A 56,153-nucleotide genomic window follows, 5' to 3' on the forward strand; every position below is an offset into this window, starting at 1 on the left:
ATCCCACAGGGTGAGTCAGAAAAAAACAAACCCGGCACTCGGCCGGGTTTGGGCATTTCAAGGATGCCTACTTGGCAGCCGCCACGGTCAATCCATGCTGGGCACTGCGCTTGTTCTTGATCAGGTAGCACACCCACATGAACACCAGCCACACCGGAATCGCGTACACCGAAACCTGGATGCCGGGGATCATCAGCATCACGCCGAGAATGAACACCACGAACGCCAGGCAGATGTAGTTGCCGTAGGGGTACCACAGCGCCTTGAACAGCGGCACCTGGCGAGTCTGGTTCATGTGCTGGCGGAACTTGAAATGCGAGTAGCTGATCATCGCCCAGTTGATCACCAGGGTCGCGACCACCAGCGACATCAGCAACTCCAGCGCATGCTGCGGGATCAGGTAGTTCAGCAGTACCGCCACCAGCGTCACCGCCGCCGAGGCGAGGATCGAACGCACCGGCACGCCGCGCTTGTCGATCCGGGCCAGGGCCTTGGGCGCATCGCCCTGCTCGGCCATACCCAATAGCATGCGACTGTTGCAATAGGTACCGCTGTTGTACACCGACAGCGCGGCGGTCAGCACCACGAAGTTGAGGATGTGCGCCGCCGTATTGCTGCCCAGCATCGAGAACACTTGCACGAATGGGCTGCCGCTGTAGGCATCGCCGGAGGCATTGAGCGTGGCCAGCAAACTGTCCCATGGGGTCAGCGACAACAGCACCACCAGGGCACCGATGTAGAAAATCAGGATCCGGTAGATCACCTGGTTGATGGCCTTGGGGATCACGGTTTTCGGCTTGTCGGCCTCGGCGGCGGTGAAACCGAGCATTTCCAGACCACCGAAGGAGAACATGATGATCGCCATCGCCATCACCAGGCCACTCACGCCGTTGGGGAAGAACCCACCGTGGGACCACAGGTTGGTCAACGACGCTTGCGGGCCGCCATGGCCACTGACCAGCAGGTAGCTGCCCAAGGCAATCATGCCGACGATCGCCACGACCTTGATGATCGCAAACCAGAACTCGGCTTCACCGAAGACCTTGACGTTGGCCAGGTTGATGGCGTTGATCAGGATGAAAAACGCCGCCGCCGAGGCCCAGCTCGGGATGTCTGGTGCCCAGTAATGGATGTACTTGCCCACGGCCGTCAGCTCGGACATGCCCACCAGGATATATAGGATCCAGCAATTCCAACCCGACAGGAACCCGGCGAAACCGCCCCAGTACTTGTGGGCAAAGTGGCTGAAAGAACCGGCCACCGGCTCTTCGACGATCATTTCGCCCAACTGGCGCATGATCATGAAGGCGATGAAACCGCAGATGGCGTAGCCCAGGATCATCGACGGGCCGGCTGACTTCAGCACCCCCGCCGAGCCCAGGAACAGGCCGGTACCGATCGCGCCGCCGAGGGCGATCAATTGAATATGTCGATTTTTCAGGCCGCGTTTCAGCTCGCCTGTATTTACACCGGTCATGCGTCACCTGTTTGTTTTTATCTGTGACGAAATCGAACCCGACACGCTTGTGGCGTGGCGGAATGAGCAAGGCGGATAACCTTGAAGGTGCGAGGGTACGCGAAGGGTCACAGTAAAACGCGGCGCATTGTACACCGCCGCCCCTTGGCCACCAGACACCCTGACAAGGCATGAGGCGCATCTGACCCTCCCGACGGATTGGAAACAAGCCGGCCAACACCCGCTGACACGCCGCATGAAGGGTTCGCTGGAAGCTTTTTCTTACATCTACAGGGAAGGGAATTTCAAACCGGGCGCGCGCACGCCTTTCGTCAGCATTCCTTTACGATGCGTAACGAAATTTTTCCAAGTAGGAATTTTCTGAAAGCCGTCTACAAATTGACGGTAGGAAGCTTCCTAACTAATAAACCTTGCAGGTAGCTGTTTTTAATAAGCAAAAAAATCCGCGAAAAATAGAACAAAAAGTTCATATCAAAAAAATAAAATTATTTTTTGCATTCCAAAAACCCCTCGACTAGGTTTTAGCGACTTGCCCAAGCATCGTGCCGGCAAGCCTTGCGAGGCCTGATGCGGTCAGCTTTTCACTCACCGGATTGCCCGCAACTTTCCGTATAAAGTCATCTAGGAGATTCACTATGCAAACACTGGACAAAGACTTGGAAACCGAACTGCAGCTGGACGAATGGTTTGAAGCGCCAACCCATGAAGCCGCCGTTGAAATGATGCAAGCCGACGCCGTCGTTCCGTTCGGCACGGCGATGTGGCCTCTGTAAGCGCAACCCGGCGGAGTTGATCCGGCCGGTCGGCTCCGCCACTTTCAGCAGGTTGTCCGGGACGCTCATTCATCAGGGAAGAAAACAAGTATGGACACTCAACGAGCCATCTCACATTTCCTTTACTACCTCGAACACCACCCCGCCCTGGCCGGAATCCAGCCCGCCAAGGTACTGCTCGGCCATACCGCCGACTACGAAGCCCTGACCGGCGCCATTGCCGAACAGGCCGGCAACGGATCACCCTTCCGCTTCAGCGCCATGCGCCTGGACCTCGAATCCACCGAGCGTCTGTCCAAGGCCATTGCCGACAGCGATCTGTATATTTTCTTCTACGACTCTTCCACCTTGCCCAATCCGCGGCCTGACGGTCCGGACTTCGTCCGTGCCTTGCAAGGCGTGATGGCGGACAACTGGAAGAAATCGCTGCTGTTCAAGGACTACGGCGAATATTTCTACGACACCTTCAGTGTCATCCCGCAACGTATCGCCGGGCTCAACAGTCATCTCATCCGGCGCATGTCACAGGCAAGTACGCTGAGCTTCCAGGACGAACATGGCTCGTACTTCGATACGGCGCTGGACAGCGTCAAGAAGTGGACCGACATCAACGGCCTCGGCAACTACGACCTGGCCCCTGGTGAAATCGCCACCCACAGCGACACCATCAATGGCCGGGTGAGTTTCGTCGGCACATTCCTGAGCACCATCCCGTTCGCACGCAAATATGGCGTGCTGCAGTCGCCCCTGGAGCTGTGGATCGAAGACTCCACCATCCAGAAAATCGCTACCGAGGTGCCAGGCCTGGAACACGACTTCAATCGCTACCTGGACGCCAATCCGTCCAACCGGCGCATCGAGGAGCTGGGGATCGGCACCAACGAAGGGGTCAAGAGCCTGTATGCCCGCAATGCCGGGTTCGAAGAGCGTCATTGCGGCCTGCACCTGGGGCTGGGTGGCGGCGCCAAGGGCAGCCATCACCTGGATCTGATTTTCGAGAGCGGTGTGCTGGCGCTGGATAATGAGCCGATGTTTGATGGGCGGTTTGTACTTTAGTTTTCTGAAGGACTGATGGTGGGGCTACTGACCCCATCGCGAGCAGGCTCGCTCTCACAGTTGATCTTCGCCACCGTCCCTTGTGGGAGCGAGCCTGCTCGCGATAGCGGTCCCAGCTACACCCCATCACTCAAGCCAGACCAAAAAAAACGCCAACCCTACGGTTGGCGTTTTTTCTTGCAGCTTGCAGCTTGCCGCTAGCAGCTCAAACCCGCCTCACTCCGGCTTGCGACGCCCAAACCCAGGACGCTGCCCCGAACCCGCCGGCGCGCCACGACGCTTGCCCGACGGCGCATCACGATCCACCAGGGCGATAGCCGGGCGCTTCTTCGCGGTCGGCTTGGCCGGACGCTTGACGTCGGCCGGGCGTTCAGCCACCGGCGTACCACGACCTTCGCCACGCTCAGTCCGGCCGTTGGCCGGGCGCGGCGTGCGTGGGCCACGCTCGCCATCCTGACGAGGCCCCGGCTTGCGGGCCGGACGTTCGCCTTCGATCTGCGGCTCGCGAGGAGCACGTGGGCCAGGCGCTGCGCCCTCGACCGCTGGACGCAAGGTCCGCACGCGCTCGGTCTTGCCCATCGGACGCGAGGATTTACGCTGCATCCGCTCCAGCTTGTCCTTGCTCTTGGCGGTCATCTGCGGCATTGCCACCGGCGCAAGACCGACTTCGGCCGACAGAATGTCGACTTCCTGCTGGCTCATTTCGCGCCAGCGCCCCATCGGCAGGTCGGAATTGAGGAACACCGGGCCGAAACGCACGCGTTTCAGACGGCTGACCACCAGCCCCTGGGATTCCCACAGACGACGCACTTCACGGTTGCGGCCTTCCATCACCACGCAGTGGTACCAGTGGTTGAAACCTTCACCACCCGGCGCCTGCTTGATGTCGGTGAAGCGCGCCGGACCGTCTTCCAGCACGACGCCGGCCTTCAAGCGCTCGATCATTTCGTCGTCGACCTCACCGCGTACACGCACGGCGTATTCGCGGTCCATCTCATAGGACGGGTGCATCAGACGGTTGGCCAGCTCACCGTCGGTGGTAAACATCAGCAAGCCGGTGGTGTTGATGTCGAGGCGGCCGATGTTGATCCAGCGACCTTCTTTCGGGCGCGGCATCTTGTCGAATACGGTCGGACGGCCTTCCGGGTCGTCACGGGTGCAGATCTCGCCGTCGGGTTTGTTGTACATGATCACGCGGCGCACCGTTTCGGCGGCCTCTTCGCGCTTGATCACCTTGCCATCGATGGTGATGGCGTCGTGCATGTCGACGCGCAGGCCCAAGGTGGCATCTTTGCCGTTGACCTTGATCCGGCCTTGAGTAATCCAGGCTTCCACGTCGCGGCGCGAGCCGACGCCGATACGGGCGAGGACTTTCTGCAGTTTCTCGCCTGCGGGGCCGATTTCGTGGCTGTCGTTCTTGTCTTGGTCTTTCATGCTGGGCACCTCCCGGTGTGGTCTTGAAAAGGGTCGTTTGGCGCAAGGTTCGCCAAAGGGTCGCGAATCATACGCCCGTTGAGGCGTTTGCGCATCAGAGACTAGTTGATCGATGGGTGTTCAGCGGGTTTTCCGCCGATCGGTGGTCTACCGCCCCTGCATTCCCTTTGTGGGAGCGAGCCTGCTCGCGATGACGGCGGCATGTCCAACATTGATGCAGGATTAACGACCGCTATCGCGAGCAGGCTCGCTCCCACAGGGGGATTGCGGTGTCAGCTGGATCAATCCTCAAACTGACGACGTTCGTTTTCGATCGCTTCAGCCAGCGCCTGGGCTTCGGCTTCCTCGTCGCTCAGCTCAGGCTCGGGTACGTGCGGCTCAAGGGCAGCAACAGCAGCCAGCAGTTTTTCCCGGGCTTCGGCAACTCCGAGCACGTCCTCTTCGGGCTCAGGCTCAGCCGCGGGTTCAACTTCATGGTCAGGCGCCTCGCCCTCAGGTTCCGGACCGTCACGCAGCAAGTCGTCGAAATCGGTCTTGAGCCCCTCTTCCATGGTGTCCAGTTCCAGCAGCAACGAATGGAAACTGGTTTCTTCCTTCGGCTCCTCCGGCTCGGCACTGGCATCGGCCAGGTCCTGCAAACCCTGGGGCACCGGAGCGTCGTCGAACTCGAGCATCGGCTCGGGCTCCAGTTCCCGCAGTTCGGCCAGCGGTGGCAGGTCGTCAAGGTTTTTCAGGTTGAAATGATCGAGGAAGGCCTTGGTGGTGGCGAACATCGCCGGTTTGCCTGGCACGTCGCGGTAACCGACGACCCGGATCCACTCGCGTTCAAGCAGGGTCTTGACGATGTGGCTGTTGACCGCCACGCCCCGCACGTCCTCGATCTCGCCACGGGTGATCGGCTGGCGGTAGGCGATCAGCGCCATGGTTTCGAGCATGGCGCGGGAATAGCGCTGGGGTCGCTCTTCCCATAGGCGCCCGACCCACGGCGCGAATTTCTCACGGATCTGCAGGCGATACCCGGAAGCCACTTCCTTGAGTTCGAAGGCCCGCCCTTCGCAGGACTTGCCCAGCAGGGTCAGGGCTTTCTTGAACACGGCCGGTTCCGGCCGCTCGCCTTCTTCGAAAAGCTCGAACAGGCGCTCCATCGATTGCGGCTTTCCCGAGGCCAACAAAAAAGCTTCAAGCAACGGGGCCAGCTCGCGGGGTTCAGTCAGATTCATTGATTTGCTCGTTATTCGGCTCGTGCCCGCACGTGGATCGCTGCGAACGGCTCATTCTGCACCAGCTCGACCAAGGATTCCTTGACCAGTTCCAGGATCGCCATAAAGGTGACGACCACCCCCAACCGACCTTCCTCGGCGGTGAACAGCTCGACGAAGGGCACGAAAGCGCCGCCCTTGAGCCGTTCCAGCACGTCGCTCATGCGTTCGCGGGTGGACAGCGCTTCGCGGCTGACCTGGTGGCTTTCGAACATGTCGCCCCGGCGCAGGACCTCAGCCATGGACATCAGCAATTCTTCCAGGCTCACGTCCGGCAGCAACTTGCGCGCTCGCGCCTCGGGAGCATCGAGCTTGGGCACCACCACATCGCGCCCGACCCGGCTCAAGCCATCGATGCCTTCGGCAGCCCCCTTGAAGCGCTCGTACTCTTGCAGGCGGCGGATCAGCTCGGCACGGGGATCGTCTTCTTCCGCTTCGACCTCGGCCGAACGCGGCAACAGCATCCGTGACTTGATCTCGGCCAACATGGCTGCCATCACCAGGTATTCGGCCGCCAGCTCAAGGCGTACCGACTGCATCAGCTCGACATAGCCCATGTACTGGCGGGTGATTTCCGCCACGGGAATGTCGAGGATGTTGATGTTCTGCTTGCGGATCAGGTACAGCAGCAGGTCGAGCGGGCCCTCGAAGGCTTCGAGGAACACCTCAAGGGCGTCCGGAGGAATATAGAGGTCCAGGGGCATTTCGGTGACCGCCTGGCCATAGACCATGGCGAACGGCAGCTCCTGCAGGGCACCGGCCTGGCTGTCTACGCTGTCCACCACGGCTTCCACGGCGGACATTCAGGCCTCGACCAGGAACGGCGCCGGATCACCGCAACCGACGCGCACCACCTGCGGCTCGCCGTCGGCCAGGTTGATCACGGTAGAGGCTTTCATGCCGCCGTAACCGCCATCGATGATCAGGTCGACCTGATGTTCGAGCAACTGGCGTATTTCGTAGGGATCGGTCAGGGGATCGGTTTCACCGGGCATGATCAGCGTCACGCTCATCAACGGTTCACCCAGTTCCGCCAACAGCGCCAGGGCAATGGGGTGGCTCGGCACCCGCAGGCCGATGGTGCGTTTCTTCGGGTGCAGCAACAGGCGCGGCACTTCCCGGGTGGCATTGAGGATAAAGGTGTAGGGGCCCGGCAAATGGGCTTTGAGCAGCCGGAAGGTGCCGGTGTCGATCTTGGCGAACAGGCCCAGCTGCGACAGGTCACTGCAGATCAGCGCAAAGTTGTGCTTGTCGTCCAGCTGACGCAGACGCCTGACCCGTTCCACGGCATTCTTGTCACCGATCTGGCAACCGATGGCGTAGGAGGAATCGGTGGGATAGACCACCACCCCACCGCCGCGAATGATTTCCACCGCCTGTTTGATCAGGCGCGCTTGCGGGTTTTCCGGATGAATCTGGAAAAATTGACTCACGTGTTCTACCTGTTCAGACGGCGTCGGTAACAAGATCATGTTTGAATCTACACCAAAGCGGTGGCAGATCTTCGGGTAACGGACGGTATTCGCCGATCTCGGACCAGCCTCCTGGGCCATGGAAATCACTGCCGGCGGTCACCAGCAGGCCGAACTCACGGGCCAGAATCGCCAGGCTGCCAACCTGCTCGGCCGGCTGATGGCCATTGACCACCTCAATGGCGTGGCCTCCTGCTTGAATATAGTCGGCTATCAGGCGGCGACGCTTGCTGCGGGTGAAATCATAGTGCCAGGGATGCGCCAGGCTGACCCAGGCCCCGGCGGCCCGCAGGGTTTCAACCGTCTGTTCCAATGTGGGCCAATGCTGCTTGACGTCCCCCAGCTTGCCGGCTCCCAGCCATTTGCGAAACGCTTCGGCACGGTCCTTGACGAGACCTTCGCGCACCATCCAGTCGGCGAAGTGCGGCCGGGCCGGCGCGTTACCGCTGTCGCCCAGCGCCTGCTGGACCTCCCGGGCCCCCTCCAGCGCACCGTTCATGCCCTTGAGGGCCAGCTTGCGGCTGATCTCCTCGGCACGCAGCCAGCGCCCATCGCGCAATTCGGCGATGGCCTGCACCAGCGGCGGCGCATCGACATCGAAACCGTAGCCCAGCACATGGATGGTCGCGCCACCCCAGGTGCAGGACAACTCGACGCCGTTGATCAGTTGCATGCCCAACGCCGTCGCGGCGTTGCGGGCCTCGTCGAGGCCTTCGAGGGTGTCGTGATCGGTCAGGGCCAGGACTCGCACGCCGTGCTCGAACGCCCGCGCCACCAAAATCGCAGGCGCCAGGGCGCCATCGGAGGCCGTGCTATGGCAGTGCAAATCAACATTCACGGGGGGTGGTTACCTCAAATCAGCTGGCCCTATCGCGGCCAAGGATGTTTGTTATTATGCCGCCACATCCTGCTTCTGGCTGCCATTGTGAAACAATTCATCGACTTCATCCCGCTCCTGCTGTTTTTCATCACCTACAAACTTGACCCACGCACCGTCGACATTGCCGGTCAGTCCCTGACTGTAGGTGGTATCTACAGCGCCACCGCGGTGCTCATCATCAGTTCCCTGGTGGTCTACGGCGCGTTGTTCATCTCCCAGCGCAAGCTGGAAAAAAGCCAGTGGCTGACCCTGATCGCCTGCCTGGTGTTCGGCAGCCTGACCCTGGCCTTCCACAGCGACACCTTCCTCAAATGGAAAGCGCCGGTGGTCAACTGGTTGTTCGCCCTGGCCTTTATCGGCAGTCATTTCATCGGCGACAGCCTGCTGATCAAGCGCATCATGGGCCATGCCGTCAGCCTGCCGGACGTGATCTGGACCCGCCTGAACATCGCCTGGATCGCCTTCTTCCTGTTCTGCGGCGGCGCCAACCTGTTCGTCGCGTTCACGTTCCAGGACTACTGGGTCGACTTCAAGGTCTTCGGCAGCCTGGGCATGACGCTGCTGTTCCTGATCGGCCAGGGCATCTACCTGTCCCGTCATCTGCACGATGCCGACACCCCCACGCAAAAAACCGAGGACTGACATGCTCTACGCAATCATTGCCACCGACGTCGCCAACTCCCTGGAAAAACGCCTGGCCGCTCGCCCCGAGCATCTGGAGCGCCTGCAGCAGCTCAAGGCCGAAGGCCGTGTCGTGCTGGCTGGCCCGCACCCGGCTGTGGACAGCAATGATCCAGGTGCCGCAGGTTTCAGCGGCAGCCTGATCGTGGCCGAGTTCGAATCCCTGGTGGCCGCACAGGCCTGGGCCGAGGCCGACCCGTTCGTGACCGCCGGCGTCTACGCCAATGTCGTGGTCAAGCCGTTCAAGCAAGTCCTGCCATAACCCGATGCGCAATGAGCCTTCGTGGCTCATTGCGCTCAATTGCTCATTGTTCTCGTTTGCCTGCCGACAACCTGTCTAATCTGTCTAAACTCGAGCGGAATTCAGGAGTGACCATGCGCAAAGGTCCGTTGTGCCTGTTGTTGATCATGTTGTCGATCGGGGCACCCGCCCATGGCGAAGAAAGCACCGAGGGCAATCATTCGACGCCCTTGTCCCTGAGCGCGGGCGGCCAGATCGCCGAGCTGCAGCAACGCTTGAAAGACAGCGAGCGCCTGCGCGAAGAACTGACCCAACAATTGCAGAACACCAACAGCGAACGCGAAACCGCACTGGTGAGCCGGTTGCGCCAGGAGAACCAGCGCCTGAAGCTGCAACTCAAGGAAGCCCAGTCCAGCACGCTGCCACGGCTGTTGACCGATCAACAGCAGTGGTTCGTCATTGGTGCCGGGGTAGCGCTATTGGCCCTACTCTGCGGTATCTTTGCCAGCGGTGGACGTAGACAGCGTCGGCAATGGCTAAATTGAGTGATTCATGAGCGAGCTGTTACTGATTGATGATGACCAGGAGCTGTGTGAGCTCCTCGGCAGTTGGCTGGGTCAGGAAGGCTTCCAGGTCCGGGCCTGCCACGATGGCCAGAGTGCCCGCAAGGCCCTGGCCGAAACCGCTCCGGCAGCGGTGGTGCTGGATGTGATGCTGCCCGACGGCAGTGGCCTGGAGCTGCTCAAGCAACTGCGTACCGACCATCCGGACCTGCCGGTGGTGATGCTTTCGGCCCGCGGCGAACCGCTGGACCGCATCCTCGGCCTGGAACTGGGCGCCGACGATTACCTGGCCAAACCCTGCGACCCACGGGAACTGACCGCCCGCCTGCGCGCCGTGCTGCGCCGCAGCCATCCGACGGCGGTGTCCAGCCAGATCGAACTGGGCGACCTGACCTTCAGCCCGGTACGTGGCGTGGTCAGTATCGATGAGCAGGAACAGACCCTTACCGTGTCCGAGAGCCGCCTGCTTGAAGCGTTGCTCAAGCAGCCGGGCGAGCCGCTGGACAAGCAGGAACTGGCGCAGATCGCCCTGGGCCGCAAGCTGACCCTGTACGACCGCAGCCTCGACATGCACGTAAGCAACCTGCGCAAGAAAATCGGCCCCCATCCCGACGGCCGCCCGCGCATCGTGGCGCTGCGCAGCCGGGGTTACTACTACAGCCTTTGAACAACACACAGTCCCCTTGTGGCGAGGGGATTTATCCCCGCTGGGCTGCGAAGCAGCCCCCTTGAGGTCTATCTGATGCAACGCGGTGGCAGACAGACTTGGGGGCGCTTCGCACCCCAACGGGGCGGTGCGACGTTTCGCTAAATCCCCTCGCCACAAAGAAGCCAGTCACTTCACTGACTTTTTGTCAGGAACACACCAAATCGTCTTTACCCAAGCTTTACCCACCCCTGACCGCCGCTGACCTTGATCTCCGTAATCTGCACACATCCGGAACTGACCGGGAACGAGACAAGGAGATACACCATGCGCAAGACCCTTATCGCTCTGATGTTCGCTGCCGCCCTGCCGACCGTGGCCATGGCCATGCCGGAAGGCGCCGGTCCGATGGGGCCGATGGATGGCCCACGTCACGGCGGCCAGATGCACGACAGAGGTCCGTACAGCCAGCTGGACCTGACCCACGAACAACGCCAGCAAATTCGCCGGATCATGAGCGAACAGCGTCATGAACGTCAGGAGCTGGTAGAGAAATACCTGGCCAAACTGTCGCCGGCAGACCAGAAGGCCATGCAGGATGAAATGAAGGCACGGCACGAGAAAGTCGATGCCCAGATCCGTGGCCTGCTCAAGCCTGAGCAGCAGAAAGAGTTCGACGCGATCCAGAAGAAACAGGCCGAGCGTCGCGCCGAGTGGGCCGAATTCAAGGCCTGGAAAGCGCAACAGCCGCAAAAAGCGCAATAATGCGCTGACGTTCCCCAGCCCAGCGGCTCCGTGCCGCTGGGCTTTCCCTGTTTCGAGGATTTATCGTGCGTTCATTGTTCTGGCGCATCCTGGCCAGTTTCTGGCTGGCCATCACGCTGGTTGCCGGGCTCTCCATCCTGCTCGGGCACATGCTGAACCAGGACGCCTGGATCCTCAGCCGCCATCCAGGGCTTAACACCCTGCCAGAAGAGTGGACGCAGACCTACGAAAGCCAGGGCGAAGACGCCGCCCAAGGCATTCTGCAGCAGCGCAAACGCCAGTATCACATCGACGTTCAGGTGTTCAACGAGAGTGGCGACCCGGTGGTGCGCGGCACGTTCCCCCATCGCGCGGCCGCCTTCGAGGCACGCCAGAACAACGACGACCGACGCCTGCCCTGGCGACGCCTGACTGACGAGTTCACCAGCGCCAAGACCGGCGACACTTACCTGTTCATCTACCGCATCCCCCATCCCGAGCTGGACGCCTGGCACCGCGACAGCCTGCTCTGGCCCCTCAGTGCCCTGGGGATCTCCCTGGTGGTGCTGACCCTGTTCAGTCTGCTGGTGACCTTCTCCATCACCCGCCCGTTGAACCGGCTGCGCGGTGCCGTGCATGACCTGGGACAGACCACTTATCAACAGAACAGCCTGGCCAAACTGGCCAACCGTCGCGACGAATTCGGTGTACTGGCCACGGACTTCAACCGCATGGGCGCGCGTTTGCAAAGCCTGATCGGCAGCCAGCGCCAATTGCTGCGGGACGTATCCCATGAACTGCGCTCGCCCCTGGCCCGGCTGCGCATTGCCCTGGCGCTGGCGGAGCGGGCCGGCCCCCAGGAGCGTGAAGCGCTATGGCCGCGCCTGACCCGCGAATGTGATCGCCTGGAGGCGTTGATCAGTGAAATCCTGGTGCTGGCCCGGGTCGATGCCGACAATGCCGGTGCCGAAGATGTGGATCTCAATGGCTTGCTGGTCGCCCTGCAAAAAGATGCACAACTGGCGTCCCCGGAACAAAGCGTGCAATTGAGCGCCGAGCCGAACCTGACCCTCAAGGGCTGGCCGACCATGATCGAGCGAGCGGTGGACAACCTGCTGCGCAACGCCCAGCGCTTCAATCCCGCCGGGCAACCCATCGAGATGCGCGCGGTGCGCCAAGGCGAACGCCTCGTAGTGAGCGTGCGCGACCATGGCCCGGGCGTGGAGGCCGAACACCTGGGCCAGTTGGGCGAGCCGTTCTATCGTGCGCCGGGCCAGACTGCCGCCGGCCACGGCCTGGGCCTGGCCATTGCCCGCCGTGCTGCCGAACGCCACGGTGGCGCACTGGTACTGGCCAATCATCCCGGGGGCGGGTTCATCGCAAGCCTGGAGCTGCCGTTGGTGCCGGGGGCTGTTGCCCAGCCTTAAGCCCATGCCCGCAGTCACTGCAAAACCATTGTGGGAGCGAGCCTGCTCGCGAAGGGATCGTGTCAGTCGACATCATCATCGACTGGACCATCGTCTCGCGAGCAGGCTCGCTCCCACAGGGATTGTGACGACAGGACTGCCGCCTCACACCAAACGATAATTCCTCTTATTCAAAGTCCCCGGTCCTGTTAGACTTTGCGCCCTCGTTTCACTCGCCTTCCAGGATGTTCGATGCGGTCGTTGCCTCTTCTATGCGCGCTGTTCATGGCACTGGCCATGGCCATGGGCCTGAGTGCCTGCGATGACGCGCCGCGCTTTACCCAGGCCGAACCCGGCGAAGCCCGGTCCGGCGGTGCCGCGACGGTTCGCAAGGCCGACCAGAACGCATTCTCCCTGCCCTCGGCCAACCTGCCGCCCTCACGGCGTGTGGATTTCAGCGTCGGCAACAGTTTTTTCCGCAGTCCCTGGGTGATCGCGCCGTCGACCACCACCGCCCGGGATGGCCTCGGGCCGCTATTCAATACCAATGCCTGCCAAAACTGCCATATCAAGGACGGTCGCGGCCATCCGCCGACGCCGGACGCAGCCAATTCGGTGTCGATGCTGGTGCGCCTGTCGATCCCCGATGAGCCGTCCTACGCCAAGGTCATCGAGCAATTGGGCGTGGTACCGGAGCCGGTGTACGGCGGACAATTTCAGGATATGGCTGTACCCGGCGTCGCCCCCGAAGGCAAGGTGCGGGTCGACTACATGCCTGTCCCGGTGCGTTTCAAGGACGGCACGGTGGTGGAGCTGCGCAAGCCGAGCCTGCAGATCAGCCAGTTGGGCTACGGCCCGATGCACCCCGACACGCGTTTTTCCGCCCGCGTCGCGCCACCGATGATCGGTTTGGGGCTGCTGGAAGCCATCCCCGACGAAGCCATCCTGGCAAACGCCAAGGCCCAGGCGCGGGAGAAGAGCGGCATCGCCGGCCGACCGAACCTGGTCTGGGACGATGTCCTGCAGAAAACCGTCATGGGACGTTTTGGCTGGAAGGCCGGGCAGCCCAACCTCAACCAGCAGAACGTCCACGCGTTCTCCGGCGACATGGGCCTGACGACAAGCCTGCGGCCGTTCGACGACTGCACCGAGGCCCAGGTCGATTGCAAGCGCGCGCCCAATGGCAATGGCCCGGACGGCGAGCCGGAGGTGAGCGACAACATCCTGCGGCTGGTGTTGTTCTATAGCCGTAACCTGGCCGTACCGGCGCGCCGGGACGTGGACTCACCCCAGGTGCTGGCCGGCAAGAGCCTGTTTTTCCAGGCCGGGTGCCAATCCTGCCACACGCCGAAATACACCACGTCCGCCAACGCTGCCGAGCCGGAGTTGGCGAACCAGGTCATCCGTCCTTACACCGACCTGTTATTGCACGACATGGGCGAAGGGCTGGCCGACAACCGCAGCGAATTCAAGGCCGGCGGCCGTGACTGGCGGACCCCGCCGTTGTGGGGTATCGGCCTGACCGAAACCGTCAGCGGCCATACCCAGTTCCTGCACGACGGGCGCGCCCGCAACCTGCTCGAAGCCGTGCTGTGGCATGGCGGCGAAGCGCAAGCGGCGCAGCGCCAGGTGCTAGCGTTCGATGCCGAGCAACGCGCCGCGTTGCTGGCTTTCCTGAATTCCCTTTAAACAATTTTCCGAAACGGGAGTCCGACATGTTCCGTCCCAAGCTGTTGTTCACCAGCCTCGCCGCCCTCGCCCTCGGTGCCTGCTCGCCGCAGGACCCGCAAGCTGTCACGTCGGCCGCCATCGCCAAGCAAGTGATCCTGCCGACCTACAGCCGTTGGGTCGATGCCGACCGGCAACTGGCGAGCAGCGCCCTGGCGTTCTGCCAAGGCAAGGAAAACCTGGACACCGCCCGCGCCGACTTCCTCAAGGCGCAAAAGGCCTGGGCCGAGCTGCAACCGCTGCTGATCGGTCCGCTGGCCGAAGGCAACCGCGCCTGGCAGGTACAGTTCTGGCCGGACAAGAAAAACCTGGTGGGCCGTCAGGTCGAGCAACTGGTCGAAAGCCAGCCGCAGATCGACGCCGCCGGCCTGGCTAAATCCAGCGTCGTGGTCCAGGGCCTGTCGGCCTACGAATACCTGTTGTTCGACGCCCGGATCGACATGGCCGACAGCACGCAGAAAGCCAAGTATTGCCCACTGCTGATGGCCATCGCGGAACGTCAGAAACAACTGGCCGAAGAGATCCTGTCGCGCTGGAACACCAACGACGGCATGCTCGCGCAGATGAGCAAGTTTCCGAACCAACGCTACGCCGACTCCCACGAAGCGATCGCCGATCTGCTGCGGGTCCAGGTCACCGCCCTCGATACATTGAAGAAGAAACTCGGCACCCCGATGGGCCGCCAGACCAAGGGCGTACCGCAACCTTTCCAGGCCGACGCCTGGCGCAGCCAGTCGTCGTTGCAAGGCCTGGAAGCCAGCCTCAGCGCGGCCAGGACGGTCTGGGTAGGCGTGGATAACAAGGGCCTGCGCGGTCTGTTGCCGAGCGACCAGAAACCTCTCGCCGACAAGATCGACGCCGCCTATGACGCATCGTTGAAACTGTTCGCCAGCACCCAGCGCTCGCTGACCGAGATGCTCAACGACGACGCCGGGCGCCAGCAGCTCAACGACTTGTACGACAGCCTCAACGTCGTCCATCGCCTGCACGAAGGCGAACTGGCCAAGGCGCTGGGCATCCAACTGGGCTTCAATGCCAACGACGGTGACTGATCATGTTTCGACGTCAGGTCCTGGCACTGGGCAGCTTGCTGCTCGGCGCCGTTACCCTGGGTGGCTGGACGCTGTTCAAGCACAAGGACAAGCCTGCGCTGCTGCTTTCGGCACGGGACGATGGTGACGGCAAGCACTACGCCGTAGGTTATCGACTGGACGGCACGCGGGTGTTCGCCACCCAGGTCGGCCAGCGCTGCCACGACATCGTCAATCATCCGTCGCAGCCGGTTGCGCTGTTCGTCGCCCGTCGCCCGGGCACCGAAAGCTACCTGATCGACCTGCGCGACGGCACGTTGCTGCAGACCATCAAGTCCTTGCCGAACCGGCATTTCTACGGCCATGCGGTGATCCATCGCAGTGGCGAGTGGCTGTACGCTACCGAGAATGACACCTCCGATCCCGGACGCGGCCTGCTGGGCGTGTACCGCTTCGAAGGCGAACGACTGGTACACAGCGGCGAGATCCCCACCCACGGCATCGGTCCGCACCAGGTCTCGTGGATGCCCGACGGCGAAACCCTGGTGGTGGCCAACGGCGGTATCCGCACCGAAGCCGAGAGCCGGGTCGAGATGAACCTCGACGCCATGGAACCCAGCCTGGTCCTCATGCAACGCGACGGCACGCTGTTGAGCAAGGAAACCCTCCCCCAGGCCATGAACAGCGTACGCCACCTGGGCATCGCCAGTGACGGCACCATCGTTTCCGGCCAGCAGTTCATGGGAGATGCCCACGAATCCTCGGAGCTGGTAGCGATCAAGCGTCCGGGCCAGCCGTTCAAGGCGTTTCCGGTGTCCGAGCAGCAATTGCAAGCCATGGGGCATTACACCGCCAGCGTCGCCGTGCACAGTGACCTGCGCCTGGTCGCCCTGACAGCCCCCCGTGGCAATCGCTTTTTCATCTGGGACCTGGACAGCGGTGAGGTCCGCCTGGATGCTCCTCTGCCGGATTGTGCCGGAGTGGGTGCGGTGACGGATGGCTTCGTCGTGACCTCGGGCCAGGGCCGTTGTCGCTATTACGATTGCCGACAGGCCCAACCGGTTGCAAAGCCGCTGGATCTGCCGGCAGGGCTCTGGGACAACCATTTGCACCTGGTCTGATCGAGAAGGGGCGAAGCTATCAACGCGGAGCCCCTTGTATTTCGGGAATATTCCTACGCGATGCGGGCCTTATGGGATCTGGAATCCCCAACATACTCAGGGTAATGTGCCCGCCTGAATGTCTTTTCTAACACCTGTCCAAGGAAGTGGAACATGCTGCGACGCCGCATGCTGATCATGTTGGGTGTTGTCCTGCTGGTGGTGCTGTTGCTGGGCGGCTACAAGGGCTTCTCCATCTACCAGCAGATCCAGTCGTTTTCTGTGCCGAAACCGCCAATCAGTGTCGCCGTGGCCAGCGCCACCGAGCAGCCCTGGCAGAGCCGGCTGCCTACCGTCGGCAGCCTCAAGGCGCTGCAAGGCGTGGACCTGAGCCTGGAGATTGCCGGGACCGTGCAGAAGGTGCTGTTCCAGTCCGGACAGAAGGTCAAGGCCGGCCAGCCGCTCCTGCAACTGGACAGCGAAGTCGAAAGTGCCCTGCTGGAAACCGCCGAGGCCGACCTGGGCCTGTCGCAACTGGACTTCGGTCGCGGCCGGCAGTTGGTGGGCAGCCAGGCGATCTCCAAGGGCGAGTTCGATCGGCTCTCGGCACAGTTGAAAAAGAACCAGGCCACGGTCAATCAGCTCAAGGCATCGCTGGACAAGAAACGCATCGTCGCACCGTTCAGCGGCACCATTGGCATTCGCCAGGTGGATGTCGGTGATTACCTCGCCAGCGGCACGGTCATCGCCACCCTGCAAGACCTCAGCAGTCTCTACGTGGACTTCTACGTCCCCGAGCAAACGGTGCCGAGACTGGCTGTTGCCCAGGCGGTGAACGTCGGCGTCGCGGCCTACCCCGGCCAGACGTTCGTCGGCGCCATCAGTGCCATCAACCCCAAGGTCGAGGACAGCACCCGCAATGTGCTGGTACGCGCCACCCTGGCCAACCCCGACGGCAAGCTGTTGCCCGGCATGTTCACCAACCTGCAGGTGATACTGCCGGACGTGGCGGCCGGGATCGTCGTGCCGGAGAGCGCCGTGACCTACACCCTCTATGGCAACTCCATGTACGTGGTCACCCAGAAGAAAGCCGCCGACGGCAATGTCGAGAAGGATGACAAGGGCCAGCCGGTCCTGATTGCCGAACGACGCTTCGTCGAGACCGGCGAACGTCGTGACGGACTGGTGCTGGTGACCAAGGGCGTGCAGAGCGGCGAACAGGTCGTGATCGCCGGCCAGATCAGACTGGATAACGGTACGCACATCGCCATCAGTGACGACAAGACCCTGACCGAACAGAACAGCCCGCGCCGAGCGGACTGATCAAGGAATCCCCATGGCTTTTACCGATCCGTTCATCCGCCGTCCGGTGCTCGCCACCGTGGTCAGCCTGCTGATCGTGCTGTTGGGCTTCCAGGCCTGGAGCAAATTGCCCCTGCGCCAGTACCCACAGATGGAAAACGCCCTGATCACGGTGACCACCGCTTACCCCGGGGCCAACGCCGAAACCATCCAGGGCTACATCACCCAGCCGATGCAGCAGAGCCTGGCCAGCGCCGAGGGCATCGACTACATGACTTCGGTCAGCCGCCAGAATTTTTCGGTGATATCGGTCCACGCCCGCATCGGCTCCAACAGCGACCGGCTCTTCACCGAACTGTTGGCCAAAGCCAACGAGGTCAAGAACCAACTGCCCCAGGATGCCGAAGACCCGGTGCTCAGCCGGGAAGCCGCCGATGCCTCGGCCCTGATGTACATCAGCTTTTTCAGCAAGGAACTGAACAACCCGCAGATTACCGACTACCTGTCACGGGTGATCCAGCCCAAGCTGGCGACCCTCCCGGGCATGGCTGAGGCGGAAATCCTTGGCAACCAGGACTTCGCCATGCGCCTGTGGCTCGACCCCGCCAAGCTCGCCGGATTCGGCCTGACCGCCGCCGACGTGACCAACGCCGTGCGCCAGTACAACTTTCTCTCGGCCGCTGGCGAGGTGAAAGGCGAATACGTGGTCACCAGCATCAATGCCAACACTGAACTCAAATCCGCCGAGGCCTTTGCCGCCATACCGCTCAAGACCGACGGTGACAGCCGAGTTTTGCTGCGGGATGTGGCGCGGGTGGAGATGGGCGCCGAGAACTACGACACCATCAGCTCTTTCGGTGGCACGCCCTCGGTGTACATCGGGATCAAGGCCACGCCCGGCGCGAACCCGCTGGATGTGATCAGGGAAGTGCGCAAGATCATGCCGGACATGGAGGCCCAGTTGCCGGCGAACCTCAAGGCCGAGATTGCCTATGATGCGACCCTGTTCATCCAGGCCTCCATCGATGAGGTGGTGAAAACCCTGTTCGAAGCGGTGCTGATCGTCATCGTCGTGGTGTTCCTGTTTCTCGGCGCCCTGCGTTCGGTACTCATCCCGGTGGTGACCATCCCGCTGTCGATGATCGGCGTGATGTTCTTCATGCAGCTGATGGGCTACTCGATGAACCTGCTGACGCTGCTCGCCATGGTGCTGGCCATCGGCCTGGTGGTGGACGACGCCATCGTCGTCGTGGAGAACATCCATCGGCATATCGAGGAAGGCAAGAGCCCATTCGATGCAGCACTGGAAGGCGCCCGGGAAATCGCCATGCCGGTGGTCTCGATGACCATCACGCTGGCGGCGGTGTATGCGCCGATCGGCCTGCTCGAGGGCCTGACCGGCGCCTTGTTCAAGGAGTTCGCCCTGACCCTGGCAGGGGCCGTGGTGATTTCCGGGATCGTCGCCCTGACCCTGTCGCCCATGATGTGCGCCATGCTGCTGCGCCACGACGAGAACCCTTCGGGGCTGGCCCATCGGCTGGACATGGTCTTCGAGCGCCTGAAGAACCGCTACCAGCGCATGCTTCATGGCACGCTCAATACCCGGCCGGTGGTGCTGGTGTTCGCCGTGATCGTCCTGTTGCTGATTCCCGTACTGATCATGTTCACCAAGTCCGAACTGGCCCCTGACGAAGACCAGGGCATCATTTTCATGATGGCTACGGCGCCGCAGCCGACCAACCTCGATTACCTGAACACCTACACGGACCACTTCCTGGAAATCTTCAAGGAGTTCCCGGAGTACTACTCTTCGTTCCAGATCAACGGCTACAACGGCGTGCAATCCGGCATCGGCGGTTTCCTGCTCAAGCCCTGGAACGAACGCAGCCGCACCCAGATGGAAATCCTGCCGGATGTCCAGGCCAAGCTGGAAAGCATCCCGGGACTGCAAATTTTCGGTTTCAACCTCCCTTCCCTGCCCGGCACCGGTGAAGGCCTGCCCTTTGACTTCGTCATCAACTCCCCGAAAGACTACGCGACGCTTCTGGAAGTGGCAGAGCGGATCAAGAAACGCGCAGAGGAATCCGGGAAGTTCGCGTTCATGGACATTGACCTGGCCTTCGACAAGCCCGAAGTGGTCGTCGACATCGATCGTGACAAGGCCGCCCAGATGGGCGTCTCGATGCAGGACCTGGGCGGAACCCTCGCCACCTTGCTGGGGGAGTCGGAGATCAACCGCTTCACCCTCGAAGGGCGCAGCTACAAGGTCATCGCCCAGGTCGAACGGCCATTCCGGGACAATCCTGCCTGGTTGAACAATTACTACGTGAAAAACGCCAAGGGTGAATCGCTACCGCTATCGACGCTGATCAAGGTCAGCGACCGGGCTCGCCCGCGGCAACTCAATCAGTTCCAGCAACTCAATGCGGTGAGGATTTCCGGCTTCCCTATCGTGAGCATGGGCGAGGCCGTCCAGACCGTCAGCCAGATCGCCCATGAGGAAGCACCGGTGGGGTTTGCCTTCGACTATGCAGGCGCCTCACGTCAGTTCGTCCAGGAAGGCAGCGCCTTGTGGGTCACTTTTGCCCTGGCGCTGGCGATCATCTTCCTGGTGCTGGCAGCACAGTTCGAAAGCTTTCGTGACCCCTTGGTGATCCTGGTGACGGTGCCCCTGTCAATTTGTGGCGCACTGATTCCGTTGTTCCTCGGCTGGTCGAGCATGAACATATACACCCAGGTGGGCTTGGTGACGCTGATCGGCCTTATCAGCAAGCATGGGATCCTGATCGTTGAGTTTGCCAACCAATTGCGCAAGGAACAGGGCCTGACGCCACGGGAAGCCGTGGAGCAGGCCGCGTCGATTCGTTTGCGGCCGGTATTGATGACTACCGCCGCAATGGTGTTTGGCATGGTACCGCTGATCCTGGCCACCGGCGCGGGAGCAGTGAGCCGCTTCGACATTGGCACGGTCATCGCCACCGGCATGTCGATCGGTACCCTGTTCACGCTGTTCGTATTGCCTTGCATCTACACGCTGGTGGCCAAGCCGGATAAAGCCTGACCCCTATTCGAGCAAGGGATTCCTGTGGCGAGGGGGATTTATCTGTGGCGAGGGAGCTTGCTCCCGCTGAGTGGCGGAGCCGCCCAAACCCATCCCAATCCACCTGACACCAGGTTGCAGAGCTTGAGGGTTGCCTTGCAACCCAGCGGGAGCAAGCTCCCTCGCCACAGACGTTTCAACCACTTTCCAATACACAAAAATAAAGGCCTCGCAGATGCGAGGCCTTTATTTGGGGTCCGTGACACTCAACTCTGCGGCCTCACACCTTGGGAAAGACTGAACATGAACAACAACAGGTCATTATCCGGCCGGACAACCTCACTGGCCTTGGCCACCCGCGGCAAAGGGCAGTGAGCGTCAGAATGGGAGGCACTGAGTATCTGGGAGCGGGGTTGCTCCCAAACAGCCACCGCCATCGATGCAACTGCCAAGGCTCCGATTAAAAATGCACCTCTAGCAATTTCCAGTTTCATCGTCATAAGCCTTTGATAGCGCTGCCAAACGCCGTCTCGTAAAAGTAGACGAGTTTTTTCCAGTCAGAGTCGCTGAACGACGAATGGCGCCGTAGCTGCTTCAAGTCATGGGATGCAGCCCTTCCGGCGGTCAAACGCTGGCGACATTTTTCCAGGTCCAGCAGGGCGACTTCGGGCTTCGCCGCCTCCCCCTCCCCGGTCACGCGTACAAAAACATGCTTGATGTAGAGGCAGCCATGCTGCCAGCGGCCTTTGTGCATACGGGCCAGGTTTTCAGCCAATGCCCGGAGGATCTGATCATTCACCGCTTCGCCATGGCGCTCGCGGCCACCCGCGGCATACCATTTCTCGATCTCCTCGAAACCTTCGAGCGCCCGGGTCACCAGCAACGCACGCCACTGGTGAACCGGGTCCCGCTGGGCCCCACAGAAAACCAATTGGGGTACGCGAACATCGAGCCGGGTCAGCGCCAGCAGTGCGTCCTGCTCCCGCAACACGGTAGGCCTGCCGAACGGATGCAGCCAACTGCGATAAATGTGCCCAGTCTGACGCTTGGCGTAAAGCAGCTCGCCGTCCTTGCTGATGATCCGTTGTACGCCACTTTCTCCACCACGACGCACATTGGGCTCTTCTACCCATTCACCTTTCATGTTCCAGAAATGGTCGAAGCTGCTGCGGGTTCCCCCAGGTGTTTCTACTACCTGCGCAACCATGCTGTTACCTCTTGCGTAATACATAAACTCGCCACATGGCATAGAGCGGTAGGAAGTCCAGTTGTTCCTGGATACGAAACCCAGCCTGCCTGAACTCCTCTTCTACTGTAGCAACCGGTAACACAAATCGATTCTGGTAATCTTTCTGCCCACGCTTACGCTCCTGACGCTTGCGTTTCCAGGCTTTGAAATTGCCATCGACCCACAATGAAACGATCACGCTGTCACGGCTGACACGCGCGAATTCCTTCAGAATGGCCAGTCGATGCGCGGGTTCACCGATGTGATGAAGCAGGCGCATACAAAAAATGCTGTCGACGGCGTTATCAGGCAAGGCAATGTCGAACGCAGAAGTGTGCAAGGGTTGTACCCGTTTCACGACATCGGCGGGTTGAGACTCCATTGCCGTCTTGATCATCGCCTCGGAGTTGTCCGCACCGATGATGACGCGATTCGGCTTTTCGGCCAGCAAGGACCAGAAACGCCCGGCACCGCAAGGCAGATCCAACACCAGGCCTGGGTCACCGGCAAGTGCCAACGCGCGCTTGGCCAGTTGTTGATCTCGCCGATTGGAGAGACGGCGACTCAAGCTGCTTCGATGCTTATGAAAGTATTTCTGGGCGTGCTGCTCGTCGTACTTTTCGGAAAAATCGAGCTTGATGGATTTGGACATTAAGGAGGACCTCCATTTCAGACAGGCCCAACCTTATGAATCGCTTTGTCATCAGTTTGTGAAAAAGAAGTCATGCAATCTTGGCAATGATTACAAGATTTTTCAGGGCGCACTTACTCCCTCGGGATTCAACTCAACCTCGAAACGGCAACCATTGGGCTCCATCGTACTGAGACTCACCACCCAGCCCTGGTTCTCGCAGATCCGCTGCACCAGTGACAACCCCAGCCCAAGCCCCTCGCCGCGCTTTTCGTTGCCGCGCACGAACGGTTCGAACATCGCCTCGCGCTTCTCCTCGGGAATGCCCACCCCACTGTCCTCCACCACGAACCCAGTGCTATGGAGGGTGAGACGGATGAAGCCCTGGTCGGTGTAGTGCAAGGCGTTGCGCAACAGGTTGCCCATGACCGCCGTGAGGAACGTGGCGTTGTAGGGTGTGTCGAGTGGCTGGCCCGGTTCGAAAATCAGCGTCAGGCCTTTGGACTCGATAGCCGCACGCCATACCCCGAGGAGATTTTCCGCTACCTGACCAAGGGTCAGGCGAGGTGACATGCCGTTGTCTTCGCGCTGAGCCCTGGCAAGCATCAGGAACGTCTGCACCAGTTCGCGCATCTCTTCATTGGCTCGGCTGATGCGCTCGACCTGCAGGCGACCCCGTTGGTCCAGTGCCGGGTTTTCCAGCAACAGTTCGCAGGAAGTCGCCAAGACCATCAATGGCGTGCGTAATTCATGGCTGACATCACTGGTAAACAACCGCTCGCGCGTCAGGGCCTGGCGCAACCGCCCCAAGGTGGCGTCGAACGCCACCGCCAGCTCACCCACTTCATCGGCGGCATAATCCGGCGCCAACGGTGGAGCGAGCCCGAGAAGCTGGTCGCGATGCCGTACTTGCCGGGCCAGGCGCACCACCGGAGCCATCACCCGGCGAGCCAGGACCCAGCCGAGGAACACCGCCAACGCCAGGCTGAGCACGAAGCCCACCAGTACGACGGCGAACAGCACCCGCTCGCGCTCTTCGAAGTCGCTCTGGTCCTGCAGCAACACGTAATGACGGCCGTCAACGATCTCCACCATGGCGTGATAGGACAATTGCTCGCGAAACACCTCGTGGAAGCCAGGCTCCAGGTGACGCAGATCCTTGGGCAATTCGAAATCACCCGGGCCGCCGCTGAAATAGAACAACTGATCAGGTTCCGGACGATGATTCCAGTCCGAGACGCTGTCCATCAGCAGCAGGCGTTGCAGGTCGCCCCCCAACCCGGCGGAAATCAACTTCTCCTCCACCAGGTGCACCGTCGCCACGATGCCCATGGCGAACGCTCCGGCCACCAACGCACTCATCAACGCAAACGCGATGATGATCCGTTGGGCAAGGCTCTGCTTAAACTCCATCACGGCCCTCGGCCAGGCGATAACCGACACCGTGCACGGTATGCAGCAAAGGCTTGTCGAACGGTTTGTCGATCACCTGGCGCAATTGGTGGACATGGCTGCGCAGGCTGTCGCTGTCCGGGCAGTCATCGCCCCATAGGGCTTCTTCAAGGATTTCCCGACGCAACACATGGGGACTCTTCTGCATCAGTACCGCCAGCAACTTCAGGCCGACCGGGTTGAGCTTGAGCAGCTTGCCCTCGCGGGTCACTTCCAGAGTATCGAGGTCATAGCTCAGGTCGCCGACCTGCAAGGCGCGCCGGCCGCCGCCCTGGGCCCGACGCATGACTGCTTCGATCCGGGCCGCCAGTTCCGACAGGGCGAAGGGTTTGATCAGGTAATCATCGGCCCCAGACTTGAAACCCTGCAGACGGTCGTCCAGTTGATCCCGGGCGGTGAGCATGATCACCGGCGTATCGCGCCGGGCATCTTCACGCAGGCGCTTGCACAAGGTATAGCCGTCGATGCCGGGCAACATGATATCGAGCACGATCAGGTCGTAATGCTCGGTCGCAGCCAGGTGCAAACCCGACAGACCGTCCTGGGCGCAATCGACAGTATAACCCTTGAGCCCCAGGTAATCGGCCAGGTTGGCCAGGATGTCGCGGTTGTCTTCGACCAATAGAATTCGCATGGGCACCTCTGCGTATACGGTTAACGGCCGTCTTGGCCCGCGCAGCTTACGGCCAAGTTTGGCTCACGGCTAGCGGGACAAACCTCTTTGATGGAGTTCTGCGAATATTGACGAGTTTTTCACTATGCATTCACGTCACGCCAACGCAACGTAGAGCAGACTGCGCACAACGCGCTCTTCATGAAACTCCCACCAAAGGTACTACCATGGTTTCCGCTGCCGTCCGCTTCACTTCCAGACCTTTGAATTTCTGGATGGCCTTGGGGGTGCCCGCCGTTGTCGCGTTGATACTGGTATTGCTGGAGTTGACCACTTTGGACATGGACCTGGCCCAGCTGTTCTACGACCCCACCGTTGGCGATTTCATCGGACGACACAGTTTTTTCCTGGAAGACATTCTTCATGACCGGGCGAAGCAAGTGGTCATCGCCTTTTCGGTGTTTTCCATCATCGGCTTCATCAGCGCTTTTTTCGTCACCCCACTCAAACCCTTCAAGCGCGAGTTGGGTTGCCTGGTGCTCTCCCTGGCGCTGGCGACATCCTTCGTCACGCCGATGAAAGCGGTGACGGCGGTGCAATGCCCCTGGAGCCTGAAGGAGTTCGGCGGCAAGGAAACCTACAGTGAACTGCTGAGCCCGCGTCCTGATACCAACAAACCGGGCAGATGCTGGCCGGGGGGGCATGCCGCCACTGGATTTACCCTGTTCGCCCTGTTCTTCGTATTGCGCGACCGCAAGCCGCGCCTGGCCCGACGGGCCTTCATATTTGCCTTCACCCTGGGAACGGTGTTCTCCATAGGCCGGATGATACAAGGGGCACACTTCTTCTCGCACAACGTGTGGACGGCGGTGTTCTGCTGGCTGATCTGCCTGGGATGTTATTACTTCGTCCTGTATCGGCCGGCCACGAGAGCAGAATCCTTGGTCGAGACACAACCGATCAATGCTTGAGCAGCACCCGACTGAAACCTGTGGGAGCCGAGCTTGCTCGCGATGACGGCGGGACATTCGCCATCATTGCAAACGTATCCACCGCTATCGCGAGCAAGCCCGGCTCCCCACAGAAATTGGCTGAATAGCGAAAGCACTTCCAACGCCAGCCAATAAAAAACCCCGCCTGCTTTCGCAGGCGGGGTTTTTCAGTACGGGGGGTAAGGCTGGCTTACATCATGCCGCCCATGCCACCCATGCCGCCCATGTCTGGCATGCCGCCAGCCGCTGGAGCGTCTTCCTTGATTTCAGCGATCATCGCCTCGGTGGTGATCATCAGGCTGGCAACGGAAGCCGCCGCCTGCAGAGCCGAACGAGTCACTTTGGCCGGGTCCAGGATACCCATTTCGATCATGTCGCCGTATTCGCCGGTAGCAGCGTTGTAACCGTAGTTACCCGAACCCTGCTTGACCTTGTCGACCACAACGCTTGGCTCGTCACCGGAGTTGGCAACGATCTGGCGCAGCGGAGCTTCGACAGCGCGACGCAGCAGGGTGATACCGACGTTCTGATCGGCGTTGTCGCCTTTCAGTTCGCTGATGGCCTGCAGGGCACGAACCAGTGCCACGCCACCGCCAGGTACCACGCCTTCTTCGACGGCCGCACGGGTAGCATGCAGGGCGTCTTCAACGCGGGCTTTCTTCTCTTTCATTTCAACTTCGGAACCGGCGCCAACCTTGATGACTGCCACACCGCCGGACAGCTTGGCCAGGCGCTCTTGCAGTTTTTCACGGTCGTAGTCCGAGGAAGTCTCGGCTACCTGTGCACGGATCTGGGCAACGCGGGACTGGATGTCAGCCTCAACGCCGGCACCGTCGATCACGGTGGTGTTTTCCTTGGACAGGATTACGCGCTTGGCGTTACCCAGGTGCTCCAGGGTGGTGCTTTCCAGGCTCAGGCCGATTTCTTCGGAGATCACGGTACCGCCGGTCAGGACGGCGATGTCCTGCAGCATGGCCTTGCGACGGTCGCCGAAGCCTGGTGCCTTGACGGCAGCAACCTTGACGATGCCACGCATGTTGTTCACGACCAGGGTCGCCAGGGCTTCGCCCTCAACGTCTTCGGCCACGATCAGCAGTGGGCGGCCGGCTTTGGCAACGGCTTCCAGCACTGGCAGCATTTCACGGATGTTGGAGATCTTCTTGTCGACCAGCAGGATCAGCGGGCCGTCGAGCTCGGCAACCATGGTGTCCGGCTTGTTGACGAAGTATGGCGACAGGTAGCCACGGTCGAACTGCATGCCTTCAACGACGGACAGTTCGTTTTCCAGGCCCGAGCCTTCTTCAACGGTGATCACGCCTTCTTTGCCGACTTTTTCCATGGCTTCGGCAATGATGTCGCCGATGGAGTTGTCGGAGTTGGCCGAGATGGTACCTACCTGGGCGATTGCCTTGGAGTCGGCGCACGGCTTGGACAGGGCCTTCAGTTCTTTGACGATGGCGATGGTCGCCTTGTCGATACCGCGCTTGAGGTCCATCGGGTTCATGCCGGCAGCGACGGCTTTCAGGCCTTCGTTGACGATCGATTGAGCCAGAACGGTGGCGGTGGTGGTGCCGTCACCGGCGTCGTCGTTGGCACGGGAGGCAACGTCCTTGACCAGCTGCGCGCCCATGTTTTCGAAACGGTCCTTGAGCTCGATTTCCTTGGCTACGGAAACGCCGTCCTTGGTGATGGTCGGAGCGCCGAAGCTCTTCTCGATGATCACGTTACGGCCTTTCGGGCCCAGGGTCGCTTTTACTGCGTCAGCCAGGACGTTGACGCCGGCGAGCATTTTCTTGCGGGCGGAATCGCCGAATTTAACTTCTTTAGCAGCCATGATCGATATTCCTTAAATACTGTGTAGTAGCGGGAAAATGAGCGGGGAAATCAGCCTTCGATGACAGCGAGGATTTCGCTCTCGCCCATGACCAGCAGTTCTTCGCCGTCGACTTTTACTGTGTTGCTGCCGGAGTAAGGGCCGAACACGACCTTGTCACCCACTTTCACGGCCAGCGCACGCACTTCACCGTTGTCCAGCACACGGCCGGTACCTACAGCGAGGACTTCACCGTGGTTGGCTTTCTCGGCAGCCGAACCTGCCAGGACAATGCCGCCAGCGGATTTCTTCTCTTCTTCGCTGCGACGGATGACGACGCGGTCATGCAGAGGACGAAGCTTCATTGTCGATCTCTCCTAATTTTGGTTTTCATCGGCCGGTGTAGTCCCGGCGGGTTTAACAAAAGCCGGCAGAGCCGGGTGCGGTTCGTCAGTCGAACCGCGGAAGTCTGTCCGGTGTTGCCACCGGAAACCTTGCGGTGACCGATACATAAGGGCGTACAAGGGGATTACAAGGGCCGGCTCGAAAAAAATTTCTTCAACGCACAAACGAACACGGCACCCGAAGGTGCCGTGTGGTGGGTTTTATTTGGAGTCGCGGTGCTCGAACTCGCCTTCGATCACATTGGGTTCTCGGCCCAGGGGTTCTCGCGGCGCCGGACCACCACGGGGCTGGAGGTCGTCGGCAAACGCCCGCTGGCGCATCGCCTGTTCCTCGGCGCGCTGGCGCATCTTGTTGGCCAGCAACCGACGGGTGAAAGGCAACAACATGATCAGGCCCACCACGTCGCTGATGAAGCCGGGCAGGATCAGCAGACCGCCGCCCAGGGCCAGCATCAGACCTTCGAGCATGGTCTGGGCAGGCAGCTCGCCGCGGCTCAGGCTTTCACGGGCACGCAAGGCCGTGGCAAGGCCGGCGATGCGCAGCACGAACACGCCGAGCATCGAGCCAAGAATGACCAGCAGCAGGGCCGGGAAAAACCCGATCGCACCGCTGACCTTTACGAATACGAACAGCTCCAACACCGGGAACAGCAGAAAGAGCAATAAAAAAGGGCGCATCGAATGGTTTCCTTAACGCAAGAAATCCTTGCTATGAAACCCTAAATGACGTCGCCCTTTCGTGAATTCAAGCGTCGGCCGCTGCATTTTTCGGCCATTGTTCGGCGTGAGCCAGATAAACCAAGGCTTCGCGCACTTGTGTCGGCGTGTTGCAGGACGCAGGAAATGCCAACCAATGCAGCCCCTGACCGATACGCAGGTGCATGCCTTCGCTGTCGATGCCCACCAGTTGCGCCGCTTCGGTCCTGGGCAGATCGGCCCGCTCGACGTAATGGGCGATGGCCTTGGCATGATCCGCATTCATGTGCTCGATCATGCTCGCCTCGGCTTTGCCGGCAAAGGGGTTGGCCAAGGTGATCCGGTCGATCCAGTGGATGGCGCCAAAACCGCCGATGTAGCGATGGCGCACAGGATCGAGCACCCAGAAATCGAAATCGTGGGCCTTGTGGTAGTTCCGCGATTCAGGAAAGTAGCGGTAATAACGCTCGGCGGCAGCCTCGATGGCGGCGCTGTCTTCAAGTTTCCGCGCCTCGGCCAGGTAGGTCAGGCGCCCCACGGCCTGTATGTCCTCGGCGCCCCGCTCGCCCACCAGCATGGAGCACTTGGGGTCTTTCTGCAGGTTGTGGGTGTGCTGGGCGATGCGGCTGATCAGGATCAACGGTCGCCCCTGCTCGTCCAGGCAATACGGCACCACGGAGCCGAACGGAAAGCCAGGCATGGATTTGGAATGGGTGGAGAGCATTCCACGGTATTCCTTGAGCAGTAATTCTCGTGCATGCTTGGCAGTGTCAACGCTCAATTTATGACTCCTTGAATGAAATTCGTCTAAAAACGCTCAGACACCTGGACATACGAATGCAACTCACTGACAAAGTAATCATTATCACCGGCGGTTGCCAGGGTCTGGGCCGCTCCATGGCCGAGTATTTTGCCGGCAAAGGCGCGAAGCTCGCCCTCGTGGACCTCAACCAGGAGAAACTCGACCAGGCCGTTGCCGCCTGCGTGGCCAAGGGCGTCGAAGCCCGGGCCTACCTGTGCAACGTGGCCAATGAAGAGCAGGTGAGCGACATGGTCGCTCGGGTTGCCCAGGATTTCGGCGCGATCCACGGGCTGATCAACAACGCCGGGATCCTGCGTGACGGCTTGCTGCTCAAGGTCAAGGACGGCGAGATGACCAAGATGAGCCTGGCCCAGTGGCAGGCCGTGATCGACGTCAACCTCACCGGCGTGTTCCTGTGCACCCGTGAAGTGGCGGCGAAAATGGTCGAGCTGAAGAACAGCGGCACCATCATCAATATCTCGTCGATCTCCCGGGCCGGCAACATCGGCCAGACCAACTACTCGGCCGCCAAGGCCGGCGTGGCAGCCGCCACCGTGACCTGGGCCAAGGAACTGGCGCGCTACGGCATTCGTGTCGCGGGCATCGCACCGGGCTTCATCGAAACCGAGATGACCCAAAGCATGAAACCCGAGGCCCTGGAAAGAATGACATCGGCGATTCCACTCCGGCGCATGGGTCGGCCCGAAGAGATCGCTCATTCAGCGGCCTATATCTTCGAGAACGACTATTACACCGGACGGATCCTGGAGATGGATGGCGGGTTGCGGATGTAAAGCCGCCGCAAAAACCAGTGTGGGAGCGAGCCTGCTCGCGATGGCGGTGTGTCAGTCAACCCGAGGTTGAATGTAATTCCGCTATCGCGAGCAGGCTCGCTCCCACAGGATTTGAGTCCAACCGTCAATCGTCGCTGACCGTAATATTCGGCATCGCCGGTGCTGCCGCTTCCTGCAACACGATCCGCGCACCGACATGACGGGCCAGTTCCTGATAGACCATGGCGATCTGGCTGTCCGGCTCGGCGATCACCGTCGGCTTGCCGTCGTCCGCCTGCTCGCGGATCAGCATCGACAATGGCAACGAAGCCAGCAGTTCGACGCCGTACTGGGTCGCCAGTTTTTCCCCGCCGCCCTCGCCGAACAGATGTTCAGCGTGCCCGCAGTTCGAACAGATGTGCACCGCCATGTTTTCCACCACGCCCAGCACCGGGATGTTCACCTTGCGGAACATCTCCACCCCCTTACGGGCGTCCAGCAGGGCCAGGTCCTGGGGCGTGGTGACGATCACCGCGCCGGCCACTGGGACTTTCTGCGCCAGGGTCAGCTGGATATCGCCGGTGCCGGGCGGCATGTCGATCACCAGGTAATCCAGGTCGCCCCAGGCGGTTTGTGTCACCAGTTGCAGCAAGGCACCGGACACCATCGGCCCGCGCCAGACCATTGGCGTGTTGTCGTCGGTCAGGAACGCCATGGACATGACCTCCACGCCATGGGACTTGATCGGCACGAACCACTTCTGTTCCTTGACCTGCGGCCGGGTGCCCTCAGCGATGCCGAACATGATGCCCTGGCTCGGGCCGTAGATGTCCGCGTCGAGCATCCCGACCTTCGCCCCTTCACGGGCCAGGGCCAGGGCCAGGTTGGCGGCGGTGGTGGACTTGCCCACGCCACCCTTGCCCGAGGCCACGGCGATCACGTTCTTGACGTTCGCCAACCCCGGCACCTGTGCCTGGGCCTTGTGCGGGGCGATCACGCTGGTGACATCGACTTTGGCGCTGGTCACACCCTCCAGGGCCTCGATGGCCATCTGCAGCATCTGCGCCCAACCGCTCTTGAACAGATCGGCGGCATAGCCGATTTCCAACTGGACATTGACACGATCGCCCTGGATATCGATAGCGCGCACGCATCCGGCGCTGACCGGGTCCTGGTTCAGATAGGGGTCGGTGTATTGGCGAAGGACGGCTTCCACCGTTGCGCGATTGACGGCGCTCATGGGCAACTCCGATAGCAGGGCTTGAAAAACAGGTCGTCATCCTACGCCGCCCATTCTTTTGTGGCGACCCAATTACTGATGTGCGAGCGTCCTTGTGGCGAGGGAGCTTGCTCCCGCTCGGCTGCGCAGCAGCCGCAGACCGGTTGGCGCTACCCGTTTCCAGTTTGGATGGACGAATTTGGGGGCGGCTTCGCCCCCCAGCGGGAGCAAGCTCCCTCGCCACACACATCATCCATAACCCAGCAGCACCTGGAAACAGGCCCGAAGGGTGAAAAAAAGCCGCCGGCGCTTTATAGTGGCCGACCTCCGTTTCATCAAGTAGCCGAGCCCCATGTCCGAGCCACGCAAGATCCTCGTCACCAGCGCCCTGCCCTATGCCAATGGTTCGATTCACCTCGGCCATATGCTGGAGTACATCCAGACCGATATGTGGGTGCGCTTCCAGAAACATCGCGGCAACCAATGCATTTATGTCTGCGCCGACGACGCCCACGGTTCGGCCATCATGTTGCGCGCGGAAAAGGAAGGCATCACCCCGGAACAACTGATCGCCAATGTCCAGGCTGAACACAGCGCCGACTTTGCCGAGTTCCTGGTGGACTTCGACAACTTCCACTCCACTCACGCCGAAGAAAACCGTGAGCTGTCGAGCCAGATCTACCTGAAGTTGCGTGACGCCGGGCACATCGCTACCCGTTCGATCACGCAGTATTTCGACCCGGAAAAGAAAATGTTCCTGGCCGACCGCTTCATCAAGGGCACCTGCCCGAAATGCGGCACCGAAGACCAGTACGGCGACAACTGCGAAAAATGCGGCGCGACCTACGCACCGACCGACCTGAAAGATCCGAAGTCGGCCATCTCCGGCGCGACCCCGGTGCTCAAGGACTCCCAGCATTTCTTCTTCAAGCTGCCGGACTTCCAGCAGATGCTGCAGGACTGGACCCGCAGCGGCACCCTGCAGGACGCCGTCGCCAACAAGCTTGCCGAATGGCTCGACGCCGGCCTGCAACAGTGGGACATCTCCCGCGATGCGCCGTACTTCGGCTTCGAGATCCCCGACGAGCCGGGCAAGTATTTCTACGTCTGGCTGGATGCCCCCATCGGCTACATGGCCAGCTTCAAGAACCTCTGCAACCGCACGCCGGAATTGGATTTCGACGCGTTCTGGGGCAAGGATTCCACCGCCGAGCTGTACCATTTCATCGGCAAGGACATCGTCAACTTCCACGCCCTGTTCTGGCCTGCGATGCTCGAAGGCGCCGGCTTCCGCAAGCCGACCGGCATCAACGTCCACGGCTACCTGACCGTCAATGGTCAGAAGATGTCCAAGTCCCGCGGCACGTTCATCAAGGCCCGCACCTACCTGGACCACCTGTCGCCGGAATACCTGCGCTACTACTACGCGGCCAAGCTTGGCCGTGGCGTCGACGATCTGGACCTGAACCTCGAGGACTTCGTGCAGAAGGTCAACTCCGACCTGGTAGGCAAGGTGGTCAACATCGCCAGCCGTTGCGCCGGTTTTATCCACAAGGGCAACACCGGCGTACTGGTGGCGGGCAATGCCGCACCGGAGCTGACCGACGCGTTCCTGGCCGCAGCGCCAAGCATCGCCGAAGCCTACGAGGCCCGCGACTTTGCCCGCGCCATGCGCGAGATCATGGCCCTGGCCGACCGTGCCAATGCCTGGATCGCCGACAAGGCGCCGTGGTCGCTGAACAAACAGGAAGGCAAGCAGGATGAGGTCCAGGCGATCTGCGCGCTGGGCGTCAACCTGTTCCGCCAGCTGGTGATTTTCCTCAAGCCGGTGTTGCCACTGCTGGCCGCCGATGCCGAGGCGTTCCTGAACGTCGCGCCGCTGACCTGGAACGATCACCAGACCCTGCTGAGCAATCATCAGTTGAACGAGTTCAAGCCACTGATGACCCGCATCGACGCCGCCAAGGTGCAAGCCATGACCGACGCCTCCAAGGAAGACCTGGCCGCCAGCCAGACCGACACCGGCGCTGCAACCGGCAACGGCGAACTGGTCAAGGACCCGCTGTCGCCGGAAATCGAGTTCGACGCGTTTGCCGCCGTTGACCTGCGCGTGGCGCTGATCGTCAAGGCCGAGGCCGTCGAGGGCGCCGACAAGCTGCTGCGTCTGACCCTGGACATCGGTGACGAGCAACGCAACGTGTTCTCCGGCATCAAGAGCGCCTATCCGGACCCGGCCAAGCTCGAAGGCCGGTTGACGATGATGATCGCCAACCTCAAGCCGCGCAAAATGCGCTTCGGCATCTCTGAAGGCATGGTGATGGCGGCAGGCCCAGGCGGCGAGGAAATCTACCTGCTGAGCCCGGACAGCGGCGCCAAGCCGGGTCAGCGGATCAAGTAAAGCGGCTGTACGTTGCACCGATCCCACAGACGCTTCGCAAGCGGCTGTGGGATTTTCATATCTGGCCTGCCGGATAATGCCTAATCTTGTAACAGGTCCTTTGTCGCCCAATACCTCATGTCCGACATCCTTCTCACATTGCTCGGCACTGCCCTGATCAACAACCTGGTGTTGCATTGGCCGCTGGGCGTCGATCCGCTGCTGAAGGCTGGCGGAAGACGACAGGTCCATGCCCTGGGCCTGGCCTCGACATGCCTGATGCCGATAGTCGGCACCCTGGGTTACCTGATCGACCATTGGCTGCTGATGCCGTCAGGCCTGACGTCGCTGCGCCTGTTTGCCTGGCTGCCCCTGAGCGTCCTGCTGATCAGGCCGTTGCTGCGCCTGCTGGCACGTTGGCTGCCGACACTGCCGTTCAAGGGATTGTGGCCACTGTTGCTTGGCAACGCCGGCATACTGGGTGTCACGCTGCTCAATTGCCTGGACGATCAGGGGCTGGCCCACGCCATGGCCCTGAGCCTGGGTGCCGGACTGGGCTTCTGGCTGGTGTTGAGCCTGTTCGACGATCTGCGCCAGCGCACCCTCGATAACGATATTCCCCTCCCCTTTCGAGGCCTGCCTGTTCAGTTGATTGCCGCCGGTTTGATGGCGGTGGCGTTCCTTGGATTACGCGGGCTGGTCAAGACATGAACCTGATTCAACGTATCGACGCCCTGCTACCGCAAACCCAATGCGGCAAGTGCGGTCATCCGGGATGCAAGCCCTACGCCGAAGGCATCGCCGAGGGCGAGCCGATCAACAAATGCCCACCCGGTGCAAGCGAAACCATCGCCGCCCTGGCCGACCTGCTGAAAATACCGGTACTGGAACTCGATACCAGCCGCGGCTCGGCCCCCGCGCAAATAGCCTTCATCCGTGAGGCCGAATGCATCGGCTGCACCAAGTGCATCCAGGCCTGCCCGGTGGACGCGATTGTCGGCGCGGCAAAACTGATGCACACCGTTCTCATCGACGAATGCACGGGCTGCGATCTCTGCGTGGCTCCCTGCCCGGTCGACTGCATTGAAATGCGGCCCTTGCCGATGACAACCGTGGTGCCGGTTGTCGGCGGACTGGCCTTCAGTCCCGAGCAACAGCAGGCCCGTACCGCCAAGCGCAACCATGCCCGGCGGCGCTTCGAACAACGCAATGCGCGTTTACTTCGTGAAGAAGAGCAGCGCCAGGCGGAGCGCCTGGCCAGAACCCAGAACGCTGCCAAACCCCAAGCCCAGCCCCGGGCCATCGATCCGGTGCAAGCCGCACTGGAACGGGTACGCGCGCAAAAAGCCGCCAGCGCCGATGCCGCGCTGAAAAAGGCCAAGGTCGACCTGGCCATGAGCCGGGCACAATTGAACAAATCCTTGAAAGCATTCGGCCATCCGCCGACATTTGAGCAGCAGTCGCAACTGATCCTGCTGCAACGCCAGTACGAAGCGGCGGAGCAGGCCTTGGCGCAATTGGAAAACACCGCGCCCCCCGTCGCGCCGGCCCCTGCACCGGCGCGGGATGCCGAACTGAAGCGGGCGAAGATTCAACTGGCGATGCGGCGCGCGGAGCTCAGCAAAGCCCGGGCTGCGGCAGCCTCGGACGCAGACGTACAGGCGTTGGAACAAGCGGTCGAAAACGCCGAACGCCAGGTGGACGCCCATGCCACTTCCTGAAGCCCCGGAGGAGCGGCTGCGGCAAGCGATGATACGCGTGCTGTTGGCCACGCTGCCCGGCGTGCTGGCCCTGATGTGGTTCTATGGCTGGGGCATAGTCCTCAACCTGTTGCTCTCCGGAATCACCGCATTGGCGGTCGAAGCACTGGTGCTGCGCTTGCGGCATCGACCGCTCAAAGCCGAACTGAGCGACGGCAGCGCGCTGGTCAGCGCCACATTGTTGGCCCTGGCCTTGCCGGCCTATTGCCCATGGTGGCTGACAGTGACCGCGGCCGCTTGCGCCTTGTTGTTCGGCAAGCACCTGTGGGGCGGCGTCGGCAATAACCCGTTCAACCCGGCCATGCTCGGCTACGCCCTGATGCTGGTGGCATTCCCCGCCCACATGAGCCAATGGCCAATGCCCCATGGCGTCGGCTTGCTTGAAGGCCTGCAACAGGTGGTTGGCGTTCATCCCAGCCCCGATGCCTGGGCCGGCGCGACAGCGTTGGACAGCTTGCGCATCAACAAAAGCCTGACCATCGATGAGTTGTTCGCCAGCCATCCGGCGTTCGGACGTTTCGGTGGTCGCGGGGTCGAGTGGATCAACCTGGCGTTCCTGGCGGGCGGTCTGTTTCTGCTGCAACAACGCGTGTTCAGTTGGCACGCGCCAGTAGGCATGCTGGCCGGCCTGTTCACCATCAGTCTGTTGTGCTGGAACGGCTCCGGCTCGGACTCCCACGGCTCTCCGCTGTTTCATCTGCTGACGGGGGCAACCCTGCTGGGAGCGTTTTTCATCGTGACCGAACCGGTCTCGGGACCCAAGGCGTCGCTCGCCCGCCTTTTGTTCGGTGCAGGCGTAGGGCTGCTGGTCTATCTGATCCGTATCTGGGGCGGTTATCCGGACGGCATGGCCTTTGCGGTGCTGCTGATGAACCTCGGGGTGCCGGCGCTGGAGCGTATCGTCGAGGCACGGCAAGGACGGCCAGCACCATGAGAAATCCCGGCGGTCTTGCCCTCTTGGCGTTGTTGACCGCTCTCGGTCTCGGCGCCACTTACCTCCTGCAAATCGGCACTGCCGAGCGCATCGAGGTCCAGCAACAGACCCTCGCGAACAGAACCCTGCTCGAAGTGCTGCCGACTGACCTGTACGACAACCAGCCATTGGCACAACCGGTATTGACGGAGGCTGTCCCCCTAGCCCATAGCACGCTGTTGGGCGGCTACCTCGCGACCCATGCCGGCCAGCCCGCCGCCGTGTTGTTACGCAGCCAGGCGCTGGGCTACGAAGGCAGCATCGAACTGCTGATCGCCATCGACCCGTCGGGCCGTCTGCTGGGGGTGAAAACCCTGCGCCAGGCCGAGACACCGGGCCTCGGCGCAGCCATTGCCGGTTGGCCGAATGCCTGGCTGCAGACCTTCAATGGCAAATCCCGCGTGGCTCCCAGCGACAGCGGCTGGGCCTTGAAAAAGGATCAGGGACAATTCGATCAACTGGCCGGCGCAACGGTGACCTCCCGGGCGGTGCTCCAGGCCGTTCACGATGCGTTGCGCTATTTCGACGAACACAAGGCATCCTTGGCTGGAGGCACTGCCCATGAATAAACAATCACTGACCCACGGCCTGTTGCTCGTGCCCCTGGTCGGCGCCAGCAGCTCATTGGTCAATGCCCTGGGCCTGTGGGTGGCCTGGATGCTGATCAGCGGCGGCCACGGCTTGGCAATGGGCCTCCTGCGACCGCGCCTGAGCGCCTATCAGCGCTTGCTGACTTCTATCGTCCTGGCCGCTACCCTGACCGCCTGCGCCAGCCTCGTCGCACAGGCCTGGTGGCTGGAATGGTACCGACCGTTGAGCCTTTATGTCGGCTGGATAGCCTTGAGCTGCGTGGCGCAGGAACACGACAGTTCTTTCATCGAGCCGCGCCTGCCCGGCTATCTAATGCTGACGGGACTGTTCGGCCTGTTGATGCTCTGCATGGGCGCCCTGCGCGAACTGATCGGCAAAGGTACGCCATTGGCCTTGATTGCCCCCGGAGGGTTCCTGTTGCTCGGCCTGTTGCTGGCGGCCTACCAGGCTTGGATGCCTGCCAAAACCCAATCATCCCTCGAGGAAACGCCGCGCCCATGAACGCCGCAAAACGCCTGGAAATATTTCGTCGCTTTCACGAAGACAACCCCGAGCCGAAAACCGAACTGGCCTATTCCTCGCCGTTCGAGTTGTTGATCGCGGTGATCCTCTCGGCCCAGTCCACCGATGTCGGCGTCAACAAGGCCACGGCCAAGCTGTTTCCGGTGGCCAACACTCCAGAGGCGATCCATGCCCTGGGTGTCGAAGGACTATCGGAGTACATCAAGACCATCGGCCTGTTCAACAGCAAGGCAAAGAACGTGATCGAAACCTGCCGCCTGTTGATCGAGCGCCATGGCAGTGTCGTTCCCCAGACCCGCGAGGCGCTGGAAGCCCTTCCCGGCGTAGGCCGCAAGACCGCCAACGTGGTGCTCAATACCGCATTCCGCCAGTTGACCATGGCCGTGGACACCCACATTTTCCGCGTCAGCAACCGCACCGGCCTGGCGCCGGGCAAGAACGTGGTGGAAGTGGAGAAGAAGCTGATGAAATTCGTGCCCAAGGAGTACCTTCTCGACTCCCATCACTGGCTGATCCTGCATGGGCGCTACGTCTGCCTGGCACGCAAGCCCCGCTGCGGCAGTTGTCGGATCGAAGACCTGTGCGAATACAAGCACAAGACCTCTGACGATTGAGCCGTTATTGCCTTTATGGATTCATCGATTGAAAAAATCTTTTTTACCCGCTCGTGGTTTATCGATATAAGGTGCCCCAAAGGCAGTCTTAGCCTGGAGTCGAACCCATGAGTACTGGCAAAGAACAACTGGATGTAGAAGACGATTTCATCGCCGTTGAAACCGAAGACGCCGAACCGGTGGTGGAAGTGCCCAAGACCAATCTGAGCAAGCGCCGCACCATCGACAACCTGCTGGAAGAGCGTCGCCTGCAGAAGCAGCTGGCCGATTACGACTTTGACCTCTGACACGTAAAAGCCTCCCTGGTGGAGGCTTTTTACTGAGTACGCGTGACCGAAACCTCACACCAACCCGTTACGCTGTGCCAGCTCGATCAGGTCGACCAGCGAACGGGCATTGAGCTTCAACAACAAGCGGGTCTTGTAGGTACTGACGGTCTTGTTGCTCAAGAACATCCCGTCTGCAATTTCCTTGTTGGTTTTTCCGCGCGCCAGTTGCTGCAGTACCATCATTTCTCTTCCGGACAAGCGATCCACCATATCGGACTCGCTGGCATTGCCCAGACTCGAACGCACCGTGTGCAGCGCCTGGTTGGGAAAATAGCTGTAGCCGGAGAGCACTGCTTTTATCGCACTCAACAACTCCGTGAGATCCTGTTGCTTGCATACATATCCGGCGGCCCCCGTTTGCATGCATCGCATCGAAAAATGCCCGGGCGCCTGGGAAGTCAGTACCAGCACTTTCAACGGTGAGGGGTTGGCGGTCAGACGCGCAATGACCTCCAATCCATCCAACTTCGGAATACCAATATCCAGGATGACAATATCAGGGGCTTGCTCCCGGGCAAGTTGTAACGCATCGACGCCGTTATCCGTTTCGGCAATAACTTCATAACCATGACGCTCCATCAGTAAACGTACAGCAAGACGAATGACGGGATGATCATCGACGATCAGCACTTTATTCATGGGCAAATCCAACTTCGCTGTTCGAATTTTTAGAGCAGGCACAATAGCCTAGTCATTTCTGCCTTGGCATGCCGCGCCCCCTGGCCGCCCACACCGAAAGACGCAACCTACAGGCAACACAGAAAATTCCTACAAATTCCCGTGGAAATAATGTGCCATGAATAGGTCGGCAGAACCCGGGGAGCGCTTTCCCGGTTCCCGCGCTCCTATGAACAGCGTGGCTTTGCCCCGATGAAACCGCTCTTTTTACATAGGGATAGGTACTCGGCCCTTCATAAAAAGTAACCGAATTATTTATCCATAAATGGAATTTCCTCCCACCTGCGCAACAGATTTCATATAAAAGGGCAGGACCATTCCCGTATAACAATTAGCAGAAGATGCCTCCTTTTCGTCATTCAACGCATTGACCTCAACAACTTTCAAAGCTTATCAAACTTAAACTACCGAACTGGATCACCCATGAGCACTCATCATGAACAAACCTTTGAAGACCATTGCAAACCCCATGACCCTCATCGCTATATTCGCAACTTTATCCGAAACCTCCGCAGCAATTTCCCTGCCGTTCCTGGATGATCAGGAGCGTAAATATTATTTGTGGTTCCTGATCAGCTTTCCTTTCTATCTACTGCTTCTTTTTTTCGTCACGCTCAATTTCAATTATCGCTCGTTATATTCCCCTTCGGACTTTCGCAAGAACAAACACTTCGTCAAGACCATGGACGATCCGACGTGTCGCGGCAGACGTATGTTCCGTCGCCCCCACAAGATAAAAAAATGGCGGGTGCGCCTTCAGCGGGCAAAGCACGATCCAGGGCGCCTGGTCTTTCTGGTGCGTAGCCCATCGGATCGGCTGATCGAAGCCAACCAGGCAAAACGCTCGAGACAGGCGAAGGAGCGTGCGGAGATCGTCGTGTACGTCATGTACAACCATGACAGATCCGACATTGTGCCGGACGGATAAACGATCAGGAGAAGCGCGCAATGGGGCGCAGCACAGGCTGGGTAGGCGAAAAAAAACGGCCTGCTCAAGGCAGGCCGTTTTCACATCGACAGGGTCAGAACAGCTTGCGACCCTTGTTCGCCGCGATGCGCATGCGCAAGGCATTGAGCTTGATGAACCCGGCCGCGTCAGCCTGGTTGTAGGCGCCACCGTCTTCTTCGAAAGTCGCGATGTTGGCGTCGAACAGCGAGTCGTCGGACTTGCGCCCGGTCACGATCACGTTGCCCTTGTACAGCTTCAGGCGTACGACACCGTTCACATTGACCTGGGAAGCGTCGATCATCTGTTGCAGCATCAGGCGCTCAGGGCTCCACCAGTAGCCGGTGTAGATCAGGCTGGCGTACTTGGGCATCAGCTCGTCCTTGAGGTGCGCCACTTCGCGGTCCAGGGTGATCGATTCGATTGCCCGGTGGGCGCGCAGCATGATGGTACCGCCCGGGGTCTCGTAGCAACCACGGGACTTCATGCCGACGTAGCGGTTCTCGACGATATCCAGACGACCGATGCCGTGTTCGCCACCGATGCGGTTCAGGGTCGCCAGCACAGTGGCCGGGCTCATTTCCACGCCGTCCAGTGCAACGATATCGCCGTTGCGATAGGTCAGCTCCAGGTATTGCGGGGTGTCCGGGGCCTTTTCCGGGGAAACGGTCCAGCGCCACATGTCTTCTTCGTGCTCGGTCCAGGTGTCTTCCAGCACGCCGCCTTCATAGGAGATGTGCAGCAGGTTGGCATCCATCGAGTACGGGGATTTTTTCTTGCCGTGACGCTCGATCGGGATCGCATGCTTCTCGGCGTAATCCATCAGTTTTTCACGGGACAGCAGGTCCCATTCGCGCCACGGGGCAATGACTTTCACGCCGGGCTTGAGGGCGTAGGCGCCCAATTCGAAACGCACCTGGTCGTTGCCTTTACCGGTAGCGCCATGGGAAATGGCGTCGGCGCCGGTTTCGTTGGCGATTTCGATCAGGCGCTTGGCGATCAGCGGACGGGCGATGGAGGTACCGAGCAGGTACTCGCCTTCGTAAACGGTGTTGGCGCGGAACATCGGGAACACGAAGTCGCGGACGAACTCTTCGCGCAGGTCATCGATGTAGATCTCTTTGACGCCCATGGCCTGAGCCTTGGCGCGTGCAGGCTCGACTTCCTCGCCTTGTCCCAGGTCAGCGGTGAAGGTCACCACTTCGCAGTTATAAGTGTCCTGCAGCCACTTGAGGATCACCGAAGTGTCCAGGCCGCCGGAATACGCCAGAACGACCTTGTTTACGTCCGCCATGCCATCACTCCACGGGTTGTACGGAAAGCCGTGAAGTCTAACGTCCGGCGCAGATAATTTACAGAGGCGCGACAGCTTATGACGACGAAGCGACAGATTATGTCGACCGCGCGACGATCAGAATCGATTCAGGATGTACGCGCAGTCGCCGGGATGGGGGCCGGGGCCGAGGTCTTGGCCGGCGCAGCCGCGGGGGCCGGGGCCTTGGCTGGCGCAGCGGTCGGTGCAGGAGCCTTGGCCGGAGCCGTAGCGGGCGCAGGTGGTGGTGCTGGCTGAGGGGCTGGCTGCGGTGCCAGCGCCTCGGTGGGAGACACACGTGACAGCTGCACGACTACACGACGGTTCTTGGCCCGGTTGGCGGCGTTGGTGTTGGGCACCAGGGGATAGCGCTCGCCATGGAAGCGCACGGTGATCTGCGACTCCTGGAAGCCATTGGCCTTGAAGAAATCCTGGACCGCCAGGGCCCGGCGGCGTGACAGCTCACGATTGGTCAAACGGTTACCGCTGTTGTCGGAGTGACCGTCAAGCTCGACATGATTGACGCTCGGGTCGGCCTTGATGAAGTCGAGCATCACCTGCAATTGAGCCTTGGCGCGCGCGTCGAGTTCGACCTCTTCGCCGGGAAAGCCGATCTGGGTCTGCTTTATCTGTTCGAAATTCTTTGGCAACAGTTTCGCCACACAACCCTGATAGTCGCTGAAGGCCTTGTTGAAGCGCACGGGCAGCAGCCGGACTTCCGACACCCGCCCATCGTCGGTGTTGCGACGCACCACCGGGCTACGTCCCTCCATCAACCCGCTGATCAAACGCCCCGCCTGAACCTGAGAGCTGTTGAACAGCACATCGCCACTGCCGATCCTGACCGAGCCCAGGTTGATGTCGCCCCGTCCCGGCTGCCATGGCGCAGCCGCCGCCAGCAAGGTGGCCGACCCGCCGCCCTGCATCGGGTTATAGGTCTTGAGGCGAAACGTGGCCTGCTCACCCGCCCGACGCACGAATTCGCCGCTGCCGAAATCGGTGATCGGCTGGCTCAGCCGGCACTCGAACTTGTCGCCTTCGACCGTCCACTCGATGCTCTCCAGACGGGTCTGGAAAGTGAGCGCCATCGCGGGAAGGCTGGCAAACACACTGAGCAAGGCTAGATAACGCTGGCGCACGGGAGGCTCCACTGGCTTTTGTACGAAATTCGGTACTCGCTGGAAGTATGACGCCGCCCCGAGACACTGCACGGATTCGGTTCATACCTGAAGGGGCTATCGGTCACTTGCGGCAAAACTTGATAGCGGGTGCCTGCATCGGTCTTTTCCGGTAGCATTCCCCAGAGTTTGACCCGCCTGGAAGACCCCCAATGTCCGACCGCCTGACCCTGCTGCGTCCCGACGACTGGCATATTCATCTTCGCGATGGTGCTGTGTTGACCCATACCGTCGCCGATGTCGCGCGCACCTTCGGGCGCGCAATCATCATGCCTAACCTGGTTCCGCCCGTGCGCAATGCCAGCGAGGCCGACGGCTATCGCCAGCGTATCCTCGCCGCACGCCCGGCCGGCAGCCGCTTCGAACCGCTGATGGTGCTTTACCTCACCGACCGTACCCAGCCCGAAGAAATCCGCGATGCCAAGGCCAGCGGCTTCGTCCACGCCGCCAAGCTGTACCCTGCCGGCGCCACGACGAACTCGGACTCCGGCGTCACCAGCATCGACAAGATCTTCCCGGCGCTGGAGGCCATGGCCGAAGTCGGCATGCCCCTGCTGATCCACGGTGAAGTCACCCGCGGCGATGTCGACGTATTCGACCGCGAGAAAATCTTCATCGACGAGCACATGCGCCGCGTCGTGGAGCGCTTCCCGACACTCAAGGTCGTGTTCGAACACATCACCACCGGCGATGCCGTGCAATTCGTCAACGAAGCCCCGGCCAACGTCGGCGCCACCATCACTGCGCATCACCTGCTGTACAACCGCAACCACATGCTGGTGGGCGGGATCCGGCCGCACTTCTATTGCCTGCCGATCCTCAAGCGCAACACCCATCAGGAAGCCTTGCTCGATGCCGCCACCAGCGGCAGCGCCAAGTTTTTCCTCGGCACGGACTCGGCGCCCCACGCCCGCCATGCCAAGGAAGCCGCCTGCGGTTGCGCCGGTTGCTACACCGCCTATGCCGCCATCGAGATGTACGCCGAGGCGTTCGAACAACGCAACGCACTGGACAAGCTCGAAGGCTTTGCCAGCCTCCATGGCCCACGCTTCTATGGCCTGCCGGTAAACACCGATCGTATTACCCTGGTCCGCGACGAATGGACCGCCCCCGCCAGCCTGCCGTTCGGCGAGCAGACTGTCATCCCGCTGCGCGCCGGTGAAAAACTGCGCTGGCGCCTGCTGGAGGAAAGCGCGTGAGTGAAGAGCATTTCGATGACGAACTGGACGGCAACAGCGGTTCAAGCGGCACTCGCCACCCCATGGCAGCCCGGTTCCGTGGTTACCTGCCGGTCGTGGTCGACGTAGAGACCGGCGGTTTCAATTCCGCCACCGATGCGTTGCTGGAAATCGCCGCGACCACCATCGGCATGGACGAAAAAGGCTTCGTGTTCCCTGACCACACCTATTTCTTTCGCGTCGAACCCTTCGAAGGCGCCAACATCGAAGCCGCGGCACTGGAATTCACCGGGATCAAGCTCGATCACCCATTGCGCATGGCCGTCAGCGAAGAAACAGCCCTGACCGACATCTTCCGTGGTGTGCGCAAGGCGCTGAAGGCCAACGGTTGCAAGCGCGCAATCCTGGTCGGGCATAACAGCAGCTTCGACCTCGGTTTCCTCAACGCGGCCGTCGCGCGCCTGGACATGAAGCGCAACCCGTTCCATCCGTTTTCAAGCTTCGACACCGCCACCTTGGCCGGCCTGGCGTACGGCCAGACGGTGTTGGCCAAGGCCTGCCAGGCGGCCGACATCGACTTCGACGGTCGCGAAGCCCACTCGGCCCGTTACGACACCGAGAAAACCGCCGAGCTGTTCTGCGGGATCGTCAATCGCTGGAAGGAGATGGGTGGCTGGCAGGATTTCGACGACTGAGATCAGCGCCAAGCCGGTCTTGTGATGCCTGTGATGTTGTGGCGAGGGAACTTGCTCCCGCTGGGCGGCGTAGCCGCCCCAAAAGACGAGTGAGCGCTTCGCACTCAAGCGGGAGCAAGCTCCCTCGCCACAACAAGCCCGAGCCAACTCCGGGTTTGAAATGCCCATAAAAAAACCGGCCCCTTGAGGCCGGTTTTTTTATGCCAGGTTCGCTTACAGCTTGTCGCCGTGCTCACCCAGGTAAGCAGCAACGCCTTCTGGCGAAGCGGTCATGCCCTTGTCGCCTTTTTTCCAGTTGGCAGGGCAGACTTCGCCGTGCTCTTCGTGGAATTGCAGAGCGTCGACCAGACGGATCAGCTCTTCCATGTTACGACCCAGTGGCAGGTCGTTGACGATCTGCGAACGGACCACGCCTTTGTCGTCGATCAGGAATGCACCACGGAACGCCACGCCGCCTTCGGACTCGACGTCATAGGCCTTGGCGATTTCGTGCTTCATGTCGGCAGCCATGGTGTATTTCACCTGGCCGATGCCCCCGCCGTTGATTGGCGTGTTGCGCCAGGCGTTGTGGGTGAAGTGGGAGTCGATGGAAACGGCAATCACTTCCACGTTACGGGCCTTGAAGTCGTCCATGCGGTGGTCCAGGGCGATCAGCTCGGACGGGCAGACGAAGGTGAAGTCCAGCGGATAGAAGAACACCAGGCCGTATTTGCCTTTGATGGCCGAGGACAGGGTGAAGCTGTCGACGATTTCGCCATTGCCAAGAACGGCAGGAACGGTGAAGTCAGGGGCTTGCTTGCCTACGAGTACGCTCATTGGATATCTCCTGGTGTAGTAACGTGAAAAATCAAGGTTCGCATCAGCCTGCCACCCTCCGGCGACAGCCCTGTGACACGAACCTGCTTCGCAAGGACCGACCATCATACACCGCGCATTTGGACTGTCCTCAACGGTTTTTTGGCGTTATCGAAAAATCGCCAGAGTGCCACTAAAAAACCGTTCGTCAGCCCGACGCCGCTCTAGCCCAGGCACTTCAGAAACCACTTTGACAATCATTCTCGTTAACATTAAGATCCGTCTCAATTGAGTCACAACCAGCGACGGTTCTCACTTATGTATGTATGCCTCTGCACTGGCGTCACCGACGGGCAAATCCGCGAAGCGATCTATGAAGGTTGCTGCAGCTATCGCGAAGTCCGCCAGGCCACCGGCGTAGCCAGCCAATGCGGCAAATGCGCCTGCCTGGCCAAGGAAGTGGTTCGCGAAACCCTCGCCAAGGTGCAAACGGCCCAGGCGTCGATCCCCTTCCCCGTGGAATTTACCGCCGCTTGATAAACAGCTTTTTAAAGAACCGGACTCAGTGTCCGGTTTTTTTATGCCTTTAAATCAATTGCTTAGCACCAAGACGCGGAACACAAACATTCTTATTCCGATTAATTTTCATTTATTATTCAATAACTTAGGTTTGACACCCGTAAATGCGCAGCTCAAACTCCGCCTTATACACAGCTATTACAGGGCAGGCCTCACCATGAAAGGCGACGTTACAGTCATCCAGCATCTCAACAAGATCCTCGCCAATGAACTGGTCGCAATCAACCAGTACTTCCTGCATGCACGCATGTACGAGGATTGGGGCCTGAACAAGCTGGGCAAGCACGAATACCACGAGTCCATCGATGAGATGAAACACGCGGACAAGCTGATCAAGCGCATCCTGTTCCTCGAAGGCCTGCCGAACGTCCAGGACCTGGGCAAACTGCACATCGGCGAACACACCCGGGAAATGCTCGAGTGCGACCTGCGTATCGAACGCACCGGCCATGCCGATCTGAAAGCCGCCATCGCTCACTGCGAAAGCGTTGGCGACTTCGGCAGCCGTGAATTGCTGGAAGACATCCTCGAGTCCGAGGAAGAGCACATCGACTGGCTGGAAACCCAACTGGGCCTGATCGACAAAGTGGGTCTTGAGAATTACCTGCAATCGCAGATGGGCGAAGAATAACCTTCGCTGGAAATGAGCCATTAAAAAGCCCCGCCCTCTGATGAGAGGCGGGGCTTTTTAATGGCTACTAATCCACTGTGGGAGCGAGCCTGCTCGCGATGGCGGTGCATCAGCCGCCATCACTGGTATCTGACCCGCCGCTATCGCGAGCAAGCTCGCTCCCACAGGGTACGGGTTCAACCTCAGTATGCGTGTTGAACCCGGACCATCGTAAATCAGGCTTCGGTCTTCTTCGCCTCAGCTGCTCGCACAGCGTCCTTGATCGCGGTCTGCAGAGAGCCGTCAGCGGCCATCTCGGTCATGATGTCGCTACCACCGATCAGCTCACCCGCGACCCACAGTTGTGGGAAGGTCGGCCAGTTGGCGTATTTTGGCAGGTTGGCACGGATTTCCGGGTTCTGCAGGATGTCCACGTAGGCGAACTTCTCGCCACATGCCATTACCGCCTGGGCAGCCTTGGCCGAGAAACCGCACTGCGGCGCATTCGGCGAGCCTTTCATGTAGAGCAGGACGGTGTTGTTGGCAATCTGATCTTTGATCGTTTCGATGATATCCATGGAGCACCTCGGCTTAAACTTCGCGACTTAAGTCGTCGACACGGTGGCGCATTGTAACGGAAAGCCGAGCAAGGTGCTCGGTCTCCTCCAGAGACAAATTCACGCAGCCGCCACCGTCACCGGCACGCCATTGAGCGCCGCATTGCCGGACAACTCGTCCAACTGGCGGTCATCGGTCAGGTCATTGGCGCTGGAGCCCGGCTGTTCGCTGGCAATGCCCATCTGCACACCCGGGCGGGCATGCCCCCAACCATGAGGCAGGCTGACCACGCCTTTCATCATGTCCGGGCTGCCCTGCACTTCGACTTCGATCACTCCCACCCGTGAACTGACCTTCACCCGCTGCCCATCACTCAGCCCGCGACTGGCCAAGTCATCCGGGTGCATCAGTAACTGGTGACGCGGCTTGCCCCTCACCAGCCGATGGAAGTTGTGCATCCAGGAATTGTTACTGCGCACATGCCGACGGCCAATCATCAGCAACTCGTCCGACTTGGGGGCCGGCAACGCGGCGAAACGCTCGATGTCGGCGAGAATCACCGCGGGAGCGGCCTGCACCCGGCGGTTTTCGGTCTTCAGTCGTGGTGTCAGGTTAGGCTTGAGCGCCCCCAGGTCGATGCCATGAGGATGGTCGAACAGCGTCGCCAGGGACAGCTTGTGCGGTGAAGCCTCTCCGTAAGCGCCCGCCCGCAAGCCGAGGTCGATCATTTGCGCTGGCGGCATGGTCGGCTTGAGTTCCTTGCCGGTCCTGGCGGCAAAGGCCTTGGCCAGGCCGACAAAAATCTCCCAATCGTGCAGTGCGCCCTCGGGCTTGGGCAAGATGGCCCGGTTGAAACGGGTGACGTTGCGCACCGCGAACAGGTTGAACGTGGTGTCGTAATGGTCGTTTTCCAGGGCGGAGGTCGAAGGCAGGATCAGGTCGGCATAGCGCGTAGTTTCGTTGATGTACAGATCAATGCTGACCATAAACTCCAGCCCGTCCAGCGCCTGCTCCAGTTGCCGCCCGTTGGGCGTGGACAGCACCGGATTGCCGGCCACGGTGACCAATGCCCGGACCTGGCCTTCGCCCTCGGTGAGCATTTCCTCGGCCAGGGTCGACACCGGCAGTTCGCCAGAGTACTCGGGACGCCCGGACACACGGCTCTGCCAGCGGTTGAAATGCCCGCCCGAGGTACTGGCAACCACATCCACCGCCGGCTCGGTGCACAGCGCCCCGCCAACCCGGTCCAGGTTGCCGGTGACCAGGTTGATCAGCTGGATCAGCCAGTGGCACAGCGTACCGAAAGCCTGGGTCGAGACGCCCATCCGCCCATAGCAGACAGCCGATGGTGCGGCCGCGAAGTCCCGGGCCAATTGACGAATCTGCGGTGCCGGCACCGCACAGAGCGGGCTCATCGCCTCGGCGGTGAAAGTTGCGACAGCCTGGCGCACATCCTCGAGGCCATCCACCGGCAAGTGGCTGTCACGGGTCAGGCCTTCGCTGAACAAGGTGTTGAGCAAGCCAAACAGCAGCGCGGCGTCACCACCGGGGCGCACAAACAGATGCTGGCTGGCCATGGCCGCCGTTTCGCTGCGACGCGGATCGACCACCACCACCTTGCCACCACGGGCCTGAATCGCCTTGAGGCGCTTTTCGACATCCGGCACGGTCATGATGCTGCCATTGGACGCCAGCGGGTTGCCGCCCAGAATCAACATGAAGTCGGTGTGATCAATGTCCGGGATCGGCAGCAACAGGCCATGGCCGTACATCAGATGGCTGGTCAGGTGATGGGGCAACTGGTCCACCGAAGTCGCCGAGAAGCGGCTGCGGGTCTTCAGCAAGCCCAGGAAATAGTTGCTGTGGGTCGTCAGCCCATAGTTGTGCACGCTGGGGTTGCCCTGGTAGACCGCCACCGCGTTCTGGCCGTGGCGCTCCTGAATGGTCGCCAGCCGTTCAGCGACCAGTGCGAATGCGTCGTCCCAGGCAATGGGCTGCCACTCGCTGCCAATGCGCTGCATGGGTTGGCGCAAACGATCCGGGTCGTTCTGGATATCCTGCAGGGCCACCGCCTTGGGGCAGATGTGGCCACGGCTGAAGTTGTCCAGCGGATCACCCTTGATCGAGGTGATCGCCAGGCTCTGGCCTTCGGTTTCGGTGGTTTCCAGGGTCAAGCCGCAGATGGCTTCACACAGATGGCACGCACGGTGATGAAGAGTCTTGGTCATGGCCAGTCTCTGTTTTATTCGTGGCGGCCGCTTTCGGCCGCGGGAACAAAACTATGGCGCGTGATCAGCGCCTTTGCCAGCGAGGTGCGTCCTGTGAATTGCCGGGCATCAGGCGTACCGATGAACTGGCATCACTGCTCCGGGGGCGGAGCCAGCAGCTGGATCTCTTCGACGGTCTGCACCTGTTCCTGGGCGATAGGCTCTCCCGTCAGCTCACCGATCAAGCGCCAATGCTCGTCGAGCCCGCCGCTGATGGTGGCCATGCGATCGATCATTCGGCGACCGGCGGCCTTGATGACTTCATCGTCGCTGCGCAACAACTCGAATGACATGGACGTCACCGAAGCGGTGAGGTGAGTCAGGGAGCGTGCCGTCAGCCCCAGCAGCTCCATCAGTTGTTGCTCTTTCGAATCCATTTCGAAGCTCCTGCGTCTAGGGGTTCTTTTATAACCCAGCCCTTTTGCATTAGGAAATGTTTCGCACTGACCAACAGACAGGCGAATCATTGAGCGACAGGTCATAAAGCGACCACCAGGTATGCCAGGCCCGTCCCGACTGATTGCCAAGCTGCGCAACGCCAGTGTACAAATGAGTCGCTGCTGTCAGGAAACCGGCCTCAAACATGTCATCCCAACCTGGCGATGACCCCGCTGAAATCCCCAAAAACCGTAGCCCTATTGGTAAGACGCGACATTTAATGTCAATATCGCGCCTTCCCTTATTTTCGTCGCCCCCGTGCGGCTTTTGCCGCAGGTCTCGCCCGTTTTTCCTTAAACAAGGCTTTGAGTATCTGCGGTCCGTTACAAAAAGGTAGTCAATCATGAGCGCAAGGCACTTTCTCTCCCTGATGGATCTCACGCCCGATGAGTTGCTCGGCGTGATCCGTCGAGGCGTGGAGCTCAAAGACCTGCGTAACCGCGGCGTACTGTTCGAGCCCCTGAAGAACCGCGTACTGGGCATGATCTTCGAGAAATCATCGACCCGTACCCGTATTTCGTTCGAAGCCGGCATGATCCAGCTCGGCGGCCAGGCGATCTTCCTGTCGCCCCGCGACACCCAGCTGGGCCGTGGCGAGCCGATCGGCGATTGCGCCATCGTCATGTCGAGCATGCTCGACGTGGTGATGATCCGTACCTTTGCCCACAGCACCCTGACCGAATTCGCCGCGCATTCCCGTGTGCCGGTGATCAATGGGTTGTCCGATGACCTGCACCCCTGCCAGTTGCTGGCCGACATGCAGACGTTCCTGGAACACCGCGGTTCGATCCAGGGCAAAACCGTGGCCTGGATCGGCGATGGCAACAACATGTGCAACAGCTATATAGAAGCGGCGATGCAATTCGACTTCCAGTTGCGCATCGCCTGCCCCGAGGGCTACGACCCCAACGCCGAGCTGGTCGCCAAGGCCGGGGACCGGGTGACCATCGTCCGTGATCCGAAACTGGCCGTGGCCGGCGCGCACCTGGTGAGCACCGACGTCTGGACCTCCATGGGCCAGGAAGAAGAAACCGCCAAGCGCCTCGAGCTGTTCGCACCGCTGCAGGTCAACCGGGCCCTGCTCGACCTGGCGGACGCCGATGTGCTGTTCATGCATTGCCTGCCGGCCCACCGTGGCGAGGAAATCAGCTTCGACCTGCTGGACGACCCGCGCTCGGTCGCCTGGGACCAGGCCGAGAATCGTCTGCATGCACAAAAGGCCCTGCTTGAGTTCCTGGTCGAGCCGGCGTACCACCACGCATGAGTCATCCCCTGCTGTTGAACCTGCACAACCTGGCCTGCGGTTACCAGGACCAGCGGGTCGTGCAGAATCTCAACCTGCACCTCAATGCCGGCGACATCGGTTGCCTGCTTGGCTCGTCCGGCTGCGGCAAGACCACGACGCTGCGGGCCATTGCCGGCTTCGAGCCGGTACACGAAGGTGAAATCCAGCTGGCCGGGGAAACCCTTTCCCGCGCCGGCTTCACCCTGGCCCCGGAAAAACGCCGCATCGGCATGGTGTTCCAGGACTACGCGCTGTTTCCCCACCTGAGTGTCGCGGAGAACATCGCCTTCGGCATCCGCAAGCACCCGAACAAAGATCGCGTGGTGGAAGAGCTGCTGGAGCTGGTCAACCTGAAGAACCTGGGCAAACGCTTTCCCCACGAACTGTCCGGCGGCCAGCAACAACGCGTGGCACTGGCCCGAGCGCTGGCGCCGGAGCCACAACTGTTGTTGCTCGACGAACCGTTCTCCAACCTCGACGGCGAGTTGCGTCGCAAGCTCAGCCATGAGGTGCGGGACATCCTCAAGGCGCGCGGCACCAGCGCCATTCTGGTCACCCATGACCAGGAAGAAGCCTTCGCCGTGAGTGACCATGTCGGCGTGTTCAAGGAAGGTCGACTGGAACAGTGGGACACGCCCTACAACCTGTACCACGAGCCGTTGACGCCCTTCGTCGCCAGTTTCATCGGCCAGGGCTATTTCATCCGTGGCCGGCTCGAAAGCCCGGAATCGGTGCAGACCGAACTGGGTATCCTGCGTGGCAACCGGGCCTACACCTGGCCCGTCGGTGGCGCGGTGGACGTGCTGTTGCGGCCGGACGATATCGTCTATGCGCCGGACAGCCCACTCACCGCCCGGATCGTTGGCAAGACATTCCTGGGTGCTTCGACCTTGTACCGCCTGCAATTGCCGACGGGAGCGCAGCTGGAGTCGATTTTCCCGAGTCATGCCGATCACCAGATCGGCGCCAATGTCGGTATCCGCGTGTCGGCTGAACACCTGGTGCTGTTCCAGGCCTCGGGTAGCATGGCCGCGCAGATACCGGCGGTGGAAAGTGGGGTGCGGCGGTACAGCGCGGCTCATTGAGCCTGGCCCGAGCCGCCTTCTCTGCACTGTGCTCGGATCTTTGATCGTAGGGGCAACGGTCTTATCTTTGCCTCTGTCATCGCGAGCAGGCTCGCTCCCACAGGTCCTGGTGGTGTATGCGGAGGTTGCGTACAGCCCAAATCCTGTGGGAGCGAGCCTGCCCGCGGTAGCGGCCTGACAGCTGGCCTGACTCTCCCGGACGTACTCAGTTCAGCTCAGCCCAGCAACAAGGTCCCACTGGCCACCAGCATCGCATCCCCGCCAATCTTCACCCGCTCCCCCTCCAGCCGGCAGAACAGCGCGCCCCCCCTGGTCGAGCACTGATAAGCCGTCAGTCCCAGCTTGTTCAGGCGCTTGGACCAGTACGGAACCAGGCTGCAATGGGTCGACCCGGTCACCGGGTCCTCGTTGATCCCAATCGCTGGCGCAAAGTAACGCGAGACAAAGTCATGCCGGCTACCCGGCGCGGTCACGATAGCACCGGGCCACGGCAGTTTGGCCAAGGCCGCCATGTCCGGTTTGCAATCGAGCACCGCTTGCTCCGACTCCAGCACCACCATCAGCACACTGGATGAGAGGACGTCCACCGCCTCGACACCGAGGGCATTCTGCACGGCCAGGGAGGCGCCCAGTTCGCTGGGCACCATGGCCGGGAAATCCAGCCACAACCGGTCACCTTCGCGACTGACGCTCAAGGAACCGGATTTGCAGATGAAATCCAACCGCTCGGCAGTCTCGTGGTAGACCTCGAACAGCACATGGGCGCTGGCCAGCGTGGCGTGTCCGCATAACGGGACTTCGGTGGTGGGGGTGAACCAGCGGATGTGCCAATACTGGCCTTCGCGGACCAGGAACGCGGTTTCGGCCAGGTTGTGTTCTGCGGCGATCTTGTGCATCAAGTCATCGGCCAACCAGGCATCGAGCCGATAGACTATCGCCGGGTTGCCGCCAAACGGTCGGTCGCTGAACGCATCGACTTGATGAAACGCAAGCTGCATGGCCTTCTCCTTGTAGGGATCCTTGTTATAGAGGCGCGAGCATGAAGCGCCTTGAAGCTGTCACGCCAGTGACAGATCAAGTGAATTTTCACCCTACAGCGTAGCCCGCAAGAGATCAGGCGCGACCGATATCGGCGAACGCCGCCCCGGTATGCTCGGCCAGTACCCCTGGCGCCAGTTCCACTTCCAACCCCCGTCGCCCCGCGCTGACATAGATGCTGGCGAAGGGTTGGGCGGAACGGTCGATGAAGGTGCGCAGGCGCTTCTTCTGCCCCAACGGGCTGATACCGCCCAGCAGATAGCCCGTGGAGCGTTGCGCGGCGGCCGGGTCGGCCATCTCGACTTTTTTCACCCCGGCGGCGTGGGCCAGCGCTTTAAGATCCAGGCTGCCGACCACCGGCACCACTGCTACCAGCAACTCGCCTTTTTCACTGGCGGCCAGCAATGTCTTGAACACCTGCGCCGGATCCAACCCCAGCTTTTCCGCGGCCTCCAGGCCATAGGAGGCGGCCTTGGGGTCGTGTTCGTAACTGTGGATACGATGCTCGGCGCGCACTTTTTTAAGCAGATCCAATGCGGGGGTCATGACCGCTCCTGAAGAAATCAGAAAAGAGTGGGCCGGGATTCTAAGTCATACTTCACAGATAGTTGAAAATATGACCGAAGGTTCACTTTCAATCTTTGACAGCAGCGTTTCTTGTCTATATTTTTTCGAAAGTGAAAGCCAGACCGCATGTCTCGAACTCCATTCCGAGACCAGATTTACGTCCCAAGGCAATCGATATGACCGACATCCAGAACAAGAACTACATCATTGCCCTCGACCAGGGCACGACCAGCTCCCGCGCGATCATCTTCGACCGTGACGCCAATGTGGTCTGCACTGCCCAGCGCGAATTTGCCCAGCATTATCCCCAGGCCGGGTGGGTCGAGCATGACCCGATGGAAATCTTCGCCACCCAGAGCGCGGTCATGGTCGAAGCCCTGGCCCAGGCCGGCCTGCATCATGACCAGGTGGCCGCCATCGGTATCACCAACCAGCGTGAAACCACGGTGGTGTGGGACAAGACCACCGGCCGGCCGATCTACAACGCCATCGTCTGGCAATGTCGGCGCAGCACCGAAATCTGCCAGCAGCTCAAGCGCGACGGCCACGAGCCTTACATCAGCCAGACCACCGGCCTGGTCACCGACCCATACTTCTCCGGCACCAAGCTCAAGTGGATCCTGAACACCGTGGAAGGCAGCCGTGAACGGGCGCGCAACGGTGAACTGCTGTTCGGCACAGTCGACAGCTGGCTGATCTGGAAATTTACCGGTGGCAAGGTCCATGTCACCGACTACACCAACGCCTCGCGCACCATGCTCTTCAATATTCACTCCCTGGAGTGGGACGCGAAGATGCTGGACATCCTCGACATCCCCCGGGAAATGTTGCCGGAAGTGAAGTCCTCCTCGGAAATCTACGGCCGCACCAAGAGCGGCATTGCCATCGGTGGCATCGCCGGCGACCAGCAGGCCGCTCTCTTCGGCCAGATGTGCGTGGAACCGGGCCAGGCAAAAAACACCTACGGCACCGGCTGCTTCCTGCTGATGAACACCGGGGACAAGGCAGTCAAATCCAATCACGGCATGCTCACCACCATCGCCTGCGGCCCTCGCGGCGAAGTGGCCTATGCCCTGGAAGGCGCGGTATTCAATGGCGGTTCCACGGTGCAGTGGCTGCGCGACGAACTGAAAATCGTCAACGACGCCCTCGATACCGAATACTTCGCCAACAAGGTCAAGGACAGCAACGGCGTGTACCTCGTGCCCGCCTTCACCGGCCTTGGCGCACCGTACTGGGACCCTTATGCCCGTGGCGCATTGTTCGGCCTGACGCGCGGCGTGCGGGTCGATCACATCATCCGCGCGGCGCTGGAGTCGATTGCCTACCAGACCCGCGACGTGCTCGACGCCATGCAGCAGGATTCCGGCGAGCGCCTCAAGACCTTGCGCGTTGATGGCGGCGCGGTGGCGAACAACTTCCTGATGCAGTTCCAGGCCGACATCCTCGGTACCCAGGTCGAACGCCCGAAAATGCGCGAGACCACGGCCCTGGGCGCCGCTTACCTGGCGGGCTTGGCCTGCGGCTTCTGGGGCAGCCTGGAAGAATTGCGCGGCAAAGCGGTGATCGAGCGCCAATTCGAACCACAACTGGACCAACAGGCGAAAGAGAAACTCTACGCCGGCTGGAAAAAAGCCATCAGCCGCACCCGTGACTGGGAATCTCACGAAGACGCCGAGTAGCCTGAAACCGGCATGAAGAAGGGCTGAAACTGGTCGGGAGTGGATTCCTGCGGCATCATGGGCAAATTTTGCATGGCAGCCCAAAGGAAGCCCCATGAATCTGCCTCCCCGTCAGCAGCAAATCCTCGAACTGGTCCGTGAACGCGGCTATGTCAGCATCGAGGAAATGGCCCAGTTGTTCGTCGTCACCCCGCAAACCATCCGCCGCGACATCAATCAGCTGGCCGAGGTGAATCTGCTGCGGCGCTACCACGGTGGCGCAGCCTATGATTCGAGCGTTGAGAACACCGCCTATGCCATGCGCGCCGATCAGATGCGCGATGAGAAACAACGCATCGCCGAAGCCATTGCCGCGCAGATTCCCGATCACGCGTCGCTGTTCATCAACATCGGCACCACTACCGAATCCATCGCCCGGGCGCTGCTCAACCACAATCAGCTGAAAATCATCACCAACAACCTGCATGTGGCTTCGATCCTCAGCGCCAAGGACGACTTCGAAGTGTTGATCGCCGGCGGCAACGTGCGCCGCGACGGCGGCGTGGTAGGCCAGGCCAGCGTCGACTTCATCAACCAGTTCAAGGTCGATTTCGCCCTGGTGGGCATCAGCGGCATCGATGAGGACGGTAGTCTGCTGGAC

At 60.7% G+C, this 56,153-nt stretch carries 57 protein-coding genes (1 of these 57 running past the window's edge); 32 read left to right on the top strand and 25 right to left on the bottom strand.

The annotated features are described in order from the left end of the window. Positions 1 to 67: 67 nt before the first annotated feature. Positions 68 to 1,477: an amino acid permease gene (locus N005_RS10355; protein WP_047701118.1), complete on the bottom strand. Its 1,410-nt coding sequence runs from the start codon at positions 1,475 to 1,477 to the stop codon at positions 68 to 70. A gap of 635 nt (positions 1,478 to 2,112) precedes the next feature. Between N005_RS10355 and N005_RS29415 the strand changes: the two genes are divergently transcribed. Together N005_RS29415 and N005_RS10365 are read left to right on the top strand one after the other, a co-directional pair. Next, positions 2,113 to 2,250: a hypothetical protein gene (locus tag N005_RS29415; RefSeq protein WP_042729498.1), complete on the top strand. Its 138-nt coding sequence runs from the start codon at positions 2,113 to 2,115 to the stop codon at positions 2,248 to 2,250. A gap of 90 nt (positions 2,251 to 2,340) precedes the next feature. Next, positions 2,341 to 3,306: a M29 family metallopeptidase gene (locus tag N005_RS10365; RefSeq protein WP_047701119.1), complete on the top strand. Its 966-nt coding sequence runs from the start codon at positions 2,341 to 2,343 to the stop codon at positions 3,304 to 3,306. 216 nt (positions 3,307 to 3,522) lie between these two features. Here the strand turns inward: N005_RS10365 and rluB are convergent, their stop codons facing one another. The 5 genes from rluB to N005_RS10390 all read right to left on the bottom strand — a co-directional run bounded on the left by rluB (position 3,523) and on the right by N005_RS10390 (position 8,309). Then, complete coding sequence (rluB, locus tag N005_RS10370; RefSeq protein WP_047701120.1) at positions 3,523 to 4,740, bottom strand: 23S rRNA pseudouridine(2605) synthase RluB; 1,218 nt, start codon at positions 4,738 to 4,740, stop codon at positions 3,523 to 3,525. 281 nt (positions 4,741 to 5,021) lie between these two features. Next, positions 5,022 to 5,960, bottom strand: coding sequence for an SMC-Scp complex subunit ScpB (gene scpB, locus N005_RS10375; RefSeq protein ID WP_047701121.1), 939 nt, complete (start codon positions 5,958 to 5,960; stop codon positions 5,022 to 5,024). An 11-nt stretch (positions 5,961 to 5,971) separates the two neighbouring features. Continuing rightward, complete coding sequence (locus N005_RS10380) at positions 5,972 to 6,730, bottom strand: segregation and condensation protein A (protein ID WP_174245349.1); 759 nt, start codon at positions 6,728 to 6,730, stop codon at positions 5,972 to 5,974. A 72-nt stretch (positions 6,731 to 6,802) separates the two neighbouring features. Next, complete coding sequence (locus tag N005_RS10385) at positions 6,803 to 7,432, bottom strand: L-threonylcarbamoyladenylate synthase (RefSeq protein ID WP_047701123.1); 630 nt, start codon at positions 7,430 to 7,432, stop codon at positions 6,803 to 6,805. 13 nt (positions 7,433 to 7,445) lie between these two features. Continuing rightward, positions 7,446 to 8,309, bottom strand: a complete 864-nt coding sequence (locus N005_RS10390) for a PHP domain-containing protein (protein ID WP_047701124.1) — start codon at positions 8,307 to 8,309, stop codon at positions 7,446 to 7,448. An 87-nt stretch (positions 8,310 to 8,396) separates the two neighbouring features. Between N005_RS10390 and N005_RS10395 the strand changes: the two genes are divergently transcribed. The 11 genes from N005_RS10395 (at position 8,397) to N005_RS10445 (ending at position 20,854) form a co-directional block, all read left to right on the top strand. Next, on the top strand, positions 8,397 to 8,993 hold the full coding sequence (locus tag N005_RS10395; protein WP_024779544.1) for a septation protein A: 597 nt from the start codon (positions 8,397 to 8,399) through the stop codon (positions 8,991 to 8,993). Position 8,994: 1 nt separating this feature from the next. Then, positions 8,995 to 9,294 (top strand): YciI family protein, encoded by a 300-nt coding sequence (locus N005_RS10400; RefSeq protein WP_047701125.1) that lies wholly within the window; start codon positions 8,995 to 8,997, stop codon positions 9,292 to 9,294. A gap of 113 nt (positions 9,295 to 9,407) precedes the next feature. Then, a complete protein-coding gene (locus N005_RS10405; RefSeq protein WP_047701126.1) occupies positions 9,408 to 9,818 on the top strand; it encodes an SH3 domain-containing protein in 411 nt (136 codons plus the stop codon). Positions 9,819 to 9,825: 7 nt separating this feature from the next. Then, positions 9,826 to 10,503, top strand: coding sequence for a response regulator transcription factor (locus N005_RS10410; RefSeq protein WP_047701127.1), 678 nt, complete (start codon positions 9,826 to 9,828; stop codon positions 10,501 to 10,503). Positions 10,504 to 10,809: 306 nt separating this feature from the next. Continuing rightward, entirely contained in the window at positions 10,810 to 11,247 is a 438-nt protein-coding gene (locus N005_RS10415) for a Spy/CpxP family protein refolding chaperone (protein WP_047701128.1), read from the top strand. Positions 11,248 to 11,312: 65 nt separating this feature from the next. Continuing rightward, the gene (locus N005_RS10420; RefSeq protein WP_047701129.1) at positions 11,313 to 12,653 is read left to right on the top strand and encodes a sensor histidine kinase; all 1,341 of its coding nucleotides are present in this window, start codon (positions 11,313 to 11,315) and stop codon (positions 12,651 to 12,653) included. Between the two features lie 231 nt (positions 12,654 to 12,884). Next, positions 12,885 to 14,321, top strand: coding sequence for a di-heme oxidoreductase family protein (locus N005_RS10425; RefSeq protein ID WP_047701130.1), 1,437 nt, complete (start codon positions 12,885 to 12,887; stop codon positions 14,319 to 14,321). Between the two features lie 26 nt (positions 14,322 to 14,347). Further along, a complete protein-coding gene (locus N005_RS10430; protein ID WP_047701131.1) occupies positions 14,348 to 15,412 on the top strand; it encodes an imelysin family protein in 1,065 nt (354 codons plus the stop codon). Between the two features lie 2 nt (positions 15,413 to 15,414). Further along, positions 15,415 to 16,512, top strand: coding sequence for a DUF1513 domain-containing protein (locus N005_RS10435; RefSeq protein ID WP_047701132.1), 1,098 nt, complete (start codon positions 15,415 to 15,417; stop codon positions 16,510 to 16,512). A gap of 153 nt (positions 16,513 to 16,665) precedes the next feature. Then, positions 16,666 to 17,814, top strand: coding sequence for an efflux RND transporter periplasmic adaptor subunit (locus tag N005_RS10440; protein WP_047701133.1), 1,149 nt, complete (start codon positions 16,666 to 16,668; stop codon positions 17,812 to 17,814). Between the two features lie 13 nt (positions 17,815 to 17,827). After that, positions 17,828 to 20,854, top strand: a complete 3,027-nt coding sequence (locus tag N005_RS10445; protein WP_047701134.1) for a multidrug efflux RND transporter permease subunit — start codon at positions 17,828 to 17,830, stop codon at positions 20,852 to 20,854. 245 nt (positions 20,855 to 21,099) lie between these two features. Here N005_RS10445 and N005_RS29640 read toward each other — a convergent pair whose 3' ends face one another. From N005_RS29640 to colR, 5 genes are all read right to left on the bottom strand, one after another. Further along, complete coding sequence (locus N005_RS29640) at positions 21,100 to 21,327, bottom strand: hypothetical protein (protein WP_047701135.1); 228 nt, start codon at positions 21,325 to 21,327, stop codon at positions 21,100 to 21,102. Between the two features lie 2 nt (positions 21,328 to 21,329). Further along, positions 21,330 to 22,040: a lipopolysaccharide kinase InaA family protein gene (locus tag N005_RS10455; protein WP_047701136.1), complete on the bottom strand. Its 711-nt coding sequence runs from the start codon at positions 22,038 to 22,040 to the stop codon at positions 21,330 to 21,332. A 4-nt stretch (positions 22,041 to 22,044) separates the two neighbouring features. Continuing rightward, positions 22,045 to 22,713: a class I SAM-dependent methyltransferase gene (locus N005_RS10460; RefSeq protein WP_047701137.1), complete on the bottom strand. Its 669-nt coding sequence runs from the start codon at positions 22,711 to 22,713 to the stop codon at positions 22,045 to 22,047. A 102-nt stretch (positions 22,714 to 22,815) separates the two neighbouring features. After that, positions 22,816 to 24,105: a sensor histidine kinase gene (locus N005_RS10465; protein WP_047701138.1), complete on the bottom strand. Its 1,290-nt coding sequence runs from the start codon at positions 24,103 to 24,105 to the stop codon at positions 22,816 to 22,818. After that, complete coding sequence (gene colR / locus N005_RS10470; protein WP_025215158.1) at positions 24,095 to 24,778, bottom strand: two-component system response regulator ColR; 684 nt, start codon at positions 24,776 to 24,778, stop codon at positions 24,095 to 24,097. The genes N005_RS10465 and colR overlap by 11 nt, the downstream gene beginning before the upstream one ends. A gap of 206 nt (positions 24,779 to 24,984) precedes the next feature. On the opposite strand from colR, the gene N005_RS10475 reads away from it, so the two are divergent. Continuing rightward, a complete protein-coding gene (locus N005_RS10475; protein WP_047701139.1) occupies positions 24,985 to 25,728 on the top strand; it encodes a phosphatase PAP2 family protein in 744 nt (247 codons plus the stop codon). 211 nt (positions 25,729 to 25,939) lie between these two features. Here N005_RS10475 and groL read toward each other — a convergent pair whose 3' ends face one another. The 4 genes from groL to N005_RS10495 form a co-directional block, all read right to left on the bottom strand. Further along, positions 25,940 to 27,583: a chaperonin GroEL gene (gene groL, locus N005_RS10480; protein WP_047701140.1), complete on the bottom strand. Its 1,644-nt coding sequence runs from the start codon at positions 27,581 to 27,583 to the stop codon at positions 25,940 to 25,942. Between the two features lie 50 nt (positions 27,584 to 27,633). Next, a complete protein-coding gene (locus tag N005_RS10485) occupies positions 27,634 to 27,927 on the bottom strand; it encodes a co-chaperone GroES (RefSeq protein WP_047701141.1) in 294 nt (97 codons plus the stop codon). Between the two features lie 240 nt (positions 27,928 to 28,167). Then, positions 28,168 to 28,644 (bottom strand): FxsA family protein, encoded by a 477-nt coding sequence (locus N005_RS10490; RefSeq protein ID WP_047701142.1) that lies wholly within the window; start codon positions 28,642 to 28,644, stop codon positions 28,168 to 28,170. A gap of 67 nt (positions 28,645 to 28,711) precedes the next feature. Beyond that, positions 28,712 to 29,443, bottom strand: coding sequence for a HugZ family pyridoxamine 5'-phosphate oxidase (locus N005_RS10495; RefSeq protein WP_047701143.1), 732 nt, complete (start codon positions 29,441 to 29,443; stop codon positions 28,712 to 28,714). 56 nt (positions 29,444 to 29,499) lie between these two features. Between N005_RS10495 and N005_RS10500 the strand changes: the two genes are divergently transcribed. Then, the gene (locus tag N005_RS10500; RefSeq protein ID WP_047701144.1) at positions 29,500 to 30,258 is read left to right on the top strand and encodes an SDR family oxidoreductase; all 759 of its coding nucleotides are present in this window, start codon (positions 29,500 to 29,502) and stop codon (positions 30,256 to 30,258) included. Positions 30,259 to 30,382: 124 nt separating this feature from the next. Here the strand turns inward: N005_RS10500 and apbC are convergent, their stop codons facing one another. Further along, positions 30,383 to 31,477, bottom strand: a complete 1,095-nt coding sequence (apbC, locus tag N005_RS10505; RefSeq protein WP_047701145.1) for an iron-sulfur cluster carrier protein ApbC — start codon at positions 31,475 to 31,477, stop codon at positions 30,383 to 30,385. Between the two features lie 331 nt (positions 31,478 to 31,808). On the opposite strand from apbC, the gene metG reads away from it, so the two are divergent. From metG to N005_RS10545, 8 genes are all read left to right on the top strand, one after another. After that, positions 31,809 to 33,854, top strand: coding sequence for a methionine--tRNA ligase (metG, locus tag N005_RS10510; RefSeq protein WP_047701146.1), 2,046 nt, complete (start codon positions 31,809 to 31,811; stop codon positions 33,852 to 33,854). 117 nt (positions 33,855 to 33,971) lie between these two features. Then, positions 33,972 to 34,544 carry an Rnf-Nqr domain containing protein gene (locus tag N005_RS10515; protein WP_047701147.1) on the top strand — a complete coding sequence of 191 codons (573 nt, stop codon included), beginning with the start codon at positions 33,972 to 33,974 and terminating at the stop codon, positions 34,542 to 34,544. Then, positions 34,541 to 35,554: an electron transport complex subunit RsxB gene (gene rsxB, locus N005_RS10520; RefSeq protein ID WP_047701148.1), complete on the top strand. Its 1,014-nt coding sequence runs from the start codon at positions 34,541 to 34,543 to the stop codon at positions 35,552 to 35,554. The genes N005_RS10515 and rsxB overlap by 4 nt, the downstream gene beginning before the upstream one ends. Next, a complete protein-coding gene (locus N005_RS10525) occupies positions 35,541 to 36,527 on the top strand; it encodes an RnfABCDGE type electron transport complex subunit D (RefSeq protein WP_047701149.1) in 987 nt (328 codons plus the stop codon). Before rsxB ends, N005_RS10525 begins: the two co-directional genes overlap by 14 nt. Continuing rightward, a complete protein-coding gene (locus tag N005_RS10530; protein WP_047701150.1) occupies positions 36,524 to 37,135 on the top strand; it encodes an RnfABCDGE type electron transport complex subunit G in 612 nt (203 codons plus the stop codon). Before N005_RS10525 ends, N005_RS10530 begins: the two co-directional genes overlap by 4 nt. Continuing rightward, positions 37,128 to 37,658 carry an Rnf-Nqr domain containing protein gene (locus N005_RS10535; protein ID WP_047701151.1) on the top strand — a complete coding sequence of 177 codons (531 nt, stop codon included), beginning with the start codon at positions 37,128 to 37,130 and terminating at the stop codon, positions 37,656 to 37,658. Before N005_RS10530 ends, N005_RS10535 begins: the two co-directional genes overlap by 8 nt. Next, entirely contained in the window at positions 37,655 to 38,293 is a 639-nt protein-coding gene (gene nth, locus N005_RS10540; protein WP_047701152.1) for an endonuclease III, read from the top strand. The genes N005_RS10535 and nth overlap by 4 nt, the downstream gene beginning before the upstream one ends. A 107-nt stretch (positions 38,294 to 38,400) precedes the next feature. Beyond that, positions 38,401 to 38,580, top strand: a complete 180-nt coding sequence (locus N005_RS10545; RefSeq protein WP_047701153.1) for a PA3496 family putative envelope integrity protein — start codon at positions 38,401 to 38,403, stop codon at positions 38,578 to 38,580. Positions 38,581 to 38,634: 54 nt separating this feature from the next. Here N005_RS10545 and N005_RS10550 read toward each other — a convergent pair whose 3' ends face one another. Then, on the bottom strand, positions 38,635 to 39,261 hold the full coding sequence (locus N005_RS10550) for a response regulator transcription factor (RefSeq protein WP_024779512.1): 627 nt from the start codon (positions 39,259 to 39,261) through the stop codon (positions 38,635 to 38,637). Between the two features lie 475 nt (positions 39,262 to 39,736). Between N005_RS10550 and N005_RS29645 the strand changes: the two genes are divergently transcribed. Beyond that, positions 39,737 to 40,228 carry a hypothetical protein gene (locus N005_RS29645; protein WP_047701154.1) on the top strand — a complete coding sequence of 164 codons (492 nt, stop codon included), beginning with the start codon at positions 39,737 to 39,739 and terminating at the stop codon, positions 40,226 to 40,228. Between the two features lie 94 nt (positions 40,229 to 40,322). On the opposite strand, the gene N005_RS10560 is transcribed toward N005_RS29645, so the two are convergent. Together N005_RS10560 and N005_RS10565 are read right to left on the bottom strand one after the other, a co-directional pair. Further along, the gene (locus N005_RS10560) at positions 40,323 to 41,540 is read right to left on the bottom strand and encodes an argininosuccinate synthase (RefSeq protein WP_024779511.1); all 1,218 of its coding nucleotides are present in this window, start codon (positions 41,538 to 41,540) and stop codon (positions 40,323 to 40,325) included. A gap of 128 nt (positions 41,541 to 41,668) precedes the next feature. Beyond that, positions 41,669 to 42,697 (bottom strand): flagellar protein MotY, encoded by a 1,029-nt coding sequence (locus tag N005_RS10565; protein WP_047701155.1) that lies wholly within the window; start codon positions 42,695 to 42,697, stop codon positions 41,669 to 41,671. Between the two features lie 191 nt (positions 42,698 to 42,888). Here N005_RS10565 and pyrC point away from each other — a divergent pair, with 191 nt between their 5' ends. Both pyrC and rnt read left to right on the top strand, forming a co-directional pair. After that, the gene (gene pyrC / locus N005_RS10570) at positions 42,889 to 43,935 is read left to right on the top strand and encodes a dihydroorotase (protein ID WP_047701156.1); all 1,047 of its coding nucleotides are present in this window, start codon (positions 42,889 to 42,891) and stop codon (positions 43,933 to 43,935) included. Further along, positions 43,932 to 44,609, top strand: a complete 678-nt coding sequence (gene rnt / locus N005_RS10575) for a ribonuclease T (RefSeq protein WP_047701157.1) — start codon at positions 43,932 to 43,934, stop codon at positions 44,607 to 44,609. Before pyrC ends, rnt begins: the two co-directional genes overlap by 4 nt. Positions 44,610 to 44,822: 213 nt before the next feature. Here the strand turns inward: rnt and N005_RS10580 are convergent, their stop codons facing one another. After that, positions 44,823 to 45,425 (bottom strand): peroxiredoxin, encoded by a 603-nt coding sequence (locus tag N005_RS10580; protein WP_047701158.1) that lies wholly within the window; start codon positions 45,423 to 45,425, stop codon positions 44,823 to 44,825. 297 nt (positions 45,426 to 45,722) lie between these two features. On the opposite strand from N005_RS10580, the gene N005_RS10585 reads away from it, so the two are divergent. Beyond that, complete coding sequence (locus N005_RS10585; RefSeq protein ID WP_041020240.1) at positions 45,723 to 45,941, top strand: bacterioferritin-associated ferredoxin; 219 nt, start codon at positions 45,723 to 45,725, stop codon at positions 45,939 to 45,941. 199 nt (positions 45,942 to 46,140) lie between these two features. Next, positions 46,141 to 46,614 carry a bacterioferritin gene (gene bfr, locus N005_RS10590; protein WP_041020241.1) on the top strand — a complete coding sequence of 158 codons (474 nt, stop codon included), beginning with the start codon at positions 46,141 to 46,143 and terminating at the stop codon, positions 46,612 to 46,614. Between the two features lie 215 nt (positions 46,615 to 46,829). Here bfr and grxD read toward each other — a convergent pair whose 3' ends face one another. The 3 genes from grxD to N005_RS10605 form a co-directional block, all read right to left on the bottom strand. Then, on the bottom strand, positions 46,830 to 47,171 hold the full coding sequence (gene grxD / locus N005_RS10595; protein ID WP_047701159.1) for a Grx4 family monothiol glutaredoxin: 342 nt from the start codon (positions 47,169 to 47,171) through the stop codon (positions 46,830 to 46,832). A 99-nt stretch (positions 47,172 to 47,270) separates the two neighbouring features. Next, positions 47,271 to 49,379 carry a molybdopterin oxidoreductase family protein gene (locus tag N005_RS10600; RefSeq protein WP_047701160.1) on the bottom strand — a complete coding sequence of 703 codons (2,109 nt, stop codon included), beginning with the start codon at positions 49,377 to 49,379 and terminating at the stop codon, positions 47,271 to 47,273. A gap of 131 nt (positions 49,380 to 49,510) precedes the next feature. Continuing rightward, positions 49,511 to 49,795, bottom strand: coding sequence for a hypothetical protein (locus N005_RS10605; protein ID WP_047701161.1), 285 nt, complete (start codon positions 49,793 to 49,795; stop codon positions 49,511 to 49,513). Positions 49,796 to 50,199: 404 nt separating this feature from the next. Here N005_RS10605 and argF point away from each other — a divergent pair, with 404 nt between their 5' ends. Both argF and N005_RS10615 read left to right on the top strand, forming a co-directional pair. Next, positions 50,200 to 51,120 carry an ornithine carbamoyltransferase gene (gene argF, locus N005_RS10610; RefSeq protein WP_047701162.1) on the top strand — a complete coding sequence of 307 codons (921 nt, stop codon included), beginning with the start codon at positions 50,200 to 50,202 and terminating at the stop codon, positions 51,118 to 51,120. Then, a complete protein-coding gene (locus N005_RS10615; RefSeq protein WP_047701163.1) occupies positions 51,117 to 52,226 on the top strand; it encodes an ABC transporter ATP-binding protein in 1,110 nt (369 codons plus the stop codon). The genes argF and N005_RS10615 overlap by 4 nt, the downstream gene beginning before the upstream one ends. Before the next feature lie 215 nt (positions 52,227 to 52,441). On the opposite strand, the gene N005_RS10620 is transcribed toward N005_RS10615, so the two are convergent. Beyond that, entirely contained in the window at positions 52,442 to 53,224 is a 783-nt protein-coding gene (locus N005_RS10620) for a PhzF family phenazine biosynthesis protein (RefSeq protein WP_047701164.1), read from the bottom strand. Positions 53,225 to 53,339: 115 nt separating this feature from the next. Next, positions 53,340 to 53,810 carry a Cys-tRNA(Pro) deacylase gene (ybaK, locus tag N005_RS10625; protein WP_041020248.1) on the bottom strand — a complete coding sequence of 157 codons (471 nt, stop codon included), beginning with the start codon at positions 53,808 to 53,810 and terminating at the stop codon, positions 53,340 to 53,342. Positions 53,811 to 54,007: 197 nt separating this feature from the next. On the opposite strand from ybaK, the gene glpK reads away from it, so the two are divergent. Next, on the top strand, positions 54,008 to 55,513 hold the full coding sequence (gene glpK / locus N005_RS10630; protein WP_047701165.1) for a glycerol kinase GlpK: 1,506 nt from the start codon (positions 54,008 to 54,010) through the stop codon (positions 55,511 to 55,513). Positions 55,514 to 55,607: 94 nt separating this feature from the next. After that, a protein-coding gene (locus N005_RS10635) for a DeoR/GlpR family transcriptional regulator (protein WP_047701166.1) crosses the window boundary here: on the top strand, positions 55,608 to 56,153 show its 5' portion. It continues 210 nt past the right edge of the window; only the first 546 of its 756 coding nucleotides appear in the window; it begins with the start codon at positions 55,608 to 55,610; its stop codon lies beyond the right edge, outside the window.

The organism is Pseudomonas mediterranea CFBP 5447 (assembly GCF_000774145.1).
Lineage (GTDB): Bacteria > Pseudomonadota > Gammaproteobacteria > Pseudomonadales > Pseudomonadaceae > Aquipseudomonas > Aquipseudomonas mediterranea.

What these genes read in the sequence shown, in the direction of transcription:
- N005_RS29415 (WP_042729498.1), top strand. Translation starts at nt 2,113, where the DNA reads ATGCAAACACTGGACAAAGACTTGGAAACCGAACTGCAGCTGGACGAA.
- rluB (WP_047701120.1), bottom strand. Translation starts at nt 4,740, where the DNA reads ATGAAAGACCAAGACAAGAACGACAGCCACGAAATCGGCCCCGCAGGC.
- N005_RS10455 (WP_047701136.1), bottom strand. Translation starts at nt 22,040, where the DNA reads ATGGTTGCGCAGGTAGTAGAAACACCTGGGGGAACCCGCAGCAGCTTC.
- metG (WP_047701146.1), top strand. Translation starts at nt 31,809, where the DNA reads ATGTCCGAGCCACGCAAGATCCTCGTCACCAGCGCCCTGCCCTATGCC.
- rsxB (WP_047701148.1), top strand. Translation starts at nt 34,541, where the DNA reads ATGAACCTGATTCAACGTATCGACGCCCTGCTACCGCAAACCCAATGC.
- N005_RS10530 (WP_047701150.1), top strand. Translation starts at nt 36,524, where the DNA reads ATGAGAAATCCCGGCGGTCTTGCCCTCTTGGCGTTGTTGACCGCTCTC.
- pyrC (WP_047701156.1), top strand. Translation starts at nt 42,889, where the DNA reads ATGTCCGACCGCCTGACCCTGCTGCGTCCCGACGACTGGCATATTCAT.
- N005_RS10615 (WP_047701163.1), top strand. Translation starts at nt 51,117, where the DNA reads ATGAGTCATCCCCTGCTGTTGAACCTGCACAACCTGGCCTGCGGTTAC.
- N005_RS10445 (WP_047701134.1), top strand. Translation starts at nt 17,828, where the DNA reads ATGGCTTTTACCGATCCGTTCATCCGCCGTCCGGTGCTCGCCACCGTG.
- N005_RS10425 (WP_047701130.1), top strand. Translation starts at nt 12,885, where the DNA reads ATGCGGTCGTTGCCTCTTCTATGCGCGCTGTTCATGGCACTGGCCATG.
- N005_RS29640 (WP_047701135.1), bottom strand. Translation starts at nt 21,327, where the DNA reads ATGAAACTGGAAATTGCTAGAGGTGCATTTTTAATCGGAGCCTTGGCA.
- apbC (WP_047701145.1), bottom strand. Translation starts at nt 31,477, where the DNA reads ATGAGCGCCGTCAATCGCGCAACGGTGGAAGCCGTCCTTCGCCAATAC.
- N005_RS10535 (WP_047701151.1), top strand. Translation starts at nt 37,128, where the DNA reads ATGAATAAACAATCACTGACCCACGGCCTGTTGCTCGTGCCCCTGGTC.
- N005_RS10525 (WP_047701149.1), top strand. Translation starts at nt 35,541, where the DNA reads ATGCCACTTCCTGAAGCCCCGGAGGAGCGGCTGCGGCAAGCGATGATA.
- N005_RS10410 (WP_047701127.1), top strand. Translation starts at nt 9,826, where the DNA reads ATGAGCGAGCTGTTACTGATTGATGATGACCAGGAGCTGTGTGAGCTC.
- N005_RS10475 (WP_047701139.1), top strand. Translation starts at nt 24,985, where the DNA reads ATGGTTTCCGCTGCCGTCCGCTTCACTTCCAGACCTTTGAATTTCTGG.
- colR (WP_025215158.1), bottom strand. Translation starts at nt 24,778, where the DNA reads ATGCGAATTCTATTGGTCGAAGACAACCGCGACATCCTGGCCAACCTG.
- groL (WP_047701140.1), bottom strand. Translation starts at nt 27,583, where the DNA reads ATGGCTGCTAAAGAAGTTAAATTCGGCGATTCCGCCCGCAAGAAAATG.
- bfr (WP_041020241.1), top strand. Translation starts at nt 46,141, where the DNA reads ATGAAAGGCGACGTTACAGTCATCCAGCATCTCAACAAGATCCTCGCC.
- N005_RS10435 (WP_047701132.1), top strand. Translation starts at nt 15,415, where the DNA reads ATGTTTCGACGTCAGGTCCTGGCACTGGGCAGCTTGCTGCTCGGCGCC.
- N005_RS29645 (WP_047701154.1), top strand. Translation starts at nt 39,737, where the DNA reads ATGAACAAACCTTTGAAGACCATTGCAAACCCCATGACCCTCATCGCT.
- N005_RS10405 (WP_047701126.1), top strand. Translation starts at nt 9,408, where the DNA reads ATGCGCAAAGGTCCGTTGTGCCTGTTGTTGATCATGTTGTCGATCGGG.
- N005_RS10440 (WP_047701133.1), top strand. Translation starts at nt 16,666, where the DNA reads ATGCTGCGACGCCGCATGCTGATCATGTTGGGTGTTGTCCTGCTGGTG.
- N005_RS10600 (WP_047701160.1), bottom strand. Translation starts at nt 49,379, where the DNA reads ATGACCAAGACTCTTCATCACCGTGCGTGCCATCTGTGTGAAGCCATC.
- N005_RS10415 (WP_047701128.1), top strand. Translation starts at nt 10,810, where the DNA reads ATGCGCAAGACCCTTATCGCTCTGATGTTCGCTGCCGCCCTGCCGACC.
- N005_RS10380 (WP_174245349.1), bottom strand. Translation starts at nt 6,730, where the DNA reads ATGGTCTATGGCCAGGCGGTCACCGAAATGCCCCTGGACCTCTATATT.
- nth (WP_047701152.1), top strand. Translation starts at nt 37,655, where the DNA reads ATGAACGCCGCAAAACGCCTGGAAATATTTCGTCGCTTTCACGAAGAC.
- glpK (WP_047701165.1), top strand. Translation starts at nt 54,008, where the DNA reads ATGACCGACATCCAGAACAAGAACTACATCATTGCCCTCGACCAGGGC.
- N005_RS10605 (WP_047701161.1), bottom strand. Translation starts at nt 49,795, where the DNA reads ATGGATTCGAAAGAGCAACAACTGATGGAGCTGCTGGGGCTGACGGCA.
- N005_RS10490 (WP_047701142.1), bottom strand. Translation starts at nt 28,644, where the DNA reads ATGCGCCCTTTTTTATTGCTCTTTCTGCTGTTCCCGGTGTTGGAGCTG.
- argF (WP_047701162.1), top strand. Translation starts at nt 50,200, where the DNA reads ATGAGCGCAAGGCACTTTCTCTCCCTGATGGATCTCACGCCCGATGAG.
- N005_RS10365 (WP_047701119.1), top strand. Translation starts at nt 2,341, where the DNA reads ATGGACACTCAACGAGCCATCTCACATTTCCTTTACTACCTCGAACAC.
- N005_RS10430 (WP_047701131.1), top strand. Translation starts at nt 14,348, where the DNA reads ATGTTCCGTCCCAAGCTGTTGTTCACCAGCCTCGCCGCCCTCGCCCTC.
- N005_RS10620 (WP_047701164.1), bottom strand. Translation starts at nt 53,224, where the DNA reads ATGCAGCTTGCGTTTCATCAAGTCGATGCGTTCAGCGACCGACCGTTT.
- N005_RS10485 (WP_047701141.1), bottom strand. Translation starts at nt 27,927, where the DNA reads ATGAAGCTTCGTCCTCTGCATGACCGCGTCGTCATCCGTCGCAGCGAA.
- N005_RS10500 (WP_047701144.1), top strand. Translation starts at nt 29,500, where the DNA reads ATGCAACTCACTGACAAAGTAATCATTATCACCGGCGGTTGCCAGGGT.
- N005_RS10560 (WP_024779511.1), bottom strand. Translation starts at nt 41,540, where the DNA reads ATGGCGGACGTAAACAAGGTCGTTCTGGCGTATTCCGGCGGCCTGGAC.
- N005_RS10550 (WP_024779512.1), bottom strand. Translation starts at nt 39,261, where the DNA reads ATGAATAAAGTGCTGATCGTCGATGATCATCCCGTCATTCGTCTTGCT.
- N005_RS10515 (WP_047701147.1), top strand. Translation starts at nt 33,972, where the DNA reads ATGTCCGACATCCTTCTCACATTGCTCGGCACTGCCCTGATCAACAAC.
- N005_RS10585 (WP_041020240.1), top strand. Translation starts at nt 45,723, where the DNA reads ATGTATGTATGCCTCTGCACTGGCGTCACCGACGGGCAAATCCGCGAA.
- grxD (WP_047701159.1), bottom strand. Translation starts at nt 47,171, where the DNA reads ATGGATATCATCGAAACGATCAAAGATCAGATTGCCAACAACACCGTC.
- N005_RS10545 (WP_047701153.1), top strand. Translation starts at nt 38,401, where the DNA reads ATGAGTACTGGCAAAGAACAACTGGATGTAGAAGACGATTTCATCGCC.
- N005_RS10460 (WP_047701137.1), bottom strand. Translation starts at nt 22,713, where the DNA reads ATGTCCAAATCCATCAAGCTCGATTTTTCCGAAAAGTACGACGAGCAG.
- N005_RS10580 (WP_047701158.1), bottom strand. Translation starts at nt 45,425, where the DNA reads ATGAGCGTACTCGTAGGCAAGCAAGCCCCTGACTTCACCGTTCCTGCC.
- N005_RS10400 (WP_047701125.1), top strand. Translation starts at nt 8,995, where the DNA reads ATGCTCTACGCAATCATTGCCACCGACGTCGCCAACTCCCTGGAAAAA.
- N005_RS10465 (WP_047701138.1), bottom strand. Translation starts at nt 24,105, where the DNA reads ATGGAGTTTAAGCAGAGCCTTGCCCAACGGATCATCATCGCGTTTGCG.
- N005_RS10355 (WP_047701118.1), bottom strand. Translation starts at nt 1,477, where the DNA reads ATGACCGGTGTAAATACAGGCGAGCTGAAACGCGGCCTGAAAAATCGA.
- scpB (WP_047701121.1), bottom strand. Translation starts at nt 5,960, where the DNA reads ATGAATCTGACTGAACCCCGCGAGCTGGCCCCGTTGCTTGAAGCTTTT.
- ybaK (WP_041020248.1), bottom strand. Translation starts at nt 53,810, where the DNA reads ATGACCCCCGCATTGGATCTGCTTAAAAAAGTGCGCGCCGAGCATCGT.